Origin of the sequence: Pseudomonas sp. EA_35y_Pfl2_R5 (genome assembly GCF_963970805.1) — a bacterium.
GTDB lineage: Bacteria > Pseudomonadota > Gammaproteobacteria > Pseudomonadales > Pseudomonadaceae > Aquipseudomonas.
Genome location: NZ_CAXAOW010000010.1, coordinates 1 through 57,671, shown reverse-complemented (window position 1 = coordinate 57,671; position 57,671 = coordinate 1). Strand labels below are relative to the sequence as shown.

The window sequence follows — 57,671 nt, the reverse complement described above, 5'->3', positions numbered from 1 at the left end:
ATCTACTACAAAACCTTGTCGAGACCCCAACCATGATCCCCGGCGAATACCAGATCCAGGACGGCGAGATTGAGCTCAATAGCGGCCGTCGCACCCTCAGCCTGACCGTGGCCAACAGCGGTGATCGGCCGATCCAGGTCGGCTCGCACTACCACTTCTTCGAAACCAACGATGCGCTGACCTTCGATCGTGCGCGCGCCCGCGGCATGCGCCTGAATATCCCGGCCGGCACCGCGGTGCGCTTCGAGCCCGGGCAGAGCCGCGAGGTGGAATTGGTCGACCTAGCCGGCCATCGCCGCGTGTTCGGCTTTGCCGGGCGAGTGATGGGCGACCTGTAGTCGCAGCTGATACGTAGGGTGGAGATGCCGAAGTCGTTTCCACCGGAACCCAATCGCGGTGGACAAGCTTCGCGTTGTCCACCCTACGAAAGATCGAGTCGATGAAGATTTCCCGCCAAGCCTATGCCGACATGTTCGGCCCCACCGTCGGCGACAAAGTGCGCCTGGCCGACACCGAGCTGTGGATTGAAGTGGAAAAAGACTTCACCACCTACGGCGAAGAAGTGAAGTTCGGCGGCGGCAAAGTCATCCGCGACGGCATGGGTCAGGGCCAGCTGTGCGCCGCCGATGTGGTCGATACGCTGATCACCAACGCCTTGATCATCGATCACTGGGGCATCGTCAAGGCTGACGTGGGCCTCAAGGATGGTCGTATCGCCGCCATCGGCAAAGCCGGCAACCCGGATATCCAGCCTGATGTGACCATCGCCATCGGTGCCGGCACAGAAGTCATCGCCGGCGAAGGCATGATCCTTACCGCGGGCGGTATCGACAGCCATATCCACTTTATCTGCCCGCAGCAGATCGAAGAGGCGCTGATGAGCGGCGTCACAACCATGATTGGCGGCGGCACCGGGCCGGCCACCGGCACCAACGCCACCACCTGCACGCCGGGCCCGTGGCATATGGCGCGCATGCTACAAGCGGCCGATGCCTTCCCGATGAACCTGGGCTTTACCGGCAAAGGCAACGCCTCGCTGCCCGAGCCGTTGATCGAGCAGGTCAAGGCCGGTGCCATCGGCCTCAAGCTGCATGAAGACTGGGGCACTACCCCGGCGGCCATCGACAACTGCCTGAGCGTGGCCGACCAGTTTGATGTGCAAGTGGCGATCCACACCGACACCCTCAACGAGTCCGGTTTTGTTGAAACCACCTTGGCCGCCTTCAAGGGTCGCACCATCCACACCTATCACACTGAAGGTGCTGGTGGCGGCCATGCGCCGGACATTATCAAGGCCTGCGGCTTCCCCAATGTGCTGCCCAGTTCGACCAACCCGACCCGGCCGTTTACCCGCAACACCATCGACGAACACCTGGACATGCTGATGGTCTGCCACCACCTCGACCCGAGCATCGCCGAGGACGTGGCCTTCGCCGAAAGCCGCATCCGCCGCGAAACCATCGCCGCCGAGGACATCCTGCATGACCTCGGCGCGTTCAGCATGATCAGCTCAGACAGCCAGGCCATGGGCCGTGTCGGCGAGGTAATCACCCGCACCTGGCAGACCGCCGACAAGATGCACAAACAACGCGGCCCGCTGGAGGGCGACGGCCCCGGCAACAGCAACTTCCGGGTTAAACGCTATATCGCCAAATACACCATCAACCCGGCGATCACCCATGGCATCAGCCATGAAGTCGGCTCGATTGAAGTGGGAAAATGGGCCGACCTGGTGCTCTGGCGCCCGGCGTTCTTCGGCGTCAAACCGACGCTGATTCTCAAAGGCGGGGCGATTGCCGCCAGCCTGATGGGCGACGCCAACGCCTCGATCCCCACACCGCAGCCGGTGCACTACCGGCCGATGTTCGCCAGCTACGGCGGCAGCCGCCACGCCACCAGCATCACCTTTATCAGCCAGGCAGCCTTCGATGCCGGGGTGCCCGAACAGCTCGGACTGAAGAAGCGGATCGGCGTGGTCAAGGGTTGTCGCGAGGTACAGAAGACCGACCTGATCCACAACGACTATCTGCCAAATATCGAGGTGGACGCGCAGAACTATCAGGTCAAAGCCGACGGCCAGTTGCTCTGGTGCGAACCGGCCGACGTACTGCCGATGGCGCAGCGCTATTTCCTGTTCTGACGCCTGTTGGTGCTACAGGTGGCCTTACGGGGAATACACCAGGGCAAGCGCGCCGTAATACCTGACTGCTAGTGATTGTTGCCACCTCGCTACCGCCAGCCAGACAGGGCGCGCTCGCAGCGCCATGACGAGAACATCCACACTCGCGCGGAGGGCTATAGTAAAAACTCCACCCTTCGGGAGACATGGATCATGCGTCCGATAGCCCTTTCTTATCGCCTGCTCGGCGCGCTGTTGCTGCTCGGCTTAGCGCTCGCCCACGCGGAGACACTGACGCCTCTGCAAGGCCAAAGCTCGGAACAGATTCAAAGTGATACCGCCGCCTGTCAGGCGCAATCTGGCAGTAGCCAACAACAAACTGACAGCAACTCCGTAGGCGGTGAGCGGCTACGCGGTGCAGCCAAGGGCGCCGCCGTCGGCGCAACGGCCGCACAGATCCGCGGCAATCAACATGACGAGATCTATGACCGCGTGGATGACGACGTAAAACAACAATATCGGCAAAACAGGGCACGTGATGCGGCGGCTGTTGGTGCGGCCGTGGGCGGCTCGCGCCAGCGCCAGGACCGCCGCGAGAATCGTCGTAACGCCGACAACAGCGCCGACTCACAGCAGGCTTACATCAATTGCATGAGCGGGCGCGGTTACTCCGTCGTGCCCTAACCGTATGCACCCGGTCATGCGCGAGCTGGCAACCCAAGCTGGCAAACAGTGCGTGTTTAAACGGCAAAGCCCGTACGCTACGCACGGGCCACGCGGGGCTCAGTTTGCCGCGACTTTCTGTTCGTCATAGGTGCTGAGGTATGCGCCAGACAGTTGCTTCTTTTGCGCCTCACTCAGCAGCTTGCCGGCCATCTGGAAAAACTTCTGCTCCTCCTCATGCAGATGGTGGTGCACCTTCTCCGACAAGGCCTTGGCCTGGGCCAACCAGCTCGGGCTGCTGAGATCGGTTTCTTCCAGTTCCTCAATCATCTCATCCATTTCATGATGCTCGGCAATGGCATGACGTGAAAGGTCGACGCCCAGATCATCCTGCATCAGCGGAATATAGAAGTGTCGTTCCTCTGCCACCGAGTGTGCAGCCAACTCGTCTTTAAGCTCGGCAAACAGGGCCTCGCGCTCTGGGCTATCACCGCTGGTCGCCACCATTTTTTCGGCCAATTCACGCTGGCGGTCATGGCTGATGCGCAGGGCTTCGAAAATTGTCATGGGTTACCTCTTCCGTGATCATCGATACACCCCGCTATGACCGCCATAACCAGCAAAAAGTGCCGCACCGCGTACTCAGCGCAGTTGGCTGTCCTTGCTGCCCCGGCGGTTATAACCGCTGAATTTGGCTTGTTCCTTGTCGTGCTCGGTCTGGCAGGCCACGCACAGGTGCACGCCAGGGATGGCTTTGCGCCGCGCCTCGGGAATGGCGGCCTCACACTCTTCGCAATGGCTCAGGCTTTCGCCGCTCGGCAGCTGGCTGCGGACGCGCTGGATGGCGTCTTCAATGCTGCTGTCGATCTGCTCCTGTACCGCGCCGTCATTTGCCCAGCCACCGGCCATCAGCCTCGTCCTCCGTTGCGTGCTCCTGTAGATATGCGCCGTCTGCCGGCGAATCTCAAGAGCACGCGGTCGCCCTATTCCTTGACCTGCATAAACTCGCGCGCCCAGACGATGTAGTCTTCGGGCTGGGTGTAGGTATGGGTCAGCTCAGTAGCGCTAAGGTCACCTGCATTGATGCCGCGCTGCTCACGCAAACAGTCGTAGGTAGCCTTGACCGCCGCGAAGTAGGCCGCGTGACCGTTGACCACGATGCGCACGCCCAGGCTGGCCAGGCGGACGTTGTCGCGCAGCTTGGGGTTGCCGTAGGTGACCAGCATCAGCGGAATACTCAGGGCGGCGGCAATCTGTTCCAAGTGGGCAAAATCCTCGACACCGACCAGGCAGATGGCATCAGCACCGGCCGCTTGATAGGCCTGGGTCCGGCGAATCACCTCGCTGACCTCCAGCACCCCGGCATGGGTGCGGGCGATGATTGCCAGAGCCGGATCAACCCGCGCTTCCAGGGCCGCGCGGATTTTGCCAACACCTTCATCAATGCTAATCAGGTCGGTGGACTTACGGCCGAATTGCGCGGGCAACAGGGTGTCTTCGATAGTCAGCGCGGCAATCCCGGCACGCTCTAACTCGACAACGGTGCGCATCACGTTGAGTGCATTGCCATAGCCGTGGTCGGCGTCGGCGATCACCGGCAAGCGGCTGACTCGGCCAATGCGCGTGGCCTGCTCGACGAATTCGCTGAGGGTAATCAGGGCGAAATCCGGGGCAGCCAGTACTTGTAGTGAAGCTACAGAACCACCCAGAATTCCGACTTCAAAGCCTAAATCAGCAGCAATCCGAGCGGCCATGGGATCGAACACAGAAGCCGTGTGATAACAGCTATTTGCCGCAAGAAGCGCGCGAAATTGCGCGCGAAGGTCGTGATGCGAGGCTCTTTGCATAAAATGCACCATCGGTCATAGTCGGTTTAGGGCAAGCAATTATGTAGTAAAACTACATTATCAACCAGCAACCTTGCGCTTGCCTTTCAGTAGCCGACAACACCGTGCTACTGCAGTTCGACCGGCAGTCGCGGGCCAAAGCCGACACCAGTAAGCAGCCCATAAGCCATCCACAGCATCACACCGGCGTACAGTAGACGCGGCAGCCAGGTGGCCAGCTGCTCGGCCAGGCTATCCAGCTTCTGGGTTTCCACCCCGGCGTAGTTGAGCAGGCTGGCTGGTAGAGTGCCGCTGGCCTCTGCGCTGCGGATCAGTCCAAGGGCCAGCCCCTGCCCAGGAAAATCGACAGACGCCAGTGCCTGAGCCAGACCCTGGCCGCGCTGAATAGCCATCTGTACGTTGCTAAAGCGTTTGCGCAGCGGCGCATGGCTGATCACCGCGCAGGCCTTCGGCAAGGCTTCAAGCATCGGCATGCCGGCCTCCAACATCAGTCCCAGGCTGTCGAAGAAGTCACGCAAATTACGCCGCAGCAGCGCCGAGCCAAGGATCGGCATACTTGCCAACAGACTATCGAAAGGCGAGACCGCGCCAGCGGGGGCGTGCTCACGGCGCCGATAAAGCCCACGCCCCAGAACATAGAGCGCGCCCAGCACCAGCAACGGCCAGAGCGCGCCCCACAGATAACCGGCGATGCTCAACTGACCACCGACCAACGCCGGCAGCGGCTGGATAAACAGCGCGAGCACCAGCACCGCCGCAGGCATCAGCAGGCGTGATTTCACAGCAGCGGCCTGTTGCGCCCGATGGCTGTAACGTTCGGCCAGACGCTGATAAACCGCCGCCAAGCAGCCACTGACCTGAGCGGCGTGTAGCAAGGTGCTGTCCAGCTGGGTGAACAAGCCGCTGCGCAGCCCGGCACTGGCCATATCGCCGCCGCCTGCGATCTGTGTTTGCAGGTTGGCTAGCGCCGTTCTCGCACGCGCCGGCACTTGCACACTGAGCAGCGCCCGCTCGACCGGCACACCGGCTTTCTCCATGGCCGCCAGGTGGCCAAAAAACTGCGCGCGCGCAGCAAGATCAAGCAGGGCAGGACGTGAGGTGGGCATAGGCAGGCTCAGCGAGTAGAGAACGACGCAACCGACACCAGATTAACAGGCCGCGTGGCGCGGAGCAGCGGACTATTCGGTGGTCGTCGGTAACTCCGCATGGGGCAGCCAGCGACGGAATATCTGCGCGAAACTGCCGTCCTGATGCATTTCATCGAGGGCGCGACGCCAACGCGCGACCAGTGCGGCATCGGTCTGCCGGGAGAAGGCAATGTAATAAGTCGAGCGCATAAAGGGCAGGTGCGCCTGCACCTGCTCTGGGCGCAAACCGCCGCTGGCCAACTCGTCCTTGAGGGTCAGATCTTCAGTGGCGATCAACTGCACCCGCTTATGTTTGAGCATGGTCACCATATTCTTCGAGCTGGTGACCCCATAGATATTCTTGAAGCCACGCGCATTCAGGGTTTCAAAGGTGTACCACTGTTTCGGCACCGCCAGTGGGCCGCTTTCGGCCGCCTGCTGCAGACTGTCAAAATGCAGATTGCGCGATTTCAGCGAGTAGAAGCTGGTGGTGCCAATCAGTAGTGGGCCAACCCACTGGAACTTGGCCTCACGCTCCGGCGTGCGCACGGTGGAGAAGATCGCCGTATCTGGCTTGTGCTGAGCCAGGTGATAGGCCCGCGTCCAAGGCAGCAACTCAATCTCACCGGAGTCGCCGGTACGTTCGATCAACGCACGCACTACTTCTACGGCCAAACCGTGCAGCTCACCATCGCGGCTAAAGCTGGTCGGCGGTGCGTCCTCGGTGAGCAAATGCAAATCGGCAAGCGCAGGCCCGGCCAAACAGGCCAGGAGCAAAAGCAACAGCGCGCCGCATGATTTCAGCACAGTAGGTTCTCCCGGTACTGGCTTCAGACTAGCCTAGAGCCGGGCAAGTTCGCATTAATGCGCCAAAGGCTCGCCAGACGCAGGTATGGAGAAGGGCTGGGCAAACCAGCGTTGATGTATGCGTTCCAGGCTGCCGTCGCGCATTAATTCATCGAGGGCCTGCTGCCATTGCCGAACCAGGGCTGGGTCGGTGCTTTTGGAAAAGGCGATATAGGAATTGTTGTCCATCAGCGTGAACTGCCACTCGACTTCATCACGGCGCATGCCTTGCTGCGCAAGCATGTCCTCTAGGGCCAGGTTGTTGGCCAGCAGCAACTCGATACGGCCGTGCTTGAACATTTTCATCATGTGCTGAGGCGTAGGCACGCCATAGAGGTTCTTTAGGCCATGGTCACTGAGGTATTCATAGGAATACCACTGCTTGGGTACGGCCAGGGTGTTGAAGCGTTCAACATCCTGCAACGTACGCACATTTAACCCGGCACCACGCCGCGCATAGAAGCTGGTGTGTCCACGGGCAATGGGGCCAACCCACTGGAACAACGCCTCGCGCCGGGCGGTGCGCACCGTGGAGAACAAACCGCTGTTGGCCTCGTGTTGCACCTGATGATAACCCCGAGTCCAGGGTACCAATTCGATGCGCGTCTCCTGGCCGGTACGCTGAACCAGCAGTTCGACCACTTCCACAGCCATGCCAGTCAGCTTGCCATCCTTGATATAGCTCAGCGGCCGGTATTCCTCGGTATACAGACGCAACTCAGTTGCCAAAGCCGGTGTACCGCAACCAAGCAATAACACGCTGAGCCAGAACTTCAACCGCATTGGGGAATACCTGAAAAACATAAGAATCACGGGGCAAGAGACTGAATGATAAACAGCCATCAGCCCACCAGCCAGCCCAGTTATGCGGCGAAGCAGCACAAGGGCTAGGGGTTTGCGGACAGCTCTAAATCGAGCATCCGCTGCCATTGCGCAAGGTTATCGCGATTAACCCGTTTGGCCTGCAAGGCGACGTTCACAGGTTGCAACGGCAGCTCACCACGCAAACTTTTTGCCGCCAACTGGACGGCCTGGTAACCAATAGCATGGGCCTGCTGAACCATCAGGCTGTGAATCTCGCCTTTGCTCAACGCATCGATTAGCAGCGGATCAGCATCGAAGCCAACATGCAGCAACGCTCCCGCCTTGCCGAGCCGACGCAGCGCTGCCAGAGCGGCGCGCGAACTGGTGCTGTTGGGGGTAAATACGCCAACCAACTGTGGCAGTTGTTCACGCAACGCCTCCACCGCAGCCTGGCTGTCGTCGCCAATATAGCGATCAACCAGAATACTCAGCCCACCGGCTTCCGCCCCTTGGCGAAAGCCTCGCTCGCGCTCACTGGTTGAAGGCACACCGACCTGCAAGCGCAGCAGCGCCACCTGACCTTGCCCACCCAGCGCTGTTGCCAATGCTTGACCGGCCTGCTCGCCAGCGCGAAAGTTATCGGTGGCAACCACACCGCGCACCTCACTGCCTGGCAGATTGCGATCAAAGTAGATGGTGTCGATTCCATTTCGGGCCAACTGCCGTACCCGCAGCGCAATCTCGGGGCCGCTAGGCGCGATAACCAATGCCTTGCAGCCATGCTCCAGCACCCAGTTGATCATCTGTAATTGCGTTTCCACCCGCCCTTCACGGTTTGGTCCACGGATATGCACATCCAGCTCAAGCGCTTGGCCGGCCTGCCGCGCACCGGCCTCTACTTGCATCCAAAAGGGCGTGGCACCCGCCGCTACCACGCCGATACAGTCCTTTGCCAACGCCTGGATGGTCCAACTGCTTAACACAAGAAATAGCAGTAAATAGTTCGATTGGCTTCGGCTGTACATCTGCCTCACTCCTAGATCAAGCCACGCCATGGACCATTTAGAACAGGCGTAGGCGTTACCGTAGAATGTCTAATAGCACTTTAGCATCAGGCTATTAGCCGCGCCGTGCACGAGACTAGCGGTCATCCGCCAGAAAACCGTAAGTCAAAACAGTAGCAGCCAATTCGCACAACTTTTTTATGAGCAGCCATTTTTCTGGGCGCCTCCTGGACTGCTGTTGCGCAACGCGAAATGCGTGTCGGCAATTATTTTTCACACTCCAGGCGACGGCTGGGCTGGCAGCCGCCGCCCAAGCAGGCGATGATCGCGTCTCTTTCCTGCACCTTGAATAACATGACCGATACCACGCAAAGCACTCAGCCAACGCACAAGCCCCGTCCGCTGATCGATTTACTGGTTAGCATCCTGATTCCCTCACTGATTCTGATGAAGCTCAGCAGCGAGACCAAGCTCGGCGCCGATGGCGCACTGATGCTGGCGCTAGCCTTCCCGCTTACCTGGGGCAGTTTCGAGCTGATCAAGTACCGCAAATTCAACTTTATTGCCCTGCTCGGCCTGGTCAGCGTGCTGCTTACCGGTGGTATTGGCTTACTCAAGCTGGACAACCAGTGGCTGGCGATCAAGGAAGCCGCGATACCCGGCATTATTGGCATCGCGGTACTGGTATCGACCCGCACCCGTTTCCCGTTGATCCGTACCATGCTGTTCAACAAGACCGTGCTCAACGTCGACAAAATTCATGAGCGCCTGGAACAAGCCGGTAATACCGAGCTGTTTGAAGCGCGCCTGCTCCGCGCCACCTACTGGCTGAGCGGTACCTTCTTCTTTTCCTCGGCGATGAATTACGTGCTGGCCAAGTGGATCGTCATCAGCCCAGCCGGCAGCGAAGCCTTCAACGCCGAACTGGGGCGGATGAACCTGCTCAGTTACCCGATGATCGCGATCCCGTCGATGATCATGCTGATGGCCATCTTCTATTACCTGTGGCGCACCATCCATGGTCTCACCGGGCTCAAGCTGGAAGACGTGATGGCCAATGCCGAGCAGGAAAAGCAGCCTTAAACGACACAGCGCGGCGTACCAAGGATGCTGACGTTTTCCGCCTACCTCGGCCTGTTTATTTCGGCCCTGGGCGCCGCCACCCTGCTACCGCTGCAATCGGAAAGCGTGTTGGTGGCGCTGCTAATCAGCAGCGCCTATTCACCTTGGGCGCTGCTAGCGGTGGCCAGCGTTGGCAATATCCTCGGCTCGCTGCTCAACTGGCTGCTCGGCCGCTACCTGGAACACTTTCGCCATAAGTCCTGGTTCCCGGTTAGCGAAGCACGCCTGCAGCAGGCACAGCACGGCTACGCACGTTATGGCCGCTGGTCACTGCTGCTGAGCTGGGTGCCGGTGATCGGCGACCCACTGACTCTGGTGGCCGGGGTGATGCGCGAACGCCTGTGGGTGTTCCTGCTGATCGTCAGCCTGGCAAAAACCGCCCGCTACGCTGTATTGGCAGCACTGACCCTGGGCTGGAGCTAAGTTAACCTAGATGCGACATAGGCCGTAACCTCAACCCCCAGCACGCGGTTGAGCATCGGCGAGACCTCCGCGATACTGCGCAGCCTTCGCACCGGTCGTGTGCGGGCACCACAGAGCGAAGGAGTGAACTCAGTGGAACGACACACGTGATGAAAAGGAACGACCTGATCTGGACCCTGGTGGGCCTCGGAGCCGTGCTGCTGTCGTGCTACTTGCTCTATCACCAGGTACGTACTATTTCGCTGGATGAAATCGCCGACAGTTTGCACGCCATTCCTCTCCTGAATTGGCTGCTGGCCGCAGGCGCCACCCTCGGGGCTTACAGCGCCCTGGCCTGGTACGACCGCATCGCCCTGGCTCACCTGGGCAAAAAGATTTCCTGGCGCTTTATCAGCCTGTGCTCCTTCACCACCTACGCGCTGGCTCACAACATCGGCGCCTCGGTGTTTTCCGGCGCCCTAGTGCGCTATCGCGCTTACCGCAGCAAAGGCATGACGCCCCAGGAAATCGGCATCCTGATCGTCTTCTGCTCCTTCACCTTCGTCCTCGGTACCATCCTGGCCAGTGGCTGTGTGCTGGTGCTGCAACCGGACCTGATCCACCGCGTGGGCAAGGTCTCCCCCCTGGTCGCCGAAGTCATCGGCGTGTTTTTGCTGCTGTTGGTCGCCTTGTATGTACTCGGCTCCTGGCGGCGCTTCCAACCCTGGCACTGGGGCAAACTGCATATTGAGTACCCGCGCCTGGGGATTGTCGCTCGCCAGTTATTGGCAGGCCCGCTGGAGCTGGCCTGCGCCGCAGCGATCATCTACTTCGCCCTACCAGCTGAGAACAACCCTGGCTATCTGGTGGTGTTCGGCGTGTTTCTCGCCTCATTCTCGCTGGCGCTGCTGTCTCATGCCCCAGGCGGTCTTGGCGTACTCGAAGTGACCTTCCTTGCGGCGATGCCCGAACTGCCGGCAGTAAATGTACTCGCCGCGCTGATCGTATTCCGCTGTTTTTACCTGCTGCTGCCATTCGCCCTGTCGCTGCTGGTGGTGCTCGGCTTCGAGTGGACACAGTGGCAAAGCCGACGCACGCCACCGAGTAATACACCACTGCCTTAAACCGGACCAACAGTGGAGCGCCGGGGCAGCATTGCGCTGCGCACTCGCATAGAATGCGCGGCCGTTTTTGGGCTCACGCTCGCGATGGCGAACATTCTCAGGCCGTCGCTGGACGATGCCTAAAACCTCTTGGTAATTATTCAGGAACAGCGCGTCGCATGACCTTTTCTACGCCCGCCCGCGCCTGCGGCATCGACTTCGGCACCTCCAACTCCACCGTCGGCTGGCTGCGCCCGGACGCCGAGCCCCTGATTGAGCTGGAAGACGGCAAGATCACCCTGCCCTCGGTGGTGTTCTTCAACCTTGAGGAACGCCGCCCGGTCTATGGTCGCCTGGCCCTGCAGGAATACCTGGAAGGCTACGAAGGCCGCCTGATGCGCTCGCTGAAAAGCCTCTTGGGCAGCAAGCTGCTGAAAAGCGAAACCACGGTGCTGGGCAGCGCATTGCCGTTCAAGGACCTGCTCGGCTTCTTTATCGGCGAGCTGAAAACCCGCGCCGAGGCCACCGCCGGCCGATCCTTTGAAGAAGTGGTGCTGGGCCGCCCGGTGTTCTTCGTCGACGACGACCCGGTGGCCGATTTGGAAGCACAAAACACCCTGGTGGCCGTGGCGCACAAGCTCGGTTTCAAGGATGTGTCGTTCCAGTACGAGCCGATTGCCGCGGCCTTCGACTATGAGTCCGGCATTAGCCAGGAAGAGTTGGTGCTGATCGTCGATATCGGCGGCGGTACTTCAGACTTTTCCCTGGTGCGCCTGTCGCCGGAGCGGCGCAGCGTGGCCGACCGGCATGCCGACATCCTCGCCACCGGCGGCGTGCATATCGGCGGCACCGATTTCGACAAACAGCTCTCGCTGGCCGGGGTAATGCCACTGTTTGGCTACGGCAGCAAGATGAAGAGCGATGCACCGATGCCCACCAGCACCCACCTGAACCTGGCCACCTGGCACACCATCAACGCGGTGTACTCAGCGCAATCGCAGCGCCAACTGCAGAGCATGCGCTATGACATCGTCGACCCCACCGGCATCGACCGCCTGTTCCAACTGATCGAGCGCCGCGACGGCCACTGGCTGGCCATGCAGGTGGAGGAAAGCAAGATCGCCCTCACCGAGCAGGATGCACGGCCCATCGACCTCAGCCGCCTGGAAGACGGCCTGGTCGCCGAGCTGACCCGCGAGCTGTTTGAAAACGCCATTGAGCCGCTGCTGGAGCGCGTGCGCGCCAGCGTCACCCAACTGCTCGGCGATGCCGGCGTCAGTGTTGAGCAGGTCGATACGGTGTTTTTTACCGGCGGCTCCAGCGGTATTCCGGCGCTGCGCCAGAGCGTCGCGGCAATGCTGCCGAATGCCCAGCACGTGGAAGGCAATACCTTCGGCAGCATCGGCAGCGGCCTGGCCATTGAAGCGCACAAGCGTTACGGCTAAAACGTAGGGTGGATGGCGCATTATCCATCCACCACTCGTGGCACTGTGGTGGATGAGAAAAGCGTCATCCAGCCTACAGAACTGATCAGCAGCCCTACCTCCACCCTAAAAAACGCCAGCTCAACGCTGGCGTTTTGTATGGCTGCAGTTCGTAGGATGGGTTGAGCGCAGCGATACCCATCAAGCAGCCGAAACCGATTTGATGGGTTACGCCGCTGCGCGGCTAACCCATCCTACGGCCGATCACGCCCGAGTCAGCGCGGCACGGCCGGCTTCTTCACCGGCTTCTTGCCTTTGCCTTTGGCGGCGTCGGCGCGCTCCTTGGCCGCCTGCTGGTTACGCAGCTGCGCGGCCGCCTTGGCCTGCTCTCGCTTGTCCCAGGGGTTACCACCCGCAGCACCGGTGTCACGCGGCGGCAAGCCGGTATGCTGAGTCAGCATCGGCTTGCTCTTGGTGGTGTCCTTGGCGACCTTATGACTACCAGCCGGCGTCGAGTTCTTGCGGCGCGCGCTCTGATAGCTGTCAGTAGCCGGCTGATGCAGCGGAATCAGCTGGTTCTTGCCAGGCCCGATCAGGTCGGCACGGCCCATGCGCTCCAGTGCCTCGCGCAACATCGGCCAGCCTTTTGGGTCGTGGTAACGCAGAAAGGCCTTGTGCAGGCGGCGCTGCGCCTCGCTCTTGACGATGGTCACGCCGTCACTCTTGTAGCTGACCTTACGCAACGGATTCTTACCGGAGTGGTACATGGCGGTGGCGGTGGCCATCGGCGACGGGTAGAAGGCCTGCACCTGGTCGGCGCGGAAGCCATTGCCCTTGAGCCACAGGGCCAGGTTCATCATGTCTTCGTCGGTGGTGCCTGGGTGCGCGGCGATAAAGTACGGGATCAGGTACTGCTCTTTGCCCGCCTCTTTCGAGTACTTCTCGAACATGCGCTTGAACTTGTCGTAGCTGCCAATGCCCGGCTTCATCATCTGATTTAGCGGGCCTTCCTCGGTGTGTTCCGGGGCGATCTTCAGGTAGCCGCCGACGTGGTGGGTGACCAGCTCCTTCACATACTCCGGCGACTCGACCGCGAGGTCGTAGCGCAAGCCGGAGGCAATCAGAATCTTCTTCACACCCGGCAACGCCCGCGCACTGCGATACAGCTGAATCAGGCTGGAGTGGTCGGTGTTCAGGTTCGGGCAGATGCCGGGGAACACGCAGGACGGCTTGCGGCACGCGGATTCGATTTCCGGGCTCTTGCAGGCGATGCGGTACATGTTCGCGGTCGGCCCGCCGAGGTCGGAAATTACCCCGGTGAAGCCTGGAACCTTGTCGCGTATCTCTTCGATCTCGCGGATGATCGACTCTTCCGAACGGTTCTGGATGATCCGCCCTTCGTGCTCGGTAATGGAGCAGAAGGTGCAGCCACCGAAGCAGCCACGCATGATGTTTACCGAGAAACGGATCATGTCGTAAGCCGGGATTTTCTCCTTGCCATAGACAGGGTGCGGGATGCGCGCGTAGGGCATGCCAAACACGTAGTCCATCTCTTCAGTGGTCATCGGGATGGGTGGCGGGTTGAACCACACATCCACTTCGCCGTGCTTCTGCACCAGCGCGCGAGCGTTGCCTGGATTGGTTTCCAAATGCAGCACGCGGTTGGCGTGGGCATACAGAACCGGGTCGTTACGCACCTTTTCCATCGATGGCAGACGGATCACCGTCTTGTCGCGGGTCATGCGCGGGCTGGCGAGCAGCTGCACAACCTTCGGCTCGTTCGGGTCTTCCTGCGGGCCTTTCTCCTGCTCAATAGCGCAGGCCTGGGTGTCCTGGGTGTTCACATACGGGTTGATGATCTTGTCGACCTTGCCCGGCCGGTCGATGCGCGTGGAATCGACTTCGTACCAGCCCTGCGGCGTATCACGGCGGATAAACGCGGTGCCGCGCACGTCGGTGATGTCTTCGATCTTGTGGCCATAGGACAGGCGCTGGGCCACTTCGACGATGGCGCGCTCGGCGTTGCCGTACAACAGGATGTCGGCGCTGGCGTCGATCAGGATCGAGTTGCGCACGCGGTCCTGCCAGTAATCGTAGTGGGCGATACGGCGCAGCGAGGCTTCGATGCCGCCGAGGACGATCGGCACGTTTTTATAGGCTTCTTTGCAGCGCTGGCTATACACCAGGCTGGCGCGGTCCGGACGCTTACCGGCCATGCCACCGGGGGTGTAGGCGTCGTCGGAGCGAATTTTCTTGTCGGCGGTGTAGCGATTGATCATCGAATCCATATTGCCGGCCGCGACGCCGAAGAACAGGTTCGGCTCGCCGAGCTTCATAAAGTCGTCTTTCGACTGCCAGTTCGGCTGGGCAATGATGCCCACGCGAAAGCCTTGCGACTCCAGCAGGCGGCCGATGATGGCCATGCCGAACGAGGGATGGTCCACATAAGCGTCACCGGTGACGATGATGATGTCGCAGCTGTCCCAGCCAAGCTGATCCATCTCTTCCCGGCTCATCGGCAGGAAAGGCGCGGGCCCGAAACACTCGGCCCAGTACTTTGGATAATCGAATAACGGCTTGGCGGCTTGCATGGACATGGAAAGTGACCGGCGTTGGCGAACAGGGATGGAAAATCGCGGGCGCGGAATATAGCACAAATTTTAACCAACCCCGACTTAGACGCTAGGTTAAATGGCTGAAATAGCTACCACGCTGTAGCAGCAGCGTAGTGGCTTACGGCTATACTCGGGCGCATAACATCGGCGGCCAGCAGCCGGGACAAGGGGTGAACGTGGTGCAACGCTTAGCTTTCTCAATCTTCTTCACGCTAAGCCTGGCACTCGCGAGTGGCCTGGCGCATGCAGCTATCGAGCTGACGGCGGCTAGCAGCGGGGCCTCCCTGAATGAGCACATCGAACTTCTTGAAGATATCGGCGGGCAACTGAGCATCGCCGATATGGCCGACCCGGCCGTGCAAAGCCGCTTCAAACCCGCCAATGGCCGCGCCAGCGTTGGCCAGAGCCGCAACCCCTGGTGGATCAAGCTCACCCTACAGCACAGCGCAGACGCCCCCAGCCAGTGGTGGCTAGAAGTCCGTTCCGTCACCCAGCTCGACCTGCGCCTGTATCTACCAGAACAGAACGGCAACTGGCAGGCACGCCAATCCGGCGAGTTGGTCAGCCACCGCGAAGGCCGTGACCACGAATTCCGCCATATGCTGTTCAAACTGCCGGAACTCGATCAGCGCCCGCTGACCCTCTATATGCGCACTTACGACCCTGCCGGCAACTCATTCCCAATGCGTGCCTGGCAGCTGGACGACCTGATCCAAGGGGCCGCAGAAGAGAATCTCGCCCTCGGCGTGGTCTACGGCATCATCGCCGCCCTGCTGCTGTACAACCTGTTTATCTTCTTCAGCCTGCGCGACTCGGCCTACTTCTGGTACGTGTTGACCACCGCCGGCGCCCTGTTGATGATCCTCAGCATGAGCGGCCATGGTTTCCAGTACCTATGGCCAAACAGCCCCGTGCCTTTCTGGCTGGACCGCATCACCCTGCCGTCGCTGTGGGGCTTCTGCGCCTGCCGCTTCACCCAAGTGTTGCTGCAAACCCGTAGTCATGTGCGCTGGGCCCACCATCTGCTGAGCCTGGCCTGCGTCTGCTATGTGATTGCGGTTGCTCTGGAAGGCCTGGGACAACGTCATAGCGCAGCCTGGATCATCGCCCTGCTGTCATTGACCAGCATCCCGGCGGCGCTGGGCTCGGCGCTGATCCGCTGGCGTCAGGGCTACTTCCCGGCCTTTCTCTATCTCTGCGGCTACGGCCTGATCCTCGGCAGCATCAGCCTGGCCCTGATGCGCGCCACCGGCCTGGTACAGCCGGCTACCTGGAATGCCTATGTATTTCCACTGGCGGTGGCGGCCGAGTCGATTCTGTTCTCTTTCGCTCTGGCGTATCGCATCCAGACGCTCAAGCAGGAAAAAGCCAAAGCCCTGGAACAGGCCGACCGCGAAAAAACCGCACGCTTGGCGCAGATGCAAGGCAGCGCCGATGAGCTGCAAAGTGCCGTCAAACTGCGCACTGCGGAGCTGGCCCTGGCCAACCAGCAGCTCAGCGAACGCGAGCGCGAACTGCAGCACGCCGCCTTCCACGATCCGCTAACCGAGCTGCCCAACCGCCGCTTTCTGGTCGAACGCTGCGAAGCGGCACTGGCCAATGCCCGCCGGCACAGCGAAGCCACGGCCCTGCTGCTGATCGACCTCGACCACTTCAAGCCGATCAACGACAAATACGGCCATGACGCCGGCGACCTGATGCTGCAAAGCATCGCCCAGCGCCTGCGCGAGCATGTGCGTTCGGGGGATGCGGTGGCGCGCCTGGGCGGCGATGAGTTTGCCGTGCTGATCTGCGGTGAAGATGCCGAGCAGCATGCCCGCGACATCGCTCGCCGCCTGCTGGATGAGCTGGCTAAGCCGGTGGCCTACGGCGCTGACCGCCTCACCGTGACGATTAGCATCGGCGTGGCGCTGTACCCGCGCCACGCGAGCAACTTCACCACGCTGTACAAGGCCGCTGATGAGATGCTCTACAAGGTCAAGAGCCGTGGCCGCTCAGGCTCGGCCGTCTGCGGGGAAGACGGCGAACTGAGCAGCAGCGCTAGGCTGCAACTGGATGTACTGAATGTACCCAGCGGCCTGAGTTGATCAGCAAAGACCCTGCCGCCCATTTATCGCCAAACCAAGGTCCAGCAGGTAACTTCTGTGACCGCCTGAACAGCTGTGCCTATACTCGCGGAAAACGCCACTCGACATTGGGAAGTCCGCAGTGCAGCGCCTAAACCTAGCCCTATTTCTACTACTGAGCCTGACCAGCGGCCTGGCCGGCGCCAGCCCGATACTATTGAGTGCGCCGAGCAGTAGCAGCGTGCTCAATGGCCAGATCCAACTACTGGAAGATGTCGGCGGCCAATTGAGCATTGCCGATATGGCCGATCCCGCCGTGCAAAGTCGCTTTCAACCAGCCGCCGGACGCACCAGCGTCGGTCAGAGCAGCAACCCCTGGTGGATCAAACTCAGCCTGCAACGCAGCAGTGATGCGCCTGCTCAGTGGTGGCTGGAAGTCGGCGCGGTCACCCTGCTCGACCTGCAAGTTTTTCTACCCAACGCCGCAGGCCAATGGCAGCTGCGCCAGGCCGGTGAGCGCGTAGGCTTTGCCGAAGGCCGCGATCACGATTATCGCCGCGCGGTATTCAGACTGCCGCCGCTGAGCGAGCAGCCACAAACCCTTTACCTACGCACCTATGATCCGGCAGGAAACTCCTTCCCGCTGCGTATCTGGCAGCTGCACGACCTTGAGCAGTTGGCCAAGCGCGAGCATCTGGTGCTCGGCCTGATCTACGGGGTGATCCTCGCCCTGCTGCTGTACAACCTGTTTATCCTGCTGGCCCTGCGTGACCCGGCGTACCTCTGGTACGTACTGACCATGGCGGCGTCGCTGGTATTTATCGCCAGCATGAGCGGCCACGGCTTCCAGTACCTCTGGCCCGACGGCCCAGTACCCGCCTGGCTGGACCGCATCACCCTGCCGATTCTGGTCAGCCTGGGCATCCTGCGCTTTGCTCAGGAACTGCTGTCCACCCGTACCACCCTGCGCATTGCCCACACCATTCTCAATGGCTGTATCACGGTCTACCTGCTGGCCCTGGCGGTCAATCTGGCCGGCTATCGCAGTGAAACGGGCCTGCTGATCGGGCTGATCCCGATTGTCACCGTGCCTACGCTGCTGCTCAGCGCAGCCATCCGCTGGAAACAGGGCTTTACCCCTGCGCTGTTCTACCTGCTGGGCTACGGCAGTGTGCTGCTGAGCTTTGTGATTCTGGTGCTCCGCGCCGCTGGCGTGGTGCAACCCGGCGAGTCCACCGCTTACCTGTTTCCGCTGGCGGTGGCTGCAGAAGCGATCCTGTTCTCCTTTGCCTTGGCTTATCGCATCCAGATTCTCAAACAGGAAAAGGCCGACGCGATCCTGCAGGCCGACCGCGAAAAAACCGCGCGCCTGGCCCAGTCCCAGGCCAATGCGGCCGAACTGCAGCACTCGGTCGACCTGCGCACCGCTGAACTGGCCGCCACCAATGAGCGCCTGCGCCAGCGTGAACAAGCCTTGCAGCACGCGGCGTTTCACGACCCGCTGACCGAGCTGCCAAACCGCCGCCACCTGGTCGAACGCTGCGAAACCGCCCTGGCCAACGCCCGCCGGCATAGTGAAGCTATTGCCCTGCTGCTGATCGACCTCGACCACTTCAAGCCGATTAACGACAAACACGGCCATGATGCCGGCGACCTGATGCTGCAGCAGATCGCTCTGCGCCTACGCGAACATGTGCGCGCAGGCGATGCCGTGGCACGTCTGGGTGGCGACGAGTTTGCCGTACTGGTATGCGGCTCGGATGCCGAAGAACATGCACGGGAGATCGCCAACCGCCTGCTCGCCGAGCTGGCCAAACCCGTGATGTACGGGGCCGAACGGCTGATCGTGACCATCAGCATCGGCGTGGCGCTGTATCCGCAACACGCAGGCACCTTTACCGCGCTGTACAAGGCGGCCGACGAGATGCTCTATCGGGTCAAAACTCGCGGTCGCTCGGGTTCGGCCGTGTGCGGCGAAGACGGTGAGCTGAGCAACAGCGCGCGCCTGCACCTGGATGTACTCAGCGTGCCCAGCGGCCTGCTCTGACTCAGCTGTTACGGTAGCGCCGTGGCACCCGCGCGGTGACCTTGCTCAGCAACTCGTAGCCAATGGTGCCGGCCGCCTGCGCCACCTCATCCACCGGTAACTGTGCACCCCACAGCTCGACGGCATCACCCACAGCGGCATCGGGTAGATCCGTCAGATCGACTGTCAGCATATCCATGGACACCCGCCCTACCAGTACCACTCGCTGGCCACGGACGATAACCGGCGTGCCTGCCGGCGCATGGCGCGGATAGCCATCGGCATAACCGCAACTCACGGTGCCGATACGCGATGGCCGTTCGGCGCGCCAGGCGCCGCCATAGCCAACCATTTCACCCGCTGCCACCTCACGGCAGGCAATCAACTGCGCGGTCAGGCTCATGGCCGGGCGCAGGCCCAGCTCAGCGATGCCCAGATCAGCACAGGGCGTCGCGCCATAGAGCATGATGCCCGGACGCAACCAATCCATATGCGCAGCCGGAATGGTCAGGATCGCCGCCGAGTTGGCCAGCGAGCGCCGGGTGAAATCCAGATCCAGCAAGTCGAGAAATTGCTCAAGTTGCAGCTCGGCGGCATCGCTGCCGCGCTCATCTGCGCAGGCGAAGTGGCTGATCAGGTTAAGCTCGGCTACTGACGCTGCACCCTGTAAACGGCCGTGCCATTCACGCACGGCAGCGGCGCTGAAACCGAGGCGATGCATGCCGCTGTCCAGCTTCAGCCATATATTCAGCGGCCGTGCCAAGCTGGCGGAAAGCAGCTGCTGCGCCTGTTGCTCACTGTGCAGCACCACATCCAGCCCAAGCTGCTCGGCGAACTGGTATTCGTCCGCCTCGAAGCAGCCTTCGAGCAACAGAATCCGCGCGTCACCGTGCAGCGCGCGCACCTCGGCGGCCTCTTCCAGGCTAGCCACGGCAAAACCGTCGGCAACATCGTGCAGGGCCGTCACCACCTCGCGTACACCATGCCCATAGGCATTTGCCTTAACCACCGCAAACGCCTGTCGCCCCGGCGCACAGCGCTTGGCCACCGCATAGTTATGGGTGATGGCTGACAGGTCGATAGTGGCAACAAGAGGACGCATGAAAGGGCTCCACGGCAGGCTAAAGCCGAGCATCTTAACCCTCAGCTCTTGGGCTGCAAGCGCCAGGTCGCTCAGCATCAGCACATGCCACATACCTGCGCCGCTGCGGTTAGCGCCTGATATTTAATTGCCCCGAAGCAAAAGCTACTGACAATAAGCTGTCAGTAGCACTCCTCTAGAGTGGGTTCCACAGGCTAGAACGCGCCGTCAGATACTGCCGCTGCCTGTCGCCCACAATCATCAAGGAGAGAGAACATGAATGCGATCAACTGGTTCGAGCTATTTGTCAGCAACTTCGAGCGTGCCCGTGGCTTTTATGAGCGCACCCTGGCCACGCCGCTGGAGGTAATGGAAGGCATGGGCGGGCGCATGGCCCTGTTCCCTCATGCACAGGACAGCGGTGTAGGTGGCTGCCTGAGCGAGTCCGCCGAGCAACAGAGTGGTATTGGCGGTACCCGAGTCTACCTAAACGTCGAGGGCCAACTGGATGCCGTGGTAAACCGAGTGCCCTCGGCCGGAGGCGTGATTATCCACAGCAAGATGTCGATCGCGCCGCATGGCTTTATCGCTGTGATAAAAGACAGCGAAGGTAATGAGGTGGGCCTGCACAGCATGTCCTAAACCCAGCATGCCGGGGCGCGTCAGCGCGCCCTGGTAATCCAAAGAGAACACCCGAGGCAACATGAGGCGCGCCGACCGTCTATTCCAAATCGTGCAATTTCTGCGCAGCCGTCGCCTGACCACCGCCCAGTGGTTGGCCGAGCGCCTGCAGGTATCGGTGCGCACGATTTATCGCGATATTCAGGATCTATCCCTTTCTGGAGTACCGCTGGAAGGCGAGGCCGGTGTCGGCTACGTGCTACGCCAACCGATGGATTTGCCGCCCCTGATGTTCGAGCGCGAGGAGATTGAGGCATTGCTGGTGGGCGCACGCATGGTCAAGGCCTGGGCGGACCCACAACTGCAAAGGGCCGCCGAATCGGCACTGGCGAAGATCCACAGCGTGCTGCCCAACGAGCTGCGTGCTGAGCTCAACCGCAACCAGCTGTTTGCCCCCGAAACCAATCCGTACCCTGTGCACTGGCTCGGCCAGCTGCGCCAGGCCATTCGCCAGCACCATAAACTGCTGATCAGTTACCGCGATGAACGCGGCGAAACCAGCCAACGCTGCGTCTGGCCGCTAGGGCTGTTCTTCTGGGGGCAAACCTGGACCCTGTGCAGCTGGTGTGAGCTGCGCAACGACTTTCGCAACTTCCGCATCGACCGCGTGGAGCAGCTGTATGACCTTGCGCAGACCTTTGACGCGGTAGAAGGTCAACGCTTGGAGGACTACCTCAAACCCTATCTAGGCGAGCACGCCATCGCGCCGTTGTACAAAAGCTAAACGCCTGAAGCCCGCGCGCCAGATCACTCATCGTCGAACTGGTAGCTACCTGGCGCCAGGTTCTCGAAACGCGAGAATTTGCCGAGAAACGCCAGCCGCGCCGTCCCCAGCGGACCGTTACGCTGCTTGCCGATAATGATTTCAGCGACGCCCTTGTACTCGGTCTCGGGGTGATACACCTCGTCACGGTAGACGAACATGATGATGTCGGCGTCCTGCTCGATCGCCCCGGACTCACGCAAGTCGGAGTTGATCGGGCGCTTGTTCGGGCGTTGTTCGAGGCCACGGTTAAGCTGCGACAGAGCGATAACCGGGCAATTGAACTCCTTGGCCAGGGCCTTCAGCGAGCGGGAGATTTCAGAAATCTCGTTGACTCGACTGTCGCCGCTGGAGCCAGGAATCTGCATCAGCTGCAGGTAGTCGACCATGATCAGGCCAATCTCACCGTGCTCACGGGCCAGGCGGCGAGTACGCGCGCGCATCTCCGAGGGCGAGATACCGGCGGTGTCGTCGATAAACAGCTTGCGGTCATTGAGCAGATTGACCGCCGAGGTCAACCGCGGCCAATCGTCGTCGTCCAGACGACCAGCACGCACCTTGGTCTGATCGATGCGCCCGAGGGAGGCGAGCATACGCATCACGATGGAGTCGGAAGGCATCTCCAGCGAGTACACCATCACCACCTTATCGCTGCGCATCAGCGCGTTTTCCACCAAGTTCATGGCGAAGGTGGTCTTACCCATCGACGGACGGCCGGCGACGATGATCAGGTCGGCCGGCTGCAGGCCGCTGGTCAGGTCATCCAGATCGGTAAAGCCGGTGGACAGACCGGTGATCGCGTCGCCGGCATTGAACAGGGTGTCGATACGGTCGATGGCCTTGACCAGAATATCGTTGATCCCCACCGGACCACCGGTCTTCGGCCGTGCTTCGGCGATCTGAAAAATCAGCCGTTCCGCCTCATCGAGAATCTCGGCGCCGGTACGGCCTTGTGGCATGTAAGCGCTGTCGGCGATTTCACCGCTGATGCCGATCAACTGGCGCAACGTGGCGCGCTCACGAATGATCTGTGCATAGGCCTTGATGTTGGCCACCGACGGCGTGTTTTTCGCCAGCTCGCCGAGATAGGCCAGGCCGCCGACTTGCGACAACTGCCCTTCCTGGTCCAGCTGCTCGGATACAGTCACCACATCGAAGGGGTGGTTACGCTCGGCCAGCTTGAAGATCGCGCGGAAGATCAGGCGGTGATCGTGACGATAGAAGTCGCCATCGGACACCGCATCGAGCACGCGCTCCCAGGCATTGTTATCGAGCATCAGGCCGCCCAGCACCGCTTGCTCCGCCTCGATCGAGTGCGGCGGCACCTTCAGGGCGGAGGTTTGCAGGTCGTACTGTTCGGGCAGGCTGATGTCGTTCATAAGGCTCTGGGCAAAATTCTGTGTTCACAAAACAAAAGGCACGACACCGCTTGCGCAATGTCGTGCCTGATTGTTAGCGGCCAGGCACCTGAGTGCAAGTCCACTTAGTCGCGAGCCTATTAGGCTGCTACTACGACAACCTTAACGGTTGCTTCAACGTCGCTGTGCAGGTGCACGGCTACGTCGTATTCGCCGAGTTGACGAATGGTGCCGTTCGGCAGACGCACTTCAGCTTTGGCCACTTCAACGCCGGAGGCGGTCAGGGCTTCAGCGATGTCGTGAGTACCGATGGAGCCGAACAGTTTGCCCTCATCGCCCGCGGTAGCGGTGATGGTGACTTCCAGTTCAGCCAACTGAGCAGCGCGAGATTCAGCGTAAGCTTTCTTCTCGGCAGCCAGTTTTTCCAGCTCGGCACGACGTGCTTCAAACGCAGCCACGTTGGCTGGGGTTGCAGCAGTTGCTTTGCCGAATGGCAGCAGGAAGTTGCGACCGTAACCGGCCTTAACATTCACTTTATCGCCCAGGTTGCCCAGGTTGGCGACTTTTTCCAGCAGGATCAGTTCCATTTGGTAATAACCTCTTAACTTTTAACCTTCACCGTTCGCGGGGCCCGAGCCAACATCACTTTTGCGTGCAAGGCGACCGCGAAAATCAAACAGACCATCAACTACAGCCAAGAGACAGATCAGGTTCCCAAGCATAAACACTGCTACGTACATCCCTATCAGCCAAAAGCTGGAGAGACGCTTCATTTCAATGAGCCCATGACCTAAAGCGAGCCCAGCGAACAGCAGTGGAACGGTGCAAATAGGTGCAAATACGGCTGCTTGCATACCCAGCTTTGGCATTACCAAAAAACCGAGCAACAACGCCACCGCAACAGGCCACTTTAAACGCACCGCGCGAAACTCTCGGCCGAAGCCACCCTGGTTGTACAACACGCCTTGCCAGTATCGAGCTAGAACTAGACAGAGCAGACAAGCCACTTGCAGCGAGGAAGCCAAAAGCCCTGTAACGACCGGGATCAGCGACTCATGCAAGTTTGCAAGCTGCTCGACCGACATTTGGCTTTCATCCGCAAACTGCTGCAGCATCTTGCGGATCGTGTCCGCCAATACTTCGATCAGCTCTGCGGATGTAGCAGCCAAAATCAGCGCAAACATCCCACCCAGCACAACACTGGCCAACAACGCATTGGTCCAAGACCCTGTCAAACGCAGTACCTGCGCTAAAACCAAGGTCCCTAGCATGATCAGAAGAATGCTCGGATCACCGAGAAAACACCAAACAAGCGCAGGCAACAATGCCCAAACCAAGATACCGAAAGCATCATTCATACCGCGCCGGAGTAAAACAAGACTGCCCGACGCAGCGCATAGCCAGAACAACAGCGGTAACACCGCAGAACCTACAACCACCAAAGTGGCCTGCATACGGCCGCGCATAATGAATTCAGCTATGGCGCGCATGCGATCTATCCCTTACTTCTAGTCGAACATCCGGTCTCAGCGGCCGTGGCTGTCGGTGTAAGGCAGCAGGGCCAGGAAGCGGGCGCGCTTGATAGCGGTAGCCAGCTGACGCTGATAACGAGCCTTAGTACCGGTGATACGGCTAGGAACGATCTTGCCGGTTTCCGAGATGTAAGCTTTCAGCGTGTTGAGATCTTTGAAATCGATCTCTTTCACTTCTTCTGCAGTAAAACGGCAGAATTTACGACGACGGAAGAAACGTGCCATGAGAGTGGCTCCTCAATAGATCCGTGGATTACTCGTCAGCGTTGTCGCTGTCGTTATTGTCGCTGTCATCGCCATCGTTAGAATCGGCGTTGTCAGGACGGTCACGACGCTCACGGCGCTCACTGCGGTTTTCTTCGGCCTTGAGCATCTCGGACTGGTCAGTAACGGCCTCGTCGCGACGGATGACCAGGTTACGGATCACGGCATCGTTGTAACGGAAGTTGTCTTCCAGCTCAGCCAGGGCTTTACCGGTGCACTCAACGTTAAGCATCACGTAGTGAGCTTTGTGGACGTTGTTGATGGCGTAAGCCAGCTGACGACGGCCCCAATCTTCCAGGCGGTGAATCTTGCCGCCGTCTTCTTCGATCAGCTTGGTGTAACGCTCAACCATGCCGCCGACTTGCTCGCTCTGGTCCGGGTGAACCAGAAAGATGATTTCGTAATGACGCATAAATGCTCCTTACGGGTTGTAGCCTGCCGCTAAATACGGTCAGGCAAGGAGTGAAGTTCACTTGTTTGTCTTGCTGAAACAGAAAGGCGCAAAAGCACCTGCCGTCGCGGCAAGGGGCGACATTCTAGTGAAGCCCCCTGCCGCACGCAAGGTGAACTGGTGATTATTTGAACAACTCGGCGCGAGTGCCTGAGCAAAAAAGGTGCAATTAGAGCTCAACAGTAGCGGGCGCCTTGCGGGCGCCCGCACCGGATTACTTCTTGCCGCCAGCCTTGCGCTGACGCAATGCCTCGAACAGGCACACACCGGTTGCTACTGACACGTTGAGGCTGCTGACGCTACCCGCCATCGGCAACTTGACCAAGTAATCGCAGTGTTCACGGGTCAGCCGACGCATACCTTTGCCTTCAGCCCCCATGATCAGCACGGTCGGCCCGGTCAGATCATGTTCGTACAACTCCATCTCAGCCTCGCCGGCAGTGCCAACCACCCACAGCCCGCGCTGCTGGAGCTTCTCCAGGCTGCGCGCCAGATTAGTCACGGCCACCAGTGGAATCACTTCAGCCGCACCGCAGGCAACTTTGCGCACCGTAGCGTTGAGCGTTGCGGATTTGTCCTTCGGCACAATTACGGCTAGCGCGCCAGCCGCATCGGCAGTACGCAGACAAGCGCCAAGGTTGTGCGGATCAGTCACACCGTCGAGCACCAGCAACAAGGGCGCTCCCTCAGTGCGGTCAAGCAGCTCATCGAGCATCGCCTCGCCCCACACCTGACTAGGGCTGACATCAGCCACCACACCCTGATGCACGCCCTCGACCCAGGCATCCATCTCGCGGCGCTCGCACTGGCCAACAGCAACCCGCGCATCCGCCGCCAGCGCCAGCAGCACCTGCACCCGCGGATCATTACGGCCTTCGGCCAACCAGATCTGCTTAACCCGTTTTGGGTGATGACGCAGCAGCGCCTCTACGGCATGCACACCGTAGATTTTTTCCAGCTGGCTCATGACTTCGCCTTACGCTTGCGTGGACCGCCAGACGCCGGCGCACCACCTGCAGGAGCCCCCTTACGATGCGCGCCCGACTTGCCAGCTTTGCTGGCCGGTTTGGCCGACTCGCCCTTGGCCGCGCCTTTGCTGGTTTTGCCCTTCGAATCACTGAGCAGCGACTTCTTCAGTGCACGGCTCTTCTCTACATCGGTATTACCGGGCGCAGCACGCTCGCTACGACGACCGGTTTTACCCGCTGCCGATTCAAAACCACCACGGCGCTGACCGGCCGGCACTGCCGTTTTGCCTTCAGCCAGCTCGAAGTCAATCTTGCGCTCGTCCAGATCAACGCGCATGACCTTGACCTCAATGCTATCGCCAAGACGGAAACTACGACCACTGCGCTCACCCGCCAAACGGTGATGCACTGGGTCAAAGTGGTAGTAGTCTCCTGGCAAGGCGGTGACATGCACCAGCCCCTCGACGTAGATGTCCTTCAGCTCGACGAACAGACCGAAACCAGTCACCGCAGTGATCACGCCCGGGAAGGTTTCACCGACGCGATCTTTCATAAACTCGCACTTGAGCCAGTTCACTACATCGCGAGTGGCCTCATCGGCGCGGCGCTCAGACATCGAGCACTGCTCACCAAGCTGCTCAAGAATTGCATCGTCGTACGGGTAGATACGCGCTCGCGGCATGATCGCCGCACCGGCACGCTTGACGTGCGGCGTGTCGAGCTTGGAGCGAACCACGCTGCGAATCGCCCGATGGATCAACAAATCCGGATAGCGACGAATCGGCGAGGTGAAGTGCGCATACGCGTCGTAATTCAGGCCGAAGTGGCCCTGGTTATCGGCGCTGTACACCGCCTGGCTGAGCGAGCGCAGCATTACGGTCTGGATCAGGTGGTAATCCGGGCGCTCGCGGATGCTTTCCAGTAGCAACTGGTAATCCTTGGGCGACGGACCGTCCTTCGATTTGCCGCGGTGCAGCGACAGTCCCAGCTCGGTGAGGAACGCTTTGAGTTTCTCTACGCGCTCCGGCGGTGGACAGTCGTGCACGCGATATAACGCCGGGATTTCATGCTTCTGCATAAACGCAGCCGTGGCCACGTTGGCGGCCAGCATGCACTCTTCGATCAACTTGTGCGCATCGTTACGCTGGGTTGGACGAATCTCGGCGATCTTGCGCCCTGCCCCGAAGATGATCCGCGTTTCCTGGGTTTCAAAATCGATGGCACCACGCTCATGGCGCGCAGCCAACAGCACCTGATACAGCGAATACAGCTGCTTGAGGTGCGGCAGCACTTCTTTGTACTCGCCACGCAACGCCTTGCCTTCACTGCCCTTGGGCTGCTCAAGCATGGCGCTGACCTTGTTATAGGTCAGCCGCGCATGGGAATGGATCACCGCTTCATAGAACTGGTAATCGGTCATCTTGCCGGTTTTCGAGATACTGATCTCGCAAACCATCGCCAGACGATCAACATGCGGGTTCAGAGAACAAAGGCCATTCGACAACTCTTCCGGCAACATCGGGATAACCCGTTCCGGGAAGTACACCGAATTGCCACGCACCTGAGCCTCGGCATCCAGTGCCGAATCGATCTTCACATAATGGGAAACGTCGGCGATGGCGACATAAAGCTTCCAGCCGCCGGAGAACAGCCGCCAGTTGCTGCCGTTCTTCTCGCAATACACCGCATCGTCAAAGTCGCGGGCATCTTCACCATCAATGGTGACGAACGGCAGATGACGCAGATCGATGCGTTTCTCCTTGTCCTTCTCCTCAACTTCCGGCTTGAGCTTACGCGCCTCTTTGACTACGGCCTCGGGCCAGACGTGAGGAATATCGTAGCTGCGCAAGGCAACGTCGATTTCCATACCCGGGGCCATATAATTGCCTACTACTTCAACAACATCACCCTGGGGCTGGAAGCGCGTAGTCGGCCAGTGGGTGATTTTCACCTCAACGAACTGGCCCTGCTTGGCACCGGCGTTACGCCCTGGCGTTACCAGCACTTCCTGCTGAATCTTCGGGTTGTCGGCAACAACAAAGCCGACGCCACTTTCTTCGTAGTAACGACCGACGATGCTTTCGTGGGCACGGGAGATCACTTCAACCACGGCACCTTCGCGGCGACCACGACGATCGAGGCCGGAAACCCGCGCCAATGCACGGTCGCCATCGAACACCAGGCGCATTTGCGCAGGGCTCAGGAACAGATCATCGCTGCCGTCATCCGGCACCAGAAAGCCAAAGCCATCGCGGTGCCCGCTGACGCGGCCCAGGATCAGGTCAAGCTTGTCGACCGGGGCATAAGTGCCGCGACGGGTATAGATCAGTTGGCCATCGCGCTCCATGGCGCGTAGACGGCGACGCAGCGCTTCGAGCTGCTCTTCAGTGGCCATGCCAAACTCATCGGCCAGCTCTTCGCGAGCTGCTGGAGAGCCGCGCTCATCCAAATGCTTCAGAATCAGCTCGCGACTTGGAATGGGATTTTCGTATTTTTCCGCTTCACGAGCGGCCTCGGGATCGAGGGATTGCCAATCGGCCATTAGAGGTAATTCACCTTATCTACACAAATTCGGTTTGCCATGTGCCTATTGAAGCGCGAAACCACTGTCCAGGTCAGCCCGGCACACAGAATAAAATTTTTTAACAACAGGGGTTTACAAGTAAAAACACGGTCCGTATTATGCGCGCCACAACGACGGGAAACGAAGTTAACCGCGTTGTAGTTGATAGCAAATAAGCAAGTTTTGCAATCAATGCCCAGGTGGTGAAATTGGTAGACACGCCAGCTTCAGGTGCTGGTGACCTTACGGTCGTGGAAGTTCGAGTCTTCTCCTGGGCACCAATTCAAAAAAACCGAGCCACTGGCTCGGTTTTTTATTGCCTGCGATTTAACCCGGCAAGCTGCGAGCAACTGGACAGGCACTAGACGCGCCCGCCCTGAATCGGTTTAAACGCGAAACTGTCCCAGGCTGGCCTTGAGCTTCTTCGCCAAGCCATCCAGCACCCGACCGCTATTCGCCGTCGCCGCCACCGCCTCCGCCGCACGCTGCGCCTCGACATGAATCACCTCGACACGCCCACGCACTGCGTCCGCCCCCTCAGCCTGGTGCGCGGCGGCCTCGGTAGCAGTGTTGATCGCACCATGCACCTCCTCCACCGCCTCACGCACCGATTGCTGCACTCGCGCACTTTCGCGCAATGCCGCCAGACCTTGATCCGCCTGCTTGCCAGCCTGCCCAATCGCCTCAACCGCTTCGCGCGCACCCTGCTGCAGCGCACCGATATGGGTTTGGATATCACCGGTTGACTGCTGCGTCTTGCTGGCCAGTGCGCGCACTTCATCCGCGACCACAGCAAAACCGCGACCACTCTCCCCGGCACGCGCCGCCTCAATTGCCGCATTCAGGGCGAGCAAGTTGGTCTGCTCGGCGATTGAGCGAATCACCGTCAGCACCACCTCAATTTGCTCACTCTGCTTGGCCAGCCGCTCGATTACCGCCGAGCCGGTTTCCACACGCCGCACCAACTCTTCAATCGAGCCACCTACGCGCAGCGCAATTGCGGCATTCTCATCCGCCGCCTGGCGAATCGCGCCGACGCGCTGCAACGCCTCGCGCATGGCATGGCTTTCCGCCTGCGCCTCACCGGCCATTTCCGCCAACGCTTGCAGACTGCCCGCCACCTCATCACGCTGACGCTCAGCAGCCGACTCGGCAGCGGCACTGCGCGAGGCCAGATTGCCAATTTCTTGCCCGGTAAGCGATGCCACCTCACCCGCCTCGCGCACAATCGGCTGCAGCTTGGCAACAAAGCGATTGACCGCTGCCGCCATATCGCCAATTTCATCACGGCTATTGAGCTCGACCCGGCGCGTCAGATCCCCCTCACCCGCCGCCCAGTCATTGAGTACCGCAATCAAGGTGTGCAGCTTGCTGACCACTCGCCGTCCCAACACCAGCGCCAACACCAAGAGAATCACCAGCGCCACCACAGCCAGCCCCAAGCTGATATTCCAGCGCAAACCGGCCGCAGCCTCCTGCACCACCTTGCGACTGCTCTGCTCCATGCCGCCGGCCGACTCACGCGCCGCGCTCAAACGCGCCGCCAGGGCATCCGCACTGCTGGTGGCTGCACCACTCAAACTGTCGGAAACCAACTGCCCACTGCTATCGATCAGGCTGACAAAACGCTGATCCAGCTTCGCCAACTCCTCATCCACCGACGCAGTCGAAACCCCCAACAAAACCTTGCCGATATCCGAACCCATCGGACTGATAGCCGCCTCGGCGATATAAACGCCTGAATCATTGGCGGCAGCCTGCAGCACTTTATCCAATGCGCCACCACCCTCACCCTTAGCCATCAGCGCGCGCACGCGGGAATCTTGTCGATTGAGGTGACGCGTCAAGCGCTCGCCTTGCGCATCAAGGTACACCGCAAACAACACTGCCGGATTGCGGTGAGCGCCGCGCACCAACTCAGTTAGCGCAGGTACATCAGCGTCCCAGATTGCCTTGGGCGCAACCGCCGAAAGCAACTGCGCCAACTCGTCCGCCGACCGCTTGAGATTGCTGTCCAGCACATTGCGGATCTGCGCCTGCTCTTCAGCCAGCCGCGCGGAAAGGCCTTTGGCCAACTGCGCCTGAGTACTGGCAGAAAGACTGTCCAGACCACCGCGCACTTCATCACCAGCCTTGGCCAACTCATCCACCAGACGCGCCGTATCGGCCTGCATGCCTTTGGCCAAATCCGCCTCAAGCGTCGCCACCGTGGTTCGCGTCAGTGCCACGGCCACAACCACCTGCACCAACAGGGCCACGCCCAACGCCAGAAACACCGGCAACAGCAGGCGACTGCGCAACACAGAAATAATGGCAAACACGGCAGACACTCCTGACAACAGTAATGCCTATAGCGGCGGGGAAGCTGATTTATAAAGGCTAGCTCGGATATTTTTACGTGGACCATAAATGACAAAGGGCCGCCAAATTGGCGACCCCCTGTGCACTGCCTGTGACTATCAGGCAAACGGATGGCGCAACACAATAGTCTCGTTGCGGTCCGGGCCAGTGGAAACGATATCAATCGGCGCACCAACCAACTCTTCCACGCGCTTGATGTAAGTACGCGCTGCCGCTGGCAGCTCTTCCAGGGTTTTCGCCCCCAGGGTCGACTCGCTCCAACCTGGCAGTTCTTCGTACACCGGCTGCAGGCCTAGGTAGCTATCAGCATCGGTCGGTGCATCTACCAATACATCGCCATTCTGGTCTTTGTAGCCGACGCAGATACGAATGGTTTCCAGGCCGTCGAGCACATCCAGCTTGGTCAAGCACAGACCGGAGATGCTGTTGATCTCGATGGCGCGACGCAGGATCACCGCATCAAACCAACCGCAACGACGGGCACGGCCAGTGGTGGAACCAAACTCATGGCCACGCTTGGCGAGGAACGCGCCAGTTTCATCAAACAGCTCAGTAGGGAACGGACCCGAACCTACCCGGGTGGTGTAGGCCTTGGTGATACCGAGGATGTAATCCAGGTACATCGGACCAAAACCGGAACCGGTGGCAATACCGCCGGCTGTGGTATTGGAACTGGTGACGTAGGGGTAGGTGCCGTGGTCGATATCCAGAAGGGAGCCCTGGGCGCCTTCGAACATGATGTCCTTACCCTCACGACGCATGTCGTGCAGCACGGCGGTCACGTCGGTCATCATCGGCTTGAGCAACTCGGCGTATTCCATGCACTCGTCGAGCGTTTTCTGGAAATCGATTGCCTGCTCTTTGTAGTAATTGACAAGTACGAAGTTGTGGTAGTCCAGCAACTCGCCAAGCTTGGCAGCAAAACGCTCACGATGGTAAAGGTCACCAATGCGCAGACCGCGACGCGCCACCTTGTCTTCGTATGCCGGGCCGATGCCACGGCCAGTGGTGCCGATCTTGGCATCGCCACGGGCTTTCTCACGGGCCTGATCGAGGGCCACGTGGTACGGCAGAATCAGCGGGCAGGACGGGCTGATACGCAGACGCTCGCGCACCGGCACGCCCTTCTCTTCCAGCTTGATGATTTCACGCATCAGCGCATCGGGAGCAACCACCACGCCGTTGCCGATCAGGCACTGCACGTTTTCGCGCAGAATGCCGGAGGGGATCAGGTGCAGAACGGTTTTCTCGCCATCGATCACCAGAGTGTGGCCGGCATTATGACCGCCCTGGTAGCGCACGACGGCTGCAGCCTGTTCGGTCAGCAGGTCAACGATCTTGCCCTTGCCCTCATCGCCCCATTGGGTACCCAGGACTACGACATTCTTACCCATAACACTAACCCTCTTCGCAAACTTGATACCGGCCATAGCCGACGGAAACTTTTCGCACGACCACTCAGGCAGTCAGCTCAGCCAACTGCCAACGACCATCACGCAACAGCAGCTGACGATCACAACCTACCGCCTCGGCGTCCGCCGTGACCTGCCCAGGCAACGCCTGAACCACGCGCTGACCGTCCTGGCGCAAGCGCACAATCGCCTGCCACAAAAACACATCATGGCTATCCGGGACCCAGATACCGGCGGGCTCTTCACCCAGCTGCATCTGCCCAAGGCTGACTAGGGTTTTCAGGTCGGTGGAGAAGCCTGTCGCCGGCCGCGCACGGCCGAAATCGGCACCGATGTCGTCATAGCGCCCGCCCTGGGCGATGGCATAGCCCACCCCCGGGACAAAGGCCGCGAACACTACGCCAGTGTGGTAGTGATAGCCGCGCAGCTCGCCCAGATCGAAGTACAGCGGTAATTCCGGGTAGCGCAAACTCAGCGCATCGGCAATCGCCATCAAGTCATCCAGCGCGGCATGCACATCGTCCGGCGCATCGACCAGGCAAGCCTGAGCCAGATCCAGCACCTCACGACCACCGCACAGCTCGCTGAGCGCTCGCAGCATCTTGCGCAGGTCATCCGGCAGGGTTTCGGTCAGTTCAACGACCTCATCCAGCGCCTTGCGCTGCAGCGCATCGAAGAGCTGCTGTTCGACCTCGCCAGACAGCTCGGCGGCGCGCGCCAGACCGCGATAGATGCCGACATGGCCAAGGTCCATGTGCACATCCGGCACCGCCGCCAGTTCAAGCGTGTTGACCAGCAGGCTGATCACTTCCACATCGCTGGCCGGACTGGCGTCGCCATACAGCTCAGCGCCCAGCTGAATCGGGCTGCGCGAGGTGGTCAGCGCACGCGGCTGGGCGTGCACGACGCTACCGGCGTAGCACAGACGGCTCGGCCCTTCGCGACGCAGGGTATGCGCATCGATGCGCGCCACCTGCGGCGTGATGTCGGCACGAAAGCCCATCTGCCGACCGGACAGCGGATCGGTCACCTTGAAGGTGCGTAGATCCAGGTCCTGGCCCGCGCCAGTCAGCAGCGATTCCAGGTACTCGATATGCGGGGTAACCACAAATTCATAGCCCCAGCGCTGGAACAGATCCAGCACCTGGCGGCGTGCCACTTCAATACGCCCTGCGTACGGTGGCAGTACTTCTTCGATGCCATCTGGCAGCAGCCAGCGGTCTACCGTTGCCATTTCGCCATTCCCCTCTTGAACCGGGCGGCACAAGCCTTCAGTGAAGCCAATAAAGGACAGTTGTTCCCAGCAGCATGCTGGCCAACCCCAGCAGACGCAGCTGCCTGTCAGACAACTGCATCAGTTGTAAAAGCGTGTCACGCCAATGGCGCGGACACAGGAAGGGCAGGATGCCTTCCAGCACCAGCACGAGACACAACGCGATGCCTAATTCCTGCCACATGCTTCCCACAGACGCAAAAAAGCCGGGATTTTCCCGGCTGCCGCATGATACCACGTTTTCCACAAGGATCACCCCGACGGCTGCCCGCCGGGGTAATGCTTTAAGGCTTGGACTTCTCGAGATAACGGAAGAAGTCGCTCTTCGGATCCAGCACCAGCACGTCACGCTTGTCCGCGAAACTTTCGCGGTAAGCCCTCAAGCTGCGATAGAACGAGTAGAACTCCTGGTCCATGCCGTAGGCCTTGGAATAGATCGCAGCAGCTTGGGCATCCCCCTCACCACGCAGCTCTTCCGCCTGACGGTAGGCATCGGCGAGCAAGACACGGCGCTGACGGTCGGCATCAGCACGAATGCCTTCAGCCAGCTCTCTACCCTTGGCGCGGTGCTCACGAGCCTCACGCTCACGCTCGGAACTCATGCGATCAAACACGCTACGGTTAACTTCCTTCGGCAGATCGATGGCCTTGACGCGAACATCCACCACCTCAATACCTAGCTCACGCTGCGCGGCACGGTTCAGCGATGCAGTAACATCAGCCATCAGCGCATCACGCTCACCGGACACCGACTCATGCAGAGTGCGCTTACCGAACTGGTCACGCAGCGATGCTTCTAGACGACGCGCCAAGCGCTCGTCGGCTATCTGCTTCATGCCGGAAGTTGCGGTGTAAAAACGCTCAGCATCCAGCACTCGCCACTTGGCGAAGGCATCAACCATCAACGCCTTCTTTTCCAAGGTCAAGAAGCGCGAGCTGGTGGAGTCCAGGGTCAGCAGGCGCGCATCAAACTTGCGCACCTGGTTGACGTACGGAATCTTCACATGCAGGCCCGGCTGCACATCCGGCTGGACGATACGACCGAACTGCAACAGCACCGCGCGCTCAGTTTGCGCAACGATGTAAAAACTGTTCCAGGCGACCAGCGCCAACACCACGCCAACAATAAGGGCGATCAGCGATTTATTGCTCATCAACGGCTCTCCCTTGTACGCAGCTCCACCTGACGCGGATCGGTAGTGACCCGCGAACCAGCATCCGCGCTATTCGCAGCTCCGGATATCGAGCTAGGTGAAGACGTGTTGCGACCATCGATCATCTTATCCAGCGGCAGGTAAAGCAGGTTGTTCTGCCCCTTGTCACCAGTCACCAGCACCTTGCTGGTATTGGTCATCAGCTCTTGCATGGTGTCCAGATACAGACGCTCGCGAGTCACCTCTGGCGCCTTGCGGTACTCAGTCACCAATGCAGTAAAGCGATCCGCCTCACCCTGTGCGCGGGAAACCACCTCATCACGGTAACCGTTGGCGTCCTCAATCAGACGCTGCGCCTGACCACGGGCTTCCGGTACCACGCCATTGGCGTAGGTTTCCGCCTGATTCTTCTCACGCTGCTCGTCTTCACGGGCGCGGATCACGTCATCGAAGGCTTCCTGCACTTCGCGCGGTGCGGCTGCACTCTGCAGGTTGACCTGGGTCACGGCGATCCCGGTGCGGTAGTTGTCGAGGAAGCGCTGCAAACGGTCCTTGACCTCGCTGGCCATCAGCTCACGACCTTCGGTCAGCACCTGGTCCATCTCGGTGGAGCCCACGACATGGCGCACGGCGCTGTCAGTCGCATGCTGCAGGCTGACTTCCGGCTGATCGACGTTGAGTACGAAATCCTGCAAATTGCTGATTTTGTACTGCACGGTCAGCGGCACTTCGATGATGTTCTCGTCCTCGGTCAACATCTGCCCCTGCTTGCTATAAGCACGCTCGCGGGTGACGTTTTCCTGGAACTTGCGGTCAATCGGCGGGAAATAGATGTTTAGGCCCGGGCCAACTGTTTCGTAGTACTTGCCGAAGCGCAGCACCACGGCCTGCTCCTGCTCATCAACGACATAGATCGCGCTGTACAGCCAGACTGCAGCCAGCAGCCCCAGACCCACGAACAGCAAGCCGAAGCCGCCGCCATTGCCCGAGCCCGTCTCACCGCCTCGTTTCTTGCCGCCACCGAACAGCCCATTCAGGCTCTCCTGCAGCTTGCGGAAGGCCTCATCGATATCTGGCGGCCCCTTGCGATCACCGTTCTTACGGCCGCCCCATGGGTCCTGATTATTCGAGTTGCCACCCGGCTCATTCCAAGCCATAGCGCTCTCCATCTGATAAAGCAAAGACGCGCCCGCGGCGCGTCCGCCAATGCTACAGAATGCATGCAACCAGCGGCAAAGCCACTGATGCAGGCTTTATTGCAAAGTGTGTTGCTCGATAAATTCCTGCGGTTTCAGCCCCTCGCGACTGACCAGCCGATTCAGCTCGATGCGCGGCAAACGCACAGCCAACAGACTGCTACCGTCCTCGGCATGCGACTCGCTCTGCACTGCGCCCAAGGCAAAGAACTGCGCACGCAAACGCCCCAGGCGCTGCGGCAACTGCAATGTAGCGACAAACAGGTCATCACCCAACAGCTCGGCGATAGCCTGACGCAGCAACGGCAAGCCCCGCCCATCACGCGCCGACAGCCAGACCCGCTGTGGCTTGCCATCGGCATCGCGCTGAATCTGCGGCTCCACACCCTCGAGCAGGTCAAGCTTGTTATACACCTCAAGCATCGGCAACTCATGGGCACCGATCTCACCCAGTACCGCCAACACCTGCTCGATCTGCTGGTCACGCTCGGGCTCGTGGGAGTCGATTACGTGCAGCAGCAGGTCGGAATTGCTCGACTCCTCAAGCGTCGCACGGAAAGCCTCAACCAGCTTGTGCGGCAAATGCCGGATAAAGCCCACGGTATCAGCCAGCACAATCGGCCCCAGATCATCCAGCTCCAGACGACGCAGAGTGGGATCGAGGGTCGCGAACAGCTGATCGGCCGCGTAAACGTCCGAGGTGGTGAGGGTATTGAACAGGGTCGACTTGCCGGCGTTGGTGTAGCCCACCAGCGATACCGAAGGGATATCCGCACGCTGGCGGCCGCGCCTAGCTTGCTCACGCTGACTGCGCACCTTCTCGAGCTTCTGCTTGATCTGGCGAATCCGCACGCGCAACAGGCGGCGGTCGGTTTCCAGCTGAGTCTCACCCGGACCGCGCAGACCGATACCACCCTTCTGCCGCTCAAGGTGAGTCCAGCCGCGCACCAACCGGGTGCTCATGTGATCGAGCTGGGCCAACTCGACCTGCAACTTGCCTTCATGGGTACGCGCGCGCTGAGCAAAAATGTCGAGGATCAGGCCTGTACGGTCCAATACTCGACACTCAAAAGCACGCTCAAGGTTGCGTTCCTGGCTCGGCGTAAGCACGTGATTGAAGATGACCAGATCAGCCTCGGCGGCCTTGACCTGGTCACGCAACTCTTCAACCTTACCGCTGCCGATCAGGTACTTGGCCGTCAGCCGATTACTCGGAACACTGAGGAACGCGATGGTTTCAGCACCAGCCGAGATCGCCAGCTCCTGAAACTCCTGCGGGTCCTCGCGCGCCTCGGAATTTTGGCCGTCCAGATGTACCAGAATGGCCCGCTCTCCACCTTCATGGCGCTCGAAGAACAATGCAGCCTCCTAAATCAGGCGTTACCAGGCTCAGCTTCAGCTTGCTCGGTTTCGCTGGCGCTCGGCAGACGCACCGGACGGCTAGGCACCACAGTGGAAATGGCGTGTTTATAGACCATCTGGCTGACAGTGTTTTTCAGCAAAATCACGAACTGGTCAAAAGATTCGATTTGGCCTTGCAGCTTGATGCCGTTAACCAAATAAATAGAAACCGGGACGCGTTCCTTACGCAAGGTATTCAGGTAAGGGTCTTGTAGCGAATGCCCTTTTGACATGTGCCGCACTCCTTTAAGGATCAATTTTCAATAATTTTAGTAAACCAACGAACGGCTTAAAGCCGTCATACCCCCAAGGATAGACGGCCAACGGCAAGGTCTCAGGTCAATATGGAGACCGCTGCCAGGTATTTCAAGGCACGCGGCAGATTGTCGCAGTCGGCGCTATCGAGCCAGTGCACATCCTGCTGCCAACCACGTAACCAGGTGAACTGTCGCTTGGCCAGCTGTCGCGTGGCGATAATGCCGCGCTCCTGCATTTGCTCGGCATCGAGATTGCCGTCCAGATAATCCCAAACTTGGCGATAACCCACCGCCCGTATAGACGGTAGACCAACGTGCAAGTCACTTCGCTGGCGCAGGCGTTCGACCTCGGCAACCAGTCCCTGTTCCAGCATCAGGTGAAATCGCAGGGCAATTCGCTCATGCAACAGCTGCCTTTGCGCAGGCGCAATGGCCAATTGCGCCACAGTATAGGGGAATTGCCGCGCCGCCGATGCGCCACCGGCAGTATTTTCTGTCGCCTGGCGCTGGCGATGAACGGTCATGCTTTGCCCGCTCAGGTGATAGACCTCAAGGGCACGAATCAAGCGCTGCGGGTCATTGGGGTGAATACGCGCAGCAGACTCTGGGTCGACCGCACGCAGCTCGGCGTGCAGCACCTCCCAACCTTCGGCCTGGGCACGCGCCTCCAGCTCGGCGCGCAACGCCGCGTCGGCACTGGGCATTTCGGCCAGGCCTTCGAGCAACGCCTTGAAATACAACATGGTGCCGCCCACCAGCAGCGGAATACGTCCGCGCGCGGTGATATCTGCCATGGCTGCCAAGGCGTCGACACGGAACTCGGCAGCCGAATAGCTTTCGACGGGGTCACGGATATCGATCAGGCGGTGAGGAAACTCAGCCAGCGTGGCCTTATCCGGCTTGGCCGTGCCGATGTCCATATCGCGGTAGATCAACGCGGAATCAACGCTGATCAACTCGCACGGCAACACCCGCGCCAGTTCAATGGCCAGATCGGTCTTGCCGGCCGCAGTTGGCCCCATGAGGAAAATCGCCGGAGGCAGGCGCTCGGACATGCTTAAAAACTCTCTAAATGGCGCGACGACTAACGGCCGCGCAGGAACAGCTTGTCCAGATCGTCCATGCCCATCTGCGTCCAGGTCGGACGCCCATGGTTGCACTGGCCACTGCGCTCGGTGTGCTCCATATCGCGCAGCAAGGCATTCATTTCCGGCAGGGTCAGCCGCCGATTGGCGCGCACAGCGCCGTGGCAGGCCATGGTGCCGAGCAGCTCGTTGAGGTGCGCCTGGATGCGGTCGGTGGTGCCATATTCAAGCAGGTCACCGAGCACATCTTGCACCAGGCGAGTGGCCTCGGCCTGCTTGAGCAATGCAGGAATCTGCCGGATAGCCAGGGTTTCCGAGCCCAAGCGCTGTAGCTCAAAGCCAAGCCTCTGGAACCATTCATCGTGCTCTTCGGCGCAGTCCGCTCCACGCTGACTTACGGCAATCGACTCCGGCACCAGCAGCGGCTGGCCGCGCAGGCCTTCGCTGGCCATGGCAACTTTAAGCCGCTCGTAGGTAATGCGTTCGTGGGCCGCATGCATATCCACCACCACCAGACCCTGGACGTTCTCGGCGAGGATATAGATGCCCTTGAGCTGAGCGATGGCATAGCCGAGAGGCGGGATATCACCCTGCGCATCCGGCAGCCCAGTAGGGACTGGCGCAGTGGCCATCGGCGAGAAAAACTCTCGATAGGCGCCCTGGGCTTCGGCTGCCGGCAATGCCGCTTCTGGACGAGAGCCTTGATAGCCGGCGCCCGGCGAACGCCATACCGAGGTGTTGGGCGCAGGCTGCAGTAGGCTGGCGGCCAAGCCAATCTCACCCTGCGGGCCAAACTCGCCCGCCGCCTGGCCGGTAGGGCGCAGCATCTCGTTAGCCGTCGCCGGGGCCGCCAGCTGATCTTCCGGGCGTACCTCGCCAAGCGCACGGTGCAGCGTGCCATAGAGAAAGTCATGCACCATACGCCCATCACGGAAGCGCACTTCGTGCTTGGTTGGGTGCACATTGACATCGACTACAGAGGGATCGATTTCGAGAAACAGCACAAAGGTCGGATGGCGACCATTGAACAGCACATCGCGGTAGGCCTGGCGCACCGCGTGGGCGACCAATTTGTCGCGCACCATGCGCCCGTTCACATAGAAATACTGCAGATCAGCCTGGCTACGGGAAAAGGTCGGCAAACCAACCCAGCCCCACAGATGCAGGCCATTACGTTCGATGTCGATAGGCAGCGCCTGCTCCAAAAAAGCTGGACCACAGACTGAGGCCACTCGCCGCGCGCGACTCTGCTCATCCGGTGCTTCGTGTAATCCGAGCACGGTCTTGCCATTGTGGCGCAGATGAAAGGCCACATCGAAGCGCGCCAGAGCCAAGCGCTTGATCACTTCCTGCAGGTGATCGAATTCGGTTTTTTCGGTCTTGAGAAACTTGCGACGCGCCGGCGTGTTGAAGAACAGGTCACGTACTTCCACCGAAGTGCCGACCGGATGTGCCGCAGGCTGTACCCGCGGCTGCATATCACGGCCTTCGGTCTCGACCTGCCAGGCCTGTTCGGCATCAGCGGTACGCGAGGTCAGGGTCAGGCGTGCCACCGAGCTGATCGACGCCAGCGCCTCGCCGCGAAAGCCCAGGCTCAACACCTGTTCAAGGTCTTCCAGTTCGCGAATCTTGCTGGTGGCGTGGCGGGCCAACGCCAGGGGCAGATCATCCGGAGAGATGCCGCTGCCGTTGTCACGCACTTTAAGCAGCTTGACGCCACCCTGCTCGACATCCACCTCGATACGTTTGGCGCCGGAATCGAGGCTGTTTTCCAACAGCTCCTTGATCACCGAGGCCGGGCGCTCGACCACCTCACCGGCAGCAATCTGGTTCGCCAGCCGCGGACTGAGCAGCTGGATACGCGCCGCATCACTCATGGCTGCCCAGCCAGAGCAGTCGCGGGGACCTGCAGACGCTGACCGACCTTGATCACATCGCTTTTCAGCGAGTTGCTACTGCGCAGCACGGCCAGACTGACCTGATAACGCTGCGCAATCAGCGCCAGACTCTCGCCGGAGCTAACCACATGCTCGCGCGGGCCGAGGGCAATCTTGCCGTTATCGCGCAGCCAGGCCACGTGAGTGCCAGGCGGCGGGTTTTCATGGAAGAACTGCCGCACACCCGTGACGATTGAACGCGCCAGGGCCTGCTGATGGCTGGCGCTGGAAAGCTTGCGGGCTTCGTTTGGGTTGGAGATAAACCCGGTTTCCACCAAGATCGACGGAATATCTGGTGATTTCAACACCATAAAGCCGGCCTGCTCAACACGCCGCTTATGCAGGGGGGTGACCCGGCCCATATTGCCCAGCACCTTGTTACCGACATTCAGGCTGGATGACAGTGAGGCGGTCATCGACAGATCGAGCAACACCCCAGCGAGCATCTTGTCCTTATCGTCCAGGCTGACGTTGCCAGCGCCACCGATCAGGTCAGACTGGTTTTCCGCATCAGCCAGCCAGCGCGCGGTCTCCGAGGTGGCACCACGATCCGATAGGGCATACACCGAGGCACCGAATGCAGCCGCCCGCGGCGCAGCGTCAGCATGGATGGAAACAAACAGGTCGGCACCCTTCTTGCGGGCAATATCGGTGCGTTTGCGCAGCGGAATAAAATAATCGCCAGTACGCACCAGCTCGGCGCGGAAGCCTTTCTCGGCATTAATCTGCCGCTGCAGCTCTTTGGCAATCGCCAAGGTCACGTGCTTTTCGTACTGGCCCTTGACCGGCGACAGCGCACCCGGGTCTTCACCGCCATGGCCTGCATCAATGGCAATCACGATATCGCGCTTACCATTAGGTATTGGCGTCAGCTTCGGCGGAGCCTGGGTTGGCGTCACCGGCACCTGGGGCGCAGTGGCTACAGTAGTGGTTGGCAGACTAGGTGCAGCACCACTTTCCTGGTCAAACAGGTCAACCACCAGACGATGGCCGTACTGCTGATTGGGAGCCAGGGTAAAGCTCTTAGGCGTTACCGCGGCCGACAGATCAATGACCACGCGCAGGTCTTGCGGAGTACGCTGCGCCGAGCGCACGCCGGTGATTGGGGTGTTGCTCAGCGCTAGTTGATCGAAGCTGGTGGCCAGCTTGGCACCGCTAACATCAATGACGATGCGATTGGGCGCCGACAGCAGAAACACGCTGTGCTGCACCGGGCCGGACAGATCAAACACCAGACGGGTGTTATCCGGCGCACGCCATAACCGCACACTGCGCACATCCGAAGCGGCCATTACATCGGCGGCCAAGCCAATCAATGCCACTCCTATTGCGATGAAACGCGCGCCTATGCGCATAGCCAACCCCATAATTGATTCATGCCCTGACGGCCAAAGCGGCGCACCAGGCGGTGCCGCGTTCGCCTTGCGCCCGCAAACGCAGCGCCCGGCCAGCCCCATGCGGGCTAATGGTAATGTCCATGTCAGCCTTTGGCAAAACGCCTGCACCGCGCTGCGGCCACTCGACCAGGCACAATGCGTCGCCTTCGAAGTAATCACGAATCCCCAGGTACTCCAGCTCCTCGGCATCCACCAGGCGGTAAAGGTCGAAGTGAAAGGCGCGCAACGCGCCAATCTCGTAGGGCTCCACCAGGGTAAAGGTCGGACTTTTTACCGCACCAACATGCCCTAAGCCGCGAATGATCCCGCGCGACAGGGTGGTTTTGCCGGCACCAAGATCGCCATGCAGATAGATCACACCAATACCGCCGGTAACCCCGGCGATACGTGCGCCCAGCGCCAGCATCGCCTCTTCATCGGCGGCAAACAGTTCTAGCTCAGACACGCAGACTGCTCCTGCAACAATTCACGAATAACCGCACACAAATCACTGGCCGCCAGGCCTCGGCCCTGCAGCGCCAGCCGCTCGCCGGCGCAGGCATGCAGATAGACCGCCAATTGAGCCGCCTCCAGCGCCGGCAGCCCTTGGGCCAGCAGCGCACCGATCAATCCTGCCAGTACATCGCCCAAGCCGGCACCGGCCATGACCGGATGGCCGCGATCACACAGCCACAAACCTCCGCCTGGCACAGCAATCAGGCTGCCGGCACCTTTCAGCACACACACTGCCTGGTAACGCACAGCCAAGGTACGGGCCGCCGCCGGACGATCAGCCTGCACCTCGACCGTACTGATACCCAGCAAGCGCGCTGCCTCGCCGGGGTGCGGCGTCAACACGGCACCTGCTGGTAACTGGAGCTGCCCGTGCGCCAACAGGTTCAGCGCATCAGCATCCCACACCTGCGCAGCGCGGCTGACGGAAGCCACCGACAGCAGGCTGCGCCCCCACGCTTCCTGCCCCAGCCCCGGCCCGACCACCCAGACGCTGACATTCGCACCCAGCGCCAGCAGCTGATTGGCAGATGCTACGCCGACGGCCATCACCTCGGGCAGGCGCGCCTGCGCGGCCGGCAGATGCTCACTGCGTGTCGCCAAACTGACCAACCCGGCACCCGCGCGCAGTGCGCTTTGCGCCGCCAACAGGCCGGCTCCGGCAAAACCACGATCCCCGCCGACCACCAGCACATGACCCAACTGGCCCTTATGCACGCTGCGCGAGCGCGCCGGCAACTGCGGCAGGCAGGTCTGCGCCAGACGCTGCGCGCTAAAGGCCTGAGCCGCGACCAGGGCCGCGTCGGCCTGCAGATCATCAAACTGCAACTTGCCTAAATAATCTGCCGACTGCCCGGTAAACAGGCCCAGCTTCAGGCCGATCAGGGTGACCGTCAGCTGGGCACGCACGGCAATACCCAGCACCTGACCGCTATCGGCGCAGAGCCCGGACGGAATATCCACTGCCAGCACCGGCAGATCACTGGCATTCAACAGGCGGATAGCCTGGGCATACGGCTCGCGCACTGCGCCCTGTAAGCCCGTACCGAGCAGAGCATCAAGCACCACGCCCTGCAGCTCGGCGCATTCGCTCCAGGGCTGCATCGACACACCAGCAGCAATCGCATGGTCACGTGCCAACGCGGCATCGCCCTGCAACAGCGCCGCATCGCCGACCGCCAGCACCTGCACCCGCCAACCCGCACGCAGCGCCAGGGCCGCCACCAGATAGCCGTCACCAGCGTTATTACCGCGCCCGGCCAACACCGTCAGCACACCCGCATCCGGCCAGCGACGGCGCAGGGCACGCCAGATGGCATGCGCGGCGCGACTCATCAGCCCGAATCCGGGCGTGCCGGCAGCGATCAGCCGCGCATCCAGCTCGCGCACTTGGGCGGCGCTGTATAGCGGCAGAGGAAGATTGTCAGGCGAATGCAGCATGCGTCGGCTCCGATGTCTGGCAGAATTATACCCACCTGTGCCCCGGTTACCCTCCCTCATATGAACACTGACACCCTTGACCTTGTTGCCCTCGCCCAGTCGATCAAAGACTGGGGCCGCGAGCTGGGCTTTCAACAGGTCGGGATTGCCGATGTACAACTGGGTGAACACGAGGCACACCTGCAGCGCTGGCTGGATGCTGGTTACCAAGGCGAGATGGACTATATGGCCGCCCACGGCAGCAAACGTTCCCATCCGGACGAACTGGTGCCCGGTACCCTGCGTGTGGTATCGCTGCGGATGGACTACCTGCCCGGCAACACGCAGATGGCTCAGCGCCTCGCCCAGCCAGAGAAGGCCTACGTGTCGCGCTACGCCCTGGGCCGCGATTATCACAAGCTGATCCGCAAACGCCTGCAACAACTGGCCGAACGCATCCAGCAGCAGATCGGCCCGTTCGGCTTTCGCGCCTTTGTCGACAGCGCGCCAGTGCTGGAGAAGGCCATCGCCGAACAGGCCGGGCTCGGCTGGATCGGCAAGAACACCCTGGTGCTCAACCGCAAGGCCGGCAGCTACTTCTTTCTCGGCGAACTGTTTGTCGACCTGCCACTACCGGTGGACCCGCCTCACGCCAGCGAACATTGCGGACGCTGCACGGCCTGTATGGATATCTGCCCCACTGCGGCCTTTGTCGGCCCCTATGTGCTGGATGCGCGACGCTGCATTTCCTACCTGACCATCGAACTCAAGGGCTCCATCCCTGAGGAGCTGCGCGCACCGATCGGCAACCGAGTATTCGGCTGCGATGACTGCCAGATGGTCTGTCCGTGGAACCGCTTTGCCAAACCCACCGAGCAGAGCGACTTCCAGCCGCGCCACAGCCTGGACAATGCCGAGCTAGCCGAGCTGTTCTGCTGGAGCGAAGAGGAATTTCTCAGCCGCACCGAGGGCTCGCCGCTGCGCCGCGCCGGCTACGAGCGCTGGCTGCGCAACCTGGCCGTCGGCCTGGGTAACGCGCCATCAAGCATCCCGGTACTGGAAGCACTAAAAGCGCGCCGCGAGCATCCATCGGAGCTGGTACGCGAGCATGTCGAATGGGCCCTGGCCCGCCACGGCCTGTAGCCGAATACATCTGAACGCGCATAAAAAAGCCCGCAGTAGCGGGCTTTTTTATGCGTCAGACTTTGAGGAAGTGCTGGCGGTAGTGCTTCAGCTCGGCGATGGACTCGCGGATATCGTCCAGCGCCTGGTGCGTGCCCTGCTTCTGGAACGACTCCTTGACCTGCGGCGCCCACAGCCCTGCAAGGATTTTCAGGGTCGAAACATCCAGATAGCGGTAGTGGAAGTAGGCTTCCAGGTTCTGCATGTACTTATAGAGGAAGCGCCGATCCTGGCCGATGCTGTTGCCGCAGATCGGCGATTTGCCCTTCGGCACCCACTGTTCAAGAAAGGCGATGGTCATGGCTTCCGCTTCAGCCGGGCCAATCTTGCTTTCCCGCACGCGCTGGGTCAGCCCGCTCTGGCCGTGGGTGCGGGTATTCCACTCATCCATGCCGGCGAGCAGTTCATCACTCTGGTGCACGGCAATCACCGGGCCTTCGGCGAGGATGTTCAGATCGCTGTCGGTAACGATGGTGGCCATCTCGATGATGACGTCCGTTTCGGGTTCCAGACCGGTCATTTCCAGGTCGATCCAGATCAGGTTCTGCGGGTTCTGCATGCGGGGCTCCTCAACTAAGGCCGACAGTTTAACAGGCCACCGAAAAACTACTGCGTTCGACTGTACCGCATTGAATTCAAGCCGCGCCGCGCATGCGCCACAACAGCAGACGGGACTTGCGCCAGTCATGCAGCTCGACCTGCTGATCCGCCGGCTGCCCCGCCACCTCAAAGGTGTTGCTAATCAACAGACTGCCCGCCGGCATCTGCGCACAGGCCTTGGCCCACAATTCCGGCATCGGTGCAGGCGAAAGAAAGCAATACACCACATCAAACGCCGACAGATCGCTGCGCCAGAGGTTTTCATAACGGATCTGGCAATTGCTCTGGAGCAAGGCGCGCAACCAGGCGATGGCAAAGGACAGCGGTGCGGTCTCCACCCCGACAAACTGCGCCTGCGGATAGTGGCGAGCCAAACTCAGCAACGTGCCGGCCGGACCACAACCCAGATCGATAAAGCGAAACGTTGCGGGATACTGGTCAAGCACCGACCGCAGATGCTGACGCGTACCGGCAGCAGTCAGGTACAGCGGCACGCGCTCGCCAAAGCTGTTCCAGTTAAGCAGCAACAGCAGAACAAATCCGCCAAGAAACACCCAGGACGGCAGCGGCGCACCATTGGCCAACAACAGCGCAGGAACAAACAGCAGGTTTAATCCGCACCACCAGCGCGACAGCCCCAGGTAGTGCGCCAGAGTGGCAGCCAGCAAGCCCTGCAGCAGGCCGGCGGCCAGCCAGGTTGGACGCCAGGGTGACAGCTGAGCGACCAGATACAGCGCCAGACCAATCAGCACAGTCGCGCCCAACTGGGCAGACAAGGCCAGTAGCGCCGGATATTGGCGGGCAACACGCAGCATGCAAACTCCTCAACCGTCCGACCGATGATGCGCCGCAGTTTAGCCGCGCCAGCGGCTCAATAGGCAGCCCGTGCTAGACTCGCGGCCGTTTATTGCGCAATTCAACTCTCGGAAGACCCATGGCCAAACGCCAACTCAATCGCCGGCAAAACTGGCGTATCGAAAAAATCCAGGGCGAGCGTGCCTCCCGCGCTGCCAAGCGCGAATCGCAGGCTGTACAGATCCTTGAAGGCGGCGACCTAGGCCCGGAACAGACCGGCCTGGTGATCGCTCATTTCGGTGTACAGATCGAAGTTGAAGCACTGGAGGGCGAATTGGCCGGCCAGGTATTCCGCTGCCACCTGCGTGCGAACCTGCCGACCATGGTCACCGGAGACCAGGTGGTGTGGCGCGCCGGCAACCAGGGCATTGGCGTAATCGTTGCCCAATTGCCGCGCAGCACCGAACTTTGCCGTCCGGACACCCGCGGCCAGCTCAAGCCGGTAGCCGCCAACGTCGACCTGATCGTGATCGTTTTCGCGCCACTGCCCGAGCCCCATGCCAACCTGATCGACCGCTACCTGGTGGCAGCCGAGCACGCTGGCATTCGCCCACTGCTGCTACTGAACAAAACCGACCTGTTGGATGAGCAGAACGCCGTGGCGCTCAATCGCATGCTCGGCGTTTACCGCGAACTGGGTTATCCGCTGCTGGAAGTGTCTGCCCATGGCGGCGACGGCATGCAACAGCTGCAGCAGCAACTCGACGGCCATGTCAGTGTGTTCGTCGGTCAGTCCGGGGTGGGCAAATCGTCACTGGTCAACAGCCTGCTGCCGGAAGTCGATACTCGCGTCGGGCCGCTCTCCGAGCTGACTGGTAAGGGCACCCACACCACGACCACCGCGCGGCTGTTCCACTTTCCAGGCGGCGGCGAGCTGATCGACTCCCCGGGGATTCGTGAATTCGGCCTGGTGCATGTCAGCCGTGATGACGTCGAAGCCGGTTTTATCGAGTTTCACGACCTAATCGGCCAATGCCGCTTCCGCGACTGCAAGCACGACCGTGAACCTGGCTGCGCCTTGCTCAAAGCGTTGGAAGATGGCCGCCTGCACCCGCAGCGCATGGCCAGTTACCGGCATATTCTGGCCAGCCTGCCAGAAGCCGAGTACTGAAAAAATCGCCGGAGGCGAGCTATAACGTCGCGCCGCGACGGCGCGCAGGGTGCGCCGCCTGGGATAACAGGCCATCAACAAAAAAGGCCGCGACATGTCGCGGCCTTTCATTCACAGCCAGCGGTTATTCGGCGGGCTGATCGAACTGCAACACGCCTTCCTCGAAGATATTCAAGCGCTCACGTAACTGCCCACCGGGCAACGGATCACCGGGCACGACAGGTGGTGTGATGGCAGGCGCATCCGAAGGGCTTCCCGCCTCAGCAGGTGAATCAGTCGAATCACTTTGCGAGCCCTCAATGGCCCGCTGGGCTTTCTTGGTCAGCACCACGATATCGATACGTCGGTTGACCGGATTAAGTGGCTTCTCCCGATCAAACAAGGCCGAGGAGGCATAACCCACCACCCGCGCTACCTGCTCGTCGTCATAGCCGCCCGCAATCAACACACGCCGCGCGGCATTGGCGCGGTCAGAAGACAGCTCCCAGTTCCCGTAACCGCCGCGCCCGACAAAGGGCGCGGCATCGGTATGACCACTGACGCTGATCTTGTTCGGCACTGCGGCGATGGTGTCGGTCATGGCCAGCAAAATGTCTTCGAAATAGGGCTGCAAGCGCGCACTACCGGAAGCGAACATCGGCCGATTCTCAGCATCCATGATCTGGATACGCAGACCGTCCTGGGTGATTTCGAAAAGGATCTGATCCTTGAAGTTCTGCAGCTGAGGGTTTTCCTCAACCTTGTTCTGCAATTCCTGCAGCAACAACTCCAACCGCTCGCGCTCGACTTCTTCGGCTATCGACTCGGCCTGCAGTTTGTCCACGTCAGCCTGGGCATCCTCGGCCGGGCTCTGCTCTTCCTGCGGTTCCGGGTTCAGGGTGCGATCAGGGGCCGGCGTCGGCGTGCCGCCCAGATCAATCACATAAGGACTGGCACTTTCCGAGAACCCCACAGGGTCCTGAAAGTAGCCAGAAATCAGCTTCTTCTGCTCGGGCGTAGCCACAGACATCAGCCACATCACCAGAAAGAACGCCATCATCGCCGTGGCAAAGTCGGCGAAGGCGATTTTCCAGGCCCCCCCGTGGTGGCCACCGGCAACCTTCTTGACCCGTTTGACGATAATCGGCTGGTTGTTTTCCATGCTATGCCTTAGCCCCCACGCATGGCCTGTTCAAGCTCAGTAAAGCTCGGACGATGCGCAGGCAATAACACCTTGCGGGAAAACTCCACGGCCAGCGATGGCGGCATGCCCGAGGCCGAAGCCACCAGACCGGCCTTGATCGCCTCATAGACGTTCAGCTCTTCCTTAGCATCGTGCTCCAACGCACCCGAGAGCGGGCCGAAGAAGCCGTAGGAAGCCAAAATCCCGAGGAAGGTACCCACCAACGCGGTACCAACCTTCTGGCCGATCTCCGCGTTATCCGCCTCGGCGAGGATCGACATGGTGATCACGATGCCCAGCACCGCCGCTACGATCCCCATGGCCGGCATACCGTCGGCCACCTTGGCTACAGCATGCGCCGGGTGTTCGAGCTCTTCCTTGAGGCTGGCGATTTCCATGTCGAACAGGCCTTCCAGCTCGTGCGGGGCCATGTTGCCGGAGGACATGATGCGCAGGTAATCGCAGATGAAAGAGGTCATCTGCTGATCTTTGAGGATGCCGGGGTACTTGCTGAAAATCGGGCTGGCGGCCGGGTCTTCGACGTCGGCTTCGATGGCCATCATGCCTTCACGGCGGCTCTTGTTGAGAATCTCGTACAGCAGTTTGAGCACATCGAGGTAGTAAGCATGGGTGAAGCGCGAGCTAAACATGCTCAGCGACTTTTTGAACACATGCATAAAAGCGCTACCTGGGTTGGCCTGTAGGAAAGCACCCAGCGCCGCACCACCGATGATCATCACCTCAAAGGGATGCACCAACGCCATAAACTGGCCACCGGAAAGGATAAAGCCGCCCAATACGCTGGCGAATACAACAATGATGCCGATGATTTTTGCCATAGAAAGAGACTTGCCAGAGAGGGTAGAAAGGGGCTTTGCAAAACAACCCTTCTATTTATCGGAAGTTTTGCGCGAGACTATAGCCAGTTAAGGTCAAAAGCCAGCTTGTCTCAACCCGCATGCCAAAGCCCGTCCACTATCCGCGCACCCTGACCGACTGGCTCAAGCAGCTGGACAGCCGGCTATTGCCTGCATCCATCGACAGCCAACAAAAACTGCGCCGCGCCCTGGCGGATAGCAATCGTTCGATGCGCGAGCTGGCGGACTTGATGCAGGACTGCCCGGCGCTGGCGCTCAGCGTCTTGCGCGAAGCCAACCGCAAAAGCAGTGGGCTCAGCGAGCAAACCGAAAGCCTCGAAGCAGCCATCAGCCGTCTCGGCATCAAGCGCACCGAAGACCTGCTCACTGCCCTGCCCGCCCTCCCCGAGCAGGAGTTACCCAAAGCGCTGCGGCAGATTCAGCTGATCAGCCAGCATGCCAGCCACCAGGCCAACGGCCTGTTCGCCGGCCGTCTGGCGCGGCTGTGGCAAGAAGTTCACTGGGGCAGCCTGCTGTTTCTCGCACCGATCTGGACCTTGCTCGCCGCTCACCCTGAGCTGTTCGAGGTCTGGGAGCAGCGTGTGCTGGTCAAGGGCGAAGCCGCGAGCAAGGTGGAGCAGGAGTTGCTGGGCGTGCCGCTGCTGAAGCTCTGCCTGGCCATGAGTGAGCAATGGCATTTACCGGAGTGGGTTACTCAGGGCTATCGGCTGCTGGTCAGCGATCGACGCCTGCTGGTCAAGGCACTGCATATCGCCCGCGACAATGAACATCCACTGCATCAGCAACAAATTCTCGACGCCGACAGCAACCTGCGCCGCTGGCTGACACAACCGGCCAACAGCATTCTGCTGGCCAACGGTCTGGCGCTCTCCGCGCATTATGCCTGGAACAGCCCACACAGCCTGCGCTGGCAGCGTCTGACCGGTTTATTCCTGCAACTGCCGCTCGAAAACGTGCAGCAACTGTTGCATCAGAACGCCGTCAGCAGCGCCCGACAGATGCCCGGTACCGACCTCTGGCACCCGGCCGAAGCGCTGCTCTGGCCATGGCAGGCGCGGCACCTGCAAACCATAGTCGAACAGCCCAAGCCCGCAGTTGTCAGCGAGTGGCGCCAGCAATGCGCGCACCTGCTCGCCCTGCCCAGCGCGTTCAGCAATGTGTTGCAGCTGACCGCCTGCGCCAATCAGGCAATCCAGGCCTGCGGCATGCAACGAGTACTGATTTTACTGGCCGACCGCAACCACACACGCCTGATCGCCCAGCAGCAGAGCGGCCTGGACAAAGCCGCCGCCAGCCTCAGCCTTGACCCACAGCAAAGCCAGGTGCTGCGCCGCCTGCTCAGTGCCCCAGCGCAACTAAAACTGAGCCCGGCCAACATCGCGCAGTTTTCCGCCATGCTGCCTGGTTCGCTGAAAAGCCTGTTCCCCAGCGAGCATTTGCTGATTCGCTCAATCGCTAGCAACAACCGCGTGGTTATGCTGATCTTTGCCGATCAGGGCGGCCCTGCACTAAGCGATGCCAGCGTGCAGGGCTTCGGCAAAACCGTGCAATGCATTGAGCGCGCGCTGGCCAGCTTTGCCAACCGCGGGCGCTAGGCTTTCCGCTACAATCCGTCCCTTTCCTGCAAAAAGAGGCCCGGCATGACCGCCTTCGCTGAGTTGCCCTTGCTGATCGAACCCGCGCAACTGGCCAGCCGCCTGAATGCGCCCGAGCTGATCCTGGTCGACCTGACCAGCAACGCCCGCTACACCGCCGGCCATATCCCTGGCGCACACTTTGTCGACCCCAAGCGCACCCAGTTGGGCCAACCGCCAGCACCCGGCTTGCTGCCTGAGCAGGCTCAGCTTGAGCAATTGTTCGGCGAACTCGGGCACAACCCCGATGCCGTCTATGTGGTGTATGACGATGAAGGCGGCGGCTGGGCCGGACGCTTTATCTGGTTGCTGGATGTAATTGGCCACCCGCGTTATCACTACCTGGATGGCGGCCTACAGGCCTGGCTGGCAGAAGAGCGCGAGCTCAGCACCACAGTGCCAACCGCCGGCACACAAGCTGTTGAACTGCAGCTGGATGCAACGCCAACCGCTACCCGTGAATACCTGCAAAGCCGCCTTGGTGCGGCCGACCTGGCCGTCTGGGATGCCCGCGCGCCCAGTGAATACAACGGCGAAAAGGCCCTGGCGCAAAAAGCCGGGCATATCCCCGGCGCCATCAATTTCGAATGGACTGCGGGCATGGACCCAGCACGTGCGCTGCGCGTTCGCCAGGATATCCAGGCCCAGCTCAATAGCCTCGGCATTACTGCCGACAAAGAAATCATCACCCACTGCCAGACCCACCACCGCTCTGGCTTTACCTACCTGGTCGCCAAGCTCCTCCGCTATCCACGGGTAAAAGCCTATGCCGGCTCCTGGGGCGAGTGGGGCAATCATCCAGATACCCCGGTCGAGCGTTAAGCACCCACCAGACCGCCAGCCATTTCGAAGGAATAGCAATGAAAGATCGACTGTTTATCCTCAGCCAATACCTGCTGCCGCACCACCTGCTCTCGCGCCTGATCGGCTGCGCAGCCGAATACCGCGCTGGCTGGTTCAAGAACCGCCTGATCGGCTGGTTTGCCAAGCAGTACCAAGTCAACATGAGCGAAGCTCAGGTCGAAGACCTGAGCGCCTTTGCTCACTTCAACGACTTCTTTACCCGTGCCCTAAAAGACGGCGCTCGTCCGCTCGACAACAGCCCTGGCGCAGTACTAAGCCCAGCAGACGGCGCGGTCAGCCAGCTTGGCAAAATCGAACAAGGCCGGGTCTTTCAGGCCAAGGGCCACAGCTTCAGCGTGATCGAGCTGCTGGGCGGCGACAGCGAGCGTGCTGCCGCCTTTATGGGCGGCGATTTCGCCACCATCTACCTCTCGCCCAAGGACTACCACCGCGTGCACATGCCGCTGGCTGGCACCCTGAAAGAAATGGTCTACGTGCCGGGCCGGCTGTTTTCGGTGAATCAGACCACGGCGGAAAATGTGCCAGAGCTGTTTGCCCGTAACGAGCGCGTAGTGTGCCTGTTCGACACCGAACGCGGCCCGATGGCCGTGGTGCTGGTCGGCGCGATGATCGTGGCGTCAATTGAAACCGTCTGGGCGGGCCTGGTCACACCACCGAAACGCACACTGAAAACATTCAGTTACGACGACGCTGCGCGCGCACCGATCATGCTGGAAAAAGGCGCAGAGCTCGGGCGCTTCAAGCTGGGCTCCACGGCCATCGTGCTGTTTGGTCCAGAACAGGTGCAGTGGGCCGAAGAGCTGACCGCCAACAGCCCAGTCAGGATGGGCCAGCGTCTCGCCGCAGCACGCGGCTAAATCGCCCAAGCCGGCACTGTCAGCGCGCGCAGACAGTGCCGGGGCAATAGACCAGAGTGAACCTCTGCCAGCGAAAACCAGTCACAACAATGACTTCCAGATGATTTGTGCGTCGCGCCAGCTTGGTAACCCAGCCAAGGACATGGCTGCGGGAGGCGCGAGATGCTGCTAGAGTCGAAACATAATTCCTAGACTCACCTGCCTTGCCCGTGCGCTGGAGTATCCGATTTAGATGGATAAACAGAATTCTCACTTGCTACTGCGCGTCACCACGCCGGATAAGCAAAGCCTGTCATTCTGCGAAGCCAGCCCTCGTGATCTGAAGAAATGGGTCGATGGCCTGCCCAAAGCCAACATTGGTGAAACCGCACGCCAGCTTTACCAGGCACTGGTCGAACTCAATCAGCTGCTGACACCCTCAGAAAACCGCCTGCAGCTGCTGGAAATCCTCCGTCCGGAAATCTATTTCGTCTGCAAGCAACTGGAAAAACACTTCCTTAACCAGGCCATCGTTCTCGATGAACGGCCGCGCAAGGTTGCCAACCTCTGTCAGGCCCTGCAAAACCACCTCGCCATTGGTTATAAATTGATCGTGTCGCGCCTGGCGGCACAACCTGGGCGCGAACGCCATCAACTGCTCGCCGTCGCTCTGCAGCGCGCCACTCACAGCCTATGTGGCCCATTGATTCGCGCCAGCCAGCTGTACTGCCCGGTCCCTGAAGGTCTCTGGCTAGAGCTGCATCAGCTCTATCAGATTGCCCTGACGCGTGGCCTGCACAAGACTATGATTCGTGACAACCAAGCGCTGCGCACACAAGGCCTGAGCACTGAACAAAGCTACCTAGTCGCCCTGTTGCTCGGTTGTGCACGCTGCAATCAGATGCGCCAAAGCGCTATCGCGCGCTTGGCTGAAGTGCTCGAGCCCTGGAGCGCACTGGTCACCCTACAGTCCGGCAATGAGCCCTCCAGCCTGTTCGCGGTTGCCCCGCAACTGGATGGTCCGCCTCGCTACATCTCGCTGTTCCAGCAAAACGAACTGCACAGAGCAATAGGGATCGATCCCAGCCAGTTAGTGGACGCCATCAAGGAGCATCTGCTGCTGCCTGCCGAGAGCATTGCTCAATCGCGCCTGACTGTGCCCGAAGGGTTCAGCCACGACATGCTGCAGCATCTGGCTGCTGCCTGGGGCGATATCGCAGAGCGCACCTTCCAGCGCAGCCAAGGCCAAGGCGCCCTGACGCTATGCATTGGCATGAGCGCGCTGCATTTTTATCTGGCTGGCAAGCGCCCATTCAACGAAGTGCTACAGCTACCGGTTACGACCAATACAGCGGTATTCAAGGCTGACACCGGCGCGCCAGATGTCTGGTCAAATGCTTTCGATGCACAGAAGAGCAACCTCTGGGAAAACGGTCTGCCTTTCGAGGAAATCCAGTACAACCAACCGGAAAGCACGACTCAGAGCACCGACAATAACAGCACGGACAGCTATCCAGTGTTCGAAGTAGCCATTGTCAATATCAGCCCTGGCGGCTATTGCTTGTCGTGGCCGAAGGATGTGCCCAGCCAACTCCAGGCGGGCGAACTGCTCGGCGTACAAAGTCTGCCGCAACAAGGCTGGAGCATTGCCGTGGTGCGCTGGATTCGCCAGGTACGTGGCGGCGGCACCCAGATGGGCATCGAGCTAATTGCTCCGCATGCACAAGCCTGTGGCCTGCAACTGGTGCGCAAGGCCGAACAGAATAGCCAGTACCTACGCGCCCTGCTGCTGCCGGAAATCAGCGCCATTTCAAGGCCGGCCAGCCTGATCACTGCGCGCCTGCCATTTCAGGAGGGTAACAAGGTCAGCATCAACCTGAATGGCAACGAGCATCGCGCAGTACTCAGCCGCCGACAAACCAGCACCGGTAGCTTCAACCAGTTCGAATACCGCGGCGTCGAGCAGATCAGCAGTGAGCACGGGAAGCCTGTCACAGCGCCGAAAGGCCGCACGCCAGGCGGGGAGGAAGACTTTGACTCCCTCTGGAAGTCGCTGTAGATTGCCGACGCACTCCCTTTTGTCGCCTTTTCGCGCCCGTTCGGCGCAGATTTGATACCACACCATGGCCATCGAAAAAAAAACCATTCGGCTACTGATACTCGAAGACTCGCAGAACGAGGCCGAGCGCCTCGTCAGCCTGTTCCGTAATGCCGGGCGGGCAACGCGTGTGCATCGCCTGAGCTCCAGCGAAGACCTCAACGAAGCCCTGCAGCAAAGCTGGGACCTGCTGATCTGCGCACCAAGCAGCGAACAGCTGGCACCGAGTGAAGCGATTGGCGCGATCCGTCGTCAGGCCAAGGATATTCCGGTTATCCAGCTGCTCGCTGACAATGACTCCGACAGCATCACCGAAGCCTTGATGCTCGGCGCCCAGGACGCATTGCCACAAGGTGAAGACGAGCGCCTGGTATTGGTCGCCAAACGCGAGCTGGCCAATCTGGAAGAACGCCGCGCCCGCCGCGCCTCAGAAGTGGCGCTACGCGAGACGGAAAAGCGCTGCCAGCTGCTGCTCGACAGCTCCGTCGATGCCATTACCTACGTGCATGACGGCATGCATATCTACGCCAACCGCGCCTACCTGGAGCTGTTCGCCTACGAAGATGCCGATGAGCTGGAAGGCATGCCGATGATCGACCTGATCGCTGGCTGTGACCAAGTCAACTTCAAAGACTTCCTGAAAAACTACCAAAGTGCCGAAGGCAGCGCCGAGCTCAACTGTACCGGGATCAAGGCCAACGGCCAGAGCTTCCCAGCGCAGATGAGTTTCTCCCCGGCCACCTACGATGGCGAGCCCTGCATCCAGGTGGTGATTCGCGCCGAAACCAGCAATGCCGAGCTGGAAGAGAAACTGCGCGAAATCAGCAGCCAGGACCTAGTCACCGGCCTGTTCAATCGCATCCATTTCATCGAATTGATGGATGGCGCGGCTGAGCGGGCGGTAAATGCCGGACAACCATCTACCCTGGCTTATATCCAAGTCGACAGCTATGCCAGCCTGCTTGCCGATATCGGCCTGGCAGGTATCGATATTCTGCTGACCGATCTGGCCAACCTGCTGCGCGCGCACTTTAGCTCTGACGCACAGCTGGCGCGTTTTGGCGATGACGTATTTGCTGTGTTGCAGCCTGGCGTCAGCCCAGAACGAACTCTAGAGAACCTGAACAGCCTGCTGAAAAAGGTCGAAAGCCATTTGTTCGACGTCAGCGGCCGCACCGTACAAACCACCTTGTCGATTGGTGTGGCCGGGCTCAACGAAAGAACCGCCAAGGCCCAGGAAGTGGTCGATCGTGCTCACCGCTGCGCCGATGAGCTAAGCGATGGCAACGCCATCAAGGTGTTCAACCCGGCGGAAGAGCTGGCCGCAGCGGCGAGCCGCGGCAACATCGTCGCGATGATTCAACAGGCCCTGGAGAAGAACAGTTTCCGCCTGCTGTTCCAGCCGATCATCAGCCTGCGCGGCGATAGCTTTGAGCACTATGAAGCGCTACTGCGCCTGATCAACCCACAGGGCGAGGAAATCCCGCCCGTGGAGCTGTTCAACGCCGCCAAGGATGCCGGACTGGCCGAGAAAATTGATCGCTGGGTTATTCTCAACTCGATCAAGTTGCTCGCAGACCACCGCAGCAAAGGCCACAACACTCGCCTGTTCGTGCACTTGTCGAACGCCAGCGTGCAGGACCAGACCCTGCTGCCATGGCTTAGCGTAGCCCTGAAAGCCGCACGCCTGCCGTCAGACTCGCTGGTGTTCCAGTTCAGCGAACCAGACGCAATTGCCTACCTGAAACAGGCCAAAGTCATCACTCAGGGCCTCAACGAACTGCACTGCAAGACGGCATTGACCCAGTTCGGCTGCTCGTTGAATCCGTTCAACACGCTTAAGCACCTGCATATCGACTTCGTCAAAGTCGACAGCTCCTTTTCCCAAGACCTGAGCAATGCCGAAAGCCAGGAGGCACTGAAAACCCTGCTGGCCAGCCTGCACTCCCAGGCCAAGCTGACCATCGTGCCCTTTGTAGAGAGCGCCAGCGTGCTAGCTACTCTCTGGCAGGCCGGGGTTAACTATATCCAGGGGCATTACCTACAGGGCCCGAGTCAGTCGATGGATTACGACTTCTCGGCTGGCGACGAGTAAGCCAGCACGGACAAAGAAAAGGCTATGTCCCAAGACCGTGTTGCAAGGACTACGCTTTAAGGCAGACATCCGCTTGTGAGGTCAGCCCACCATGGATACTCAAGCCTTTCAGCGCTGGTTGGCCCAGGTGAGCCAGCTCAGTG

At 60.3% G+C, this 57,671-nt stretch carries 52 protein-coding genes, 1 tRNA gene and 1 pseudogene (1 of these 54 running past the window's edge); 20 read left to right on the top strand and 34 right to left on the bottom strand.

Annotated features, from left to right (window positions below; all coding sequences use genetic code 11):
• From AACX99_RS16310 to AACX99_RS16295, 4 genes are all read left to right on the top strand, one after another.
• Positions 1-36, top strand: the final stretch of a protein-coding gene (locus AACX99_RS16310) for a GNAT family N-acetyltransferase (RefSeq protein WP_339413417.1). It extends 495 nt beyond the left edge of the window; 36 of the gene's 531 nt are visible here — the last part of the coding sequence; the start codon falls outside the window, past its left edge; its stop codon occupies positions 34-36.
• Positions 33-338, top strand: a complete 306-nt coding sequence (locus AACX99_RS16305; protein ID WP_339413416.1) for an urease subunit beta — start codon at positions 33-35, stop codon at positions 336-338. Before AACX99_RS16310 ends, AACX99_RS16305 begins: the two co-directional genes overlap by 4 nt.
• Before the next feature lie 101 nt (positions 339-439).
• Positions 440-2,140 carry an urease subunit alpha gene (gene ureC, locus AACX99_RS16300; RefSeq protein WP_339413414.1) on the top strand — a complete coding sequence of 567 codons (1,701 nt, stop codon included), beginning with the start codon at positions 440-442 and terminating at the stop codon, positions 2,138-2,140.
• A 192-nt stretch (positions 2,141-2,332) separates the two neighbouring features.
• Positions 2,333-2,803 carry a hypothetical protein gene (locus tag AACX99_RS16295; RefSeq protein WP_339413412.1) on the top strand — a complete coding sequence of 157 codons (471 nt, stop codon included), beginning with the start codon at positions 2,333-2,335 and terminating at the stop codon, positions 2,801-2,803.
• A 99-nt stretch (positions 2,804-2,902) separates the two neighbouring features.
• Here AACX99_RS16295 and AACX99_RS16290 read toward each other — a convergent pair whose 3' ends face one another.
• The 7 genes from AACX99_RS16290 to AACX99_RS16260 form a co-directional block, all read right to left on the bottom strand.
• The gene (locus AACX99_RS16290; protein WP_339413410.1) at positions 2,903-3,349 is read right to left on the bottom strand and encodes a hemerythrin domain-containing protein; all 447 of its coding nucleotides are present in this window, start codon (positions 3,347-3,349) and stop codon (positions 2,903-2,905) included.
• Between the two features lie 75 nt (positions 3,350-3,424).
• A complete protein-coding gene (locus tag AACX99_RS16285) occupies positions 3,425-3,691 on the bottom strand; it encodes a DksA/TraR family C4-type zinc finger protein (RefSeq protein WP_339413408.1) in 267 nt (88 codons plus the stop codon).
• Positions 3,692-3,765: 74 nt separating this feature from the next.
• Positions 3,766-4,629 (bottom strand): isocitrate lyase/PEP mutase family protein, encoded by an 864-nt coding sequence (locus AACX99_RS16280; RefSeq protein WP_339413406.1) that lies wholly within the window; start codon positions 4,627-4,629, stop codon positions 3,766-3,768.
• Positions 4,630-4,736: 107 nt separating this feature from the next.
• Positions 4,737-5,735 (bottom strand): type II secretion system F family protein, encoded by a 999-nt coding sequence (locus tag AACX99_RS16275; RefSeq protein ID WP_339413404.1) that lies wholly within the window; start codon positions 5,733-5,735, stop codon positions 4,737-4,739.
• Between the two features lie 72 nt (positions 5,736-5,807).
• Positions 5,808-6,563: a substrate-binding periplasmic protein gene (locus AACX99_RS16270; protein WP_339413401.1), complete on the bottom strand. Its 756-nt coding sequence runs from the start codon at positions 6,561-6,563 to the stop codon at positions 5,808-5,810.
• A gap of 54 nt (positions 6,564-6,617) precedes the next feature.
• The gene (locus AACX99_RS16265) at positions 6,618-7,385 is read right to left on the bottom strand and encodes a substrate-binding periplasmic protein (protein ID WP_339413399.1); all 768 of its coding nucleotides are present in this window, start codon (positions 7,383-7,385) and stop codon (positions 6,618-6,620) included.
• A 104-nt stretch (positions 7,386-7,489) separates the two neighbouring features.
• A complete protein-coding gene (locus AACX99_RS16260; RefSeq protein WP_339413397.1) occupies positions 7,490-8,431 on the bottom strand; it encodes a substrate-binding domain-containing protein in 942 nt (313 codons plus the stop codon).
• 333 nt (positions 8,432-8,764) lie between these two features.
• Between AACX99_RS16260 and AACX99_RS16255 the strand changes: the two genes are divergently transcribed.
• From AACX99_RS16255 to AACX99_RS16240, 4 genes are all read left to right on the top strand, one after another.
• The gene (locus AACX99_RS16255) at positions 8,765-9,493 is read left to right on the top strand and encodes a VC0807 family protein (protein WP_339413394.1); all 729 of its coding nucleotides are present in this window, start codon (positions 8,765-8,767) and stop codon (positions 9,491-9,493) included.
• A gap of 24 nt (positions 9,494-9,517) precedes the next feature.
• Complete coding sequence (locus AACX99_RS16250) at positions 9,518-9,955, top strand: YqaA family protein (RefSeq protein ID WP_339413393.1); 438 nt, start codon at positions 9,518-9,520, stop codon at positions 9,953-9,955.
• Positions 9,956-10,104: 149 nt separating this feature from the next.
• Positions 10,105-11,058, top strand: coding sequence for a lysylphosphatidylglycerol synthase transmembrane domain-containing protein (locus tag AACX99_RS16245; RefSeq protein ID WP_445261878.1), 954 nt, complete (start codon positions 10,105-10,107; stop codon positions 11,056-11,058).
• Between the two features lie 158 nt (positions 11,059-11,216).
• Complete coding sequence (locus AACX99_RS16240; RefSeq protein WP_339413391.1) at positions 11,217-12,482, top strand: Hsp70 family protein; 1,266 nt, start codon at positions 11,217-11,219, stop codon at positions 12,480-12,482.
• A gap of 254 nt (positions 12,483-12,736) precedes the next feature.
• Here the strand turns inward: AACX99_RS16240 and AACX99_RS16235 are convergent, their stop codons facing one another.
• Entirely contained in the window at positions 12,737-15,052 is a 2,316-nt protein-coding gene (locus AACX99_RS16235; protein WP_339413543.1) for a YgiQ family radical SAM protein, read from the bottom strand.
• Positions 15,053-15,252: 200 nt separating this feature from the next.
• Here AACX99_RS16235 and AACX99_RS16230 point away from each other — a divergent pair, with 200 nt between their 5' ends.
• Entirely contained in the window at positions 15,253-17,163 is a 1,911-nt protein-coding gene (locus tag AACX99_RS16230) for a diguanylate cyclase (protein WP_339413541.1), read from the top strand.
• Positions 17,164-17,284: 121 nt separating this feature from the next.
• On the top strand, positions 17,285-19,189 hold the full coding sequence (locus AACX99_RS16225; RefSeq protein WP_339413390.1) for a diguanylate cyclase: 1,905 nt from the start codon (positions 17,285-17,287) through the stop codon (positions 19,187-19,189).
• Position 19,190: 1 nt separating this feature from the next.
• Here the strand turns inward: AACX99_RS16225 and alr are convergent, their stop codons facing one another.
• Positions 19,191-20,270: an alanine racemase gene (gene alr, locus AACX99_RS16220; protein WP_339413389.1), complete on the bottom strand. Its 1,080-nt coding sequence runs from the start codon at positions 20,268-20,270 to the stop codon at positions 19,191-19,193.
• A gap of 255 nt (positions 20,271-20,525) precedes the next feature.
• Between alr and AACX99_RS16215 the strand changes: the two genes are divergently transcribed.
• Together AACX99_RS16215 and AACX99_RS16210 are read left to right on the top strand one after the other, a co-directional pair.
• Positions 20,526-20,891, top strand: a complete 366-nt coding sequence (locus tag AACX99_RS16215; protein ID WP_339413388.1) for a VOC family protein — start codon at positions 20,526-20,528, stop codon at positions 20,889-20,891.
• Positions 20,892-20,952: 61 nt separating this feature from the next.
• Complete coding sequence (locus tag AACX99_RS16210; RefSeq protein ID WP_339413387.1) at positions 20,953-21,654, top strand: helix-turn-helix transcriptional regulator; 702 nt, start codon at positions 20,953-20,955, stop codon at positions 21,652-21,654.
• A gap of 23 nt (positions 21,655-21,677) precedes the next feature.
• Here AACX99_RS16210 and dnaB read toward each other — a convergent pair whose 3' ends face one another.
• From dnaB to rnr, 7 genes are all read right to left on the bottom strand, one after another.
• Positions 21,678-23,072: a replicative DNA helicase gene (gene dnaB, locus AACX99_RS16205; RefSeq protein ID WP_304869401.1), complete on the bottom strand. Its 1,395-nt coding sequence runs from the start codon at positions 23,070-23,072 to the stop codon at positions 21,678-21,680.
• A 119-nt stretch (positions 23,073-23,191) separates the two neighbouring features.
• Positions 23,192-23,638 carry a 50S ribosomal protein L9 gene (gene rplI, locus AACX99_RS16200; protein WP_298186889.1) on the bottom strand — a complete coding sequence of 149 codons (447 nt, stop codon included), beginning with the start codon at positions 23,636-23,638 and terminating at the stop codon, positions 23,192-23,194.
• A gap of 21 nt (positions 23,639-23,659) precedes the next feature.
• On the bottom strand, positions 23,660-24,541 hold the full coding sequence (locus AACX99_RS16195) for a hypothetical protein (RefSeq protein WP_339413379.1): 882 nt from the start codon (positions 24,539-24,541) through the stop codon (positions 23,660-23,662).
• A 36-nt stretch (positions 24,542-24,577) separates the two neighbouring features.
• Positions 24,578-24,808: a 30S ribosomal protein S18 gene (rpsR, locus tag AACX99_RS16190; RefSeq protein ID WP_069519637.1), complete on the bottom strand. Its 231-nt coding sequence runs from the start codon at positions 24,806-24,808 to the stop codon at positions 24,578-24,580.
• A 28-nt stretch (positions 24,809-24,836) separates the two neighbouring features.
• Positions 24,837-25,259, bottom strand: a complete 423-nt coding sequence (gene rpsF, locus AACX99_RS16185) for a 30S ribosomal protein S6 (RefSeq protein ID WP_339413376.1) — start codon at positions 25,257-25,259, stop codon at positions 24,837-24,839.
• A 253-nt stretch (positions 25,260-25,512) separates the two neighbouring features.
• Entirely contained in the window at positions 25,513-26,265 is a 753-nt protein-coding gene (gene rlmB / locus AACX99_RS16180; protein ID WP_339413374.1) for a 23S rRNA (guanosine(2251)-2'-O)-methyltransferase RlmB, read from the bottom strand.
• A complete protein-coding gene (gene rnr / locus AACX99_RS16175; RefSeq protein ID WP_339413372.1) occupies positions 26,262-28,808 on the bottom strand; it encodes a ribonuclease R in 2,547 nt (848 codons plus the stop codon). Before rnr ends, rlmB begins: the two co-directional genes overlap by 4 nt.
• Positions 28,809-29,023: 215 nt before the next feature.
• Here rnr and AACX99_RS16170 point away from each other — a divergent pair.
• Positions 29,024-29,110 (top strand) — tRNA-Leu (locus AACX99_RS16170).
• Positions 29,111-29,215: 105 nt separating this feature from the next.
• On the opposite strand, the gene AACX99_RS22245 is transcribed toward AACX99_RS16170, so the two are convergent.
• The 14 genes and pseudogenes from AACX99_RS22245 to AACX99_RS16105 form a co-directional block, all read right to left on the bottom strand.
• Positions 29,216-30,100, bottom strand: a complete 885-nt coding sequence (locus AACX99_RS22245; protein WP_445261880.1) for a methyl-accepting chemotaxis protein — start codon at positions 30,098-30,100, stop codon at positions 29,216-29,218.
• A pseudogene (locus AACX99_RS22240) lies at positions 30,074-30,334 on the bottom strand (HAMP domain-containing protein); the annotation flags it as partial. The gene AACX99_RS22245 and the pseudogene AACX99_RS22240, both read right to left, overlap by 27 nt.
• Positions 30,335-31,288: 954 nt before the next feature.
• Positions 31,289-32,584 carry an adenylosuccinate synthase gene (locus tag AACX99_RS16160; protein WP_339413367.1) on the bottom strand — a complete coding sequence of 432 codons (1,296 nt, stop codon included), beginning with the start codon at positions 32,582-32,584 and terminating at the stop codon, positions 31,289-31,291.
• A 64-nt stretch (positions 32,585-32,648) separates the two neighbouring features.
• Positions 32,649-33,836, bottom strand: coding sequence for an ATP phosphoribosyltransferase regulatory subunit (locus AACX99_RS16155; RefSeq protein WP_339413365.1), 1,188 nt, complete (start codon positions 33,834-33,836; stop codon positions 32,649-32,651).
• Between the two features lie 37 nt (positions 33,837-33,873).
• The gene (locus tag AACX99_RS16150) at positions 33,874-34,059 is read right to left on the bottom strand and encodes a DUF2065 domain-containing protein (protein WP_090249667.1); all 186 of its coding nucleotides are present in this window, start codon (positions 34,057-34,059) and stop codon (positions 33,874-33,876) included.
• 100 nt (positions 34,060-34,159) lie between these two features.
• Positions 34,160-35,029 carry a protease modulator HflC gene (gene hflC / locus AACX99_RS16145; protein ID WP_339413363.1) on the bottom strand — a complete coding sequence of 290 codons (870 nt, stop codon included), beginning with the start codon at positions 35,027-35,029 and terminating at the stop codon, positions 34,160-34,162.
• Complete coding sequence (gene hflK, locus AACX99_RS16140; RefSeq protein ID WP_339413361.1) at positions 35,029-36,186, bottom strand: FtsH protease activity modulator HflK; 1,158 nt, start codon at positions 36,184-36,186, stop codon at positions 35,029-35,031. Before hflK ends, hflC begins: the two co-directional genes overlap by 1 nt.
• Positions 36,187-36,282: 96 nt before the next feature.
• Positions 36,283-37,584, bottom strand: coding sequence for a ribosome rescue GTPase HflX (gene hflX / locus AACX99_RS16135; RefSeq protein ID WP_339413360.1), 1,302 nt, complete (start codon positions 37,582-37,584; stop codon positions 36,283-36,285).
• A gap of 14 nt (positions 37,585-37,598) precedes the next feature.
• Complete coding sequence (gene hfq, locus AACX99_RS16130) at positions 37,599-37,859, bottom strand: RNA chaperone Hfq (protein WP_090249679.1); 261 nt, start codon at positions 37,857-37,859, stop codon at positions 37,599-37,601.
• A 101-nt stretch (positions 37,860-37,960) separates the two neighbouring features.
• Positions 37,961-38,938, bottom strand: coding sequence for a tRNA (adenosine(37)-N6)-dimethylallyltransferase MiaA (gene miaA, locus AACX99_RS16125; RefSeq protein WP_339413356.1), 978 nt, complete (start codon positions 38,936-38,938; stop codon positions 37,961-37,963).
• A gap of 29 nt (positions 38,939-38,967) precedes the next feature.
• The gene (gene mutL / locus AACX99_RS16120) at positions 38,968-40,845 is read right to left on the bottom strand and encodes a DNA mismatch repair endonuclease MutL (protein WP_339413354.1); all 1,878 of its coding nucleotides are present in this window, start codon (positions 40,843-40,845) and stop codon (positions 38,968-38,970) included.
• Positions 40,842-42,272 carry an N-acetylmuramoyl-L-alanine amidase gene (locus AACX99_RS16115; protein ID WP_445261877.1) on the bottom strand — a complete coding sequence of 477 codons (1,431 nt, stop codon included), beginning with the start codon at positions 42,270-42,272 and terminating at the stop codon, positions 40,842-40,844. The genes mutL and AACX99_RS16115 overlap by 4 nt, the downstream gene beginning before the upstream one ends.
• A gap of 7 nt (positions 42,273-42,279) precedes the next feature.
• Complete coding sequence (gene tsaE / locus AACX99_RS16110) at positions 42,280-42,747, bottom strand: tRNA (adenosine(37)-N6)-threonylcarbamoyltransferase complex ATPase subunit type 1 TsaE (protein ID WP_339413350.1); 468 nt, start codon at positions 42,745-42,747, stop codon at positions 42,280-42,282.
• Complete coding sequence (locus AACX99_RS16105) at positions 42,735-44,234, bottom strand: NAD(P)H-hydrate dehydratase (protein WP_339413348.1); 1,500 nt, start codon at positions 44,232-44,234, stop codon at positions 42,735-42,737. The genes tsaE and AACX99_RS16105 overlap by 13 nt, the downstream gene beginning before the upstream one ends.
• Positions 44,235-44,294: 60 nt before the next feature.
• On the opposite strand from AACX99_RS16105, the gene queG reads away from it, so the two are divergent.
• Positions 44,295-45,356: a tRNA epoxyqueuosine(34) reductase QueG gene (queG, locus tag AACX99_RS16100; protein ID WP_339413346.1), complete on the top strand. Its 1,062-nt coding sequence runs from the start codon at positions 44,295-44,297 to the stop codon at positions 45,354-45,356.
• 55 nt (positions 45,357-45,411) lie between these two features.
• Here the strand turns inward: queG and orn are convergent, their stop codons facing one another.
• Together orn and AACX99_RS16090 are read right to left on the bottom strand one after the other, a co-directional pair.
• Positions 45,412-45,954, bottom strand: coding sequence for an oligoribonuclease (gene orn, locus AACX99_RS16095; RefSeq protein ID WP_339413345.1), 543 nt, complete (start codon positions 45,952-45,954; stop codon positions 45,412-45,414).
• Positions 45,955-46,030: 76 nt separating this feature from the next.
• Positions 46,031-46,810, bottom strand: coding sequence for a class I SAM-dependent methyltransferase (locus tag AACX99_RS16090; protein ID WP_339413343.1), 780 nt, complete (start codon positions 46,808-46,810; stop codon positions 46,031-46,033).
• A gap of 119 nt (positions 46,811-46,929) precedes the next feature.
• Between AACX99_RS16090 and rsgA the strand changes: the two genes are divergently transcribed.
• Entirely contained in the window at positions 46,930-47,961 is a 1,032-nt protein-coding gene (rsgA, locus tag AACX99_RS16085; protein WP_339413342.1) for a small ribosomal subunit biogenesis GTPase RsgA, read from the top strand.
• 124 nt (positions 47,962-48,085) lie between these two features.
• On the opposite strand, the gene motB is transcribed toward rsgA, so the two are convergent.
• Both motB and motA read right to left on the bottom strand, forming a co-directional pair.
• Positions 48,086-49,102, bottom strand: coding sequence for a flagellar motor protein MotB (motB, locus tag AACX99_RS16080; RefSeq protein WP_339413340.1), 1,017 nt, complete (start codon positions 49,100-49,102; stop codon positions 48,086-48,088).
• An 8-nt stretch (positions 49,103-49,110) separates the two neighbouring features.
• Positions 49,111-49,962, bottom strand: coding sequence for a flagellar motor stator protein MotA (motA, locus tag AACX99_RS16075; RefSeq protein WP_339413339.1), 852 nt, complete (start codon positions 49,960-49,962; stop codon positions 49,111-49,113).
• 119 nt (positions 49,963-50,081) lie between these two features.
• Here motA and AACX99_RS16070 point away from each other — a divergent pair, with 119 nt between their 5' ends.
• From AACX99_RS16070 to AACX99_RS16050, 5 genes are all read left to right on the top strand, one after another.
• On the top strand, positions 50,082-51,596 hold the full coding sequence (locus AACX99_RS16070; protein WP_339413338.1) for an HDOD domain-containing protein: 1,515 nt from the start codon (positions 50,082-50,084) through the stop codon (positions 51,594-51,596).
• Between the two features lie 45 nt (positions 51,597-51,641).
• Positions 51,642-52,457 carry a rhodanese-like domain-containing protein gene (locus AACX99_RS16065; RefSeq protein WP_339413337.1) on the top strand — a complete coding sequence of 272 codons (816 nt, stop codon included), beginning with the start codon at positions 51,642-51,644 and terminating at the stop codon, positions 52,455-52,457.
• Between the two features lie 32 nt (positions 52,458-52,489).
• Positions 52,490-53,356 (top strand): archaetidylserine decarboxylase, encoded by an 867-nt coding sequence (gene asd / locus AACX99_RS16060; RefSeq protein ID WP_339413538.1) that lies wholly within the window; start codon positions 52,490-52,492, stop codon positions 53,354-53,356.
• Positions 53,357-53,588: 232 nt separating this feature from the next.
• Positions 53,589-55,394, top strand: coding sequence for a molecular chaperone (locus tag AACX99_RS16055; protein WP_339413335.1), 1,806 nt, complete (start codon positions 53,589-53,591; stop codon positions 55,392-55,394).
• A gap of 64 nt (positions 55,395-55,458) precedes the next feature.
• Positions 55,459-57,528 (top strand): EAL domain-containing response regulator, encoded by a 2,070-nt coding sequence (locus tag AACX99_RS16050; protein ID WP_339413333.1) that lies wholly within the window; start codon positions 55,459-55,461, stop codon positions 57,526-57,528.
• Positions 57,529-57,671: the final 143 nt, after the last annotated feature.

Excerpts from the sequence above, each read along its gene's own strand:
- AACX99_RS16050 (WP_339413333.1), top strand. The coding sequence starts at position 55,459 with ATGGCCATCGAAAAAAAAACCATTCGGCTACTGATACTCGAAGACTCG.
- AACX99_RS16115 (WP_445261877.1), bottom strand. The coding sequence starts at position 42,272 with ATGGGGTTGGCTATGCGCATAGGCGCGCGTTTCATCGCAATAGGAGTG.
- AACX99_RS16245 (WP_445261878.1), top strand. The coding sequence starts at position 10,105 with ATGAAAAGGAACGACCTGATCTGGACCCTGGTGGGCCTCGGAGCCGTG.
- AACX99_RS16215 (WP_339413388.1), top strand. The coding sequence starts at position 20,526 with ATGAATGCGATCAACTGGTTCGAGCTATTTGTCAGCAACTTCGAGCGT.
- ureC (WP_339413414.1), top strand. The coding sequence starts at position 440 with ATGAAGATTTCCCGCCAAGCCTATGCCGACATGTTCGGCCCCACCGTC.
- orn (WP_339413345.1), bottom strand. The coding sequence starts at position 45,954 with ATGCAGAACCCGCAGAACCTGATCTGGATCGACCTGGAAATGACCGGT.
- rlmB (WP_339413374.1), bottom strand. The coding sequence starts at position 26,265 with ATGAGCCAGCTGGAAAAAATCTACGGTGTGCATGCCGTAGAGGCGCTG.
- AACX99_RS16275 (WP_339413404.1), bottom strand. The coding sequence starts at position 5,735 with ATGCCCACCTCACGTCCTGCCCTGCTTGATCTTGCTGCGCGCGCGCAG.
- AACX99_RS16070 (WP_339413338.1), top strand. The coding sequence starts at position 50,082 with ATGCCAAAGCCCGTCCACTATCCGCGCACCCTGACCGACTGGCTCAAG.
- hflC (WP_339413363.1), bottom strand. The coding sequence starts at position 35,029 with ATGAGCAATAAATCGCTGATCGCCCTTATTGTTGGCGTGGTGTTGGCG.
- AACX99_RS16155 (WP_339413365.1), bottom strand. The coding sequence starts at position 33,836 with ATGGCAACGGTAGACCGCTGGCTGCTGCCAGATGGCATCGAAGAAGTA.
- dnaB (WP_304869401.1), bottom strand. The coding sequence starts at position 23,072 with ATGAACGACATCAGCCTGCCCGAACAGTACGACCTGCAAACCTCCGCC.
- rpsF (WP_339413376.1), bottom strand. The coding sequence starts at position 25,259 with ATGCGTCATTACGAAATCATCTTTCTGGTTCACCCGGACCAGAGCGAG.
- hflK (WP_339413361.1), bottom strand. The coding sequence starts at position 36,186 with ATGGCTTGGAATGAGCCGGGTGGCAACTCGAATAATCAGGACCCATGG.
- rpsR (WP_069519637.1), bottom strand. The coding sequence starts at position 24,808 with ATGGCACGTTTCTTCCGTCGTCGTAAATTCTGCCGTTTTACTGCAGAA.
- AACX99_RS16090 (WP_339413343.1), bottom strand. The coding sequence starts at position 46,810 with ATGCTGCGTGTTGCCCGCCAATATCCGGCGCTACTGGCCTTGTCTGCC.
- AACX99_RS22245 (WP_445261880.1), bottom strand. The coding sequence starts at position 30,100 with ATGGCGGCAGCGGTCAATCGCTTTGTTGCCAAGCTGCAGCCGATTGTG.
- AACX99_RS16210 (WP_339413387.1), top strand. The coding sequence starts at position 20,953 with ATGAGGCGCGCCGACCGTCTATTCCAAATCGTGCAATTTCTGCGCAGC.
- AACX99_RS16290 (WP_339413410.1), bottom strand. The coding sequence starts at position 3,349 with ATGACAATTTTCGAAGCCCTGCGCATCAGCCATGACCGCCAGCGTGAA.
- rsgA (WP_339413342.1), top strand. The coding sequence starts at position 46,930 with ATGGCCAAACGCCAACTCAATCGCCGGCAAAACTGGCGTATCGAAAAA.
- queG (WP_339413346.1), top strand. The coding sequence starts at position 44,295 with ATGAACACTGACACCCTTGACCTTGTTGCCCTCGCCCAGTCGATCAAA.
- AACX99_RS16240 (WP_339413391.1), top strand. The coding sequence starts at position 11,217 with ATGACCTTTTCTACGCCCGCCCGCGCCTGCGGCATCGACTTCGGCACC.
- AACX99_RS16285 (WP_339413408.1), bottom strand. The coding sequence starts at position 3,691 with ATGGCCGGTGGCTGGGCAAATGACGGCGCGGTACAGGAGCAGATCGAC.
- AACX99_RS16265 (WP_339413399.1), bottom strand. The coding sequence starts at position 7,385 with ATGCGGTTGAAGTTCTGGCTCAGCGTGTTATTGCTTGGTTGCGGTACA.
- AACX99_RS16305 (WP_339413416.1), top strand. The coding sequence starts at position 33 with ATGATCCCCGGCGAATACCAGATCCAGGACGGCGAGATTGAGCTCAAT.
- rnr (WP_339413372.1), bottom strand. The coding sequence starts at position 28,808 with ATGGCCGATTGGCAATCCCTCGATCCCGAGGCCGCTCGTGAAGCGGAA.
- motA (WP_339413339.1), bottom strand. The coding sequence starts at position 49,962 with ATGGCAAAAATCATCGGCATCATTGTTGTATTCGCCAGCGTATTGGGC.
- AACX99_RS16150 (WP_090249667.1), bottom strand. The coding sequence starts at position 34,059 with ATGTGGCAGGAATTAGGCATCGCGTTGTGTCTCGTGCTGGTGCTGGAA.
- rplI (WP_298186889.1), bottom strand. The coding sequence starts at position 23,638 with ATGGAACTGATCCTGCTGGAAAAAGTCGCCAACCTGGGCAACCTGGGC.
- AACX99_RS16055 (WP_339413335.1), top strand. The coding sequence starts at position 53,589 with ATGGATAAACAGAATTCTCACTTGCTACTGCGCGTCACCACGCCGGAT.
- motB (WP_339413340.1), bottom strand. The coding sequence starts at position 49,102 with ATGGAAAACAACCAGCCGATTATCGTCAAACGGGTCAAGAAGGTTGCC.
- AACX99_RS16280 (WP_339413406.1), bottom strand. The coding sequence starts at position 4,629 with ATGCAAAGAGCCTCGCATCACGACCTTCGCGCGCAATTTCGCGCGCTT.
- AACX99_RS16235 (WP_339413543.1), bottom strand. The coding sequence starts at position 15,052 with ATGCAAGCCGCCAAGCCGTTATTCGATTATCCAAAGTACTGGGCCGAG.
- alr (WP_339413389.1), bottom strand. The coding sequence starts at position 20,270 with ATGCGTCCTCTTGTTGCCACTATCGACCTGTCAGCCATCACCCATAAC.
- AACX99_RS16195 (WP_339413379.1), bottom strand. The coding sequence starts at position 24,541 with ATGCGCGCCATAGCTGAATTCATTATGCGCGGCCGTATGCAGGCCACT.
- AACX99_RS16105 (WP_339413348.1), bottom strand. The coding sequence starts at position 44,234 with ATGCTGCATTCGCCTGACAATCTTCCTCTGCCGCTATACAGCGCCGCC.
- AACX99_RS16260 (WP_339413397.1), bottom strand. The coding sequence starts at position 8,431 with ATGTACAGCCGAAGCCAATCGAACTATTTACTGCTATTTCTTGTGTTA.
- hfq (WP_090249679.1), bottom strand. The coding sequence starts at position 37,859 with ATGTCAAAAGGGCATTCGCTACAAGACCCTTACCTGAATACCTTGCGT.
- AACX99_RS16295 (WP_339413412.1), top strand. The coding sequence starts at position 2,333 with ATGCGTCCGATAGCCCTTTCTTATCGCCTGCTCGGCGCGCTGTTGCTG.
- miaA (WP_339413356.1), bottom strand. The coding sequence starts at position 38,938 with ATGTCCGAGCGCCTGCCTCCGGCGATTTTCCTCATGGGGCCAACTGCG.
- AACX99_RS16065 (WP_339413337.1), top strand. The coding sequence starts at position 51,642 with ATGACCGCCTTCGCTGAGTTGCCCTTGCTGATCGAACCCGCGCAACTG.
- AACX99_RS16250 (WP_339413393.1), top strand. The coding sequence starts at position 9,518 with ATGCTGACGTTTTCCGCCTACCTCGGCCTGTTTATTTCGGCCCTGGGC.
- AACX99_RS16160 (WP_339413367.1), bottom strand. The coding sequence starts at position 32,584 with ATGGGTAAGAATGTCGTAGTCCTGGGTACCCAATGGGGCGATGAGGGC.
- AACX99_RS16255 (WP_339413394.1), top strand. The coding sequence starts at position 8,765 with ATGACCGATACCACGCAAAGCACTCAGCCAACGCACAAGCCCCGTCCG.
- mutL (WP_339413354.1), bottom strand. The coding sequence starts at position 40,845 with ATGAGTGATGCGGCGCGTATCCAGCTGCTCAGTCCGCGGCTGGCGAAC.